This is a genomic window from Streptomyces sp. NPDC001093 (assembly GCF_040298985.1).
GTDB lineage: Bacteria > Actinomycetota > Actinomycetes > Streptomycetales > Streptomycetaceae > Streptomyces.
This window is the reverse complement of sequence record NZ_JBEPBF010000065.1, coordinates 1-54,184: the sequence shown is the minus strand read 5'-3', so window position 1 is coordinate 54,184 and position 54,184 is coordinate 1. Positions and strand designations below refer to the sequence as shown.

Annotated in this window: 53 protein-coding genes and 2 pseudogenes; 41 read left to right on the top strand and 14 right to left on the bottom strand. The window is 71.8% G+C overall.

Annotated features, from left to right (window positions below):
• A partial coding sequence (locus tag ABT288_RS28280) for an SCO2400 family protein (RefSeq protein ID WP_502972845.1) occupies positions 1–208 on the bottom strand: 208 nt, incomplete at its 3' end.
• Positions 209–399: 191 nt separating this feature from the next.
• Here ABT288_RS28280 and ABT288_RS28275 point away from each other — a divergent pair.
• Positions 400–1,173, top strand: a complete 774-nt coding sequence (locus tag ABT288_RS28275) for a VOC family protein (RefSeq protein WP_351613330.1) — start codon at positions 400–402, stop codon at positions 1,171–1,173.
• Between the two features lie 315 nt (positions 1,174–1,488).
• Here the strand turns inward: ABT288_RS28275 and ABT288_RS28270 are convergent, their stop codons facing one another.
• Positions 1,489–1,941 (bottom strand): nuclear transport factor 2 family protein, encoded by a 453-nt coding sequence (locus ABT288_RS28270; protein ID WP_351613327.1) that lies wholly within the window; start codon positions 1,939–1,941, stop codon positions 1,489–1,491.
• A 215-nt stretch (positions 1,942–2,156) separates the two neighbouring features.
• On the opposite strand from ABT288_RS28270, the gene ABT288_RS28265 reads away from it, so the two are divergent.
• The gene (locus ABT288_RS28265) at positions 2,157–3,710 is read left to right on the top strand and encodes a class I adenylate-forming enzyme family protein (RefSeq protein WP_351613325.1); all 1,554 of its coding nucleotides are present in this window, start codon (positions 2,157–2,159) and stop codon (positions 3,708–3,710) included.
• Positions 3,697–4,587, top strand: coding sequence for an MBL fold metallo-hydrolase (locus ABT288_RS28260; RefSeq protein WP_351613322.1), 891 nt, complete (start codon positions 3,697–3,699; stop codon positions 4,585–4,587). The genes ABT288_RS28265 and ABT288_RS28260 overlap by 14 nt, the downstream gene beginning before the upstream one ends.
• A 21-nt stretch (positions 4,588–4,608) precedes the next feature.
• Here the strand turns inward: ABT288_RS28260 and ABT288_RS28255 are convergent, their stop codons facing one another.
• A complete protein-coding gene (locus ABT288_RS28255) occupies positions 4,609–5,112 on the bottom strand; it encodes a MarR family winged helix-turn-helix transcriptional regulator (RefSeq protein ID WP_351613319.1) in 504 nt (167 codons plus the stop codon).
• A 178-nt stretch (positions 5,113–5,290) separates the two neighbouring features.
• On the opposite strand from ABT288_RS28255, the gene ABT288_RS28250 reads away from it, so the two are divergent.
• From ABT288_RS28250 to ABT288_RS28180, 15 genes are all read left to right on the top strand, one after another.
• Positions 5,291–6,757 carry an MFS transporter gene (locus ABT288_RS28250; protein WP_351613316.1) on the top strand — a complete coding sequence of 489 codons (1,467 nt, stop codon included), beginning with the start codon at positions 5,291–5,293 and terminating at the stop codon, positions 6,755–6,757.
• Positions 6,758–6,859: 102 nt separating this feature from the next.
• On the top strand, positions 6,860–7,159 hold the full coding sequence (locus tag ABT288_RS28245) for an antibiotic biosynthesis monooxygenase family protein (protein ID WP_351613314.1): 300 nt from the start codon (positions 6,860–6,862) through the stop codon (positions 7,157–7,159).
• Position 7,160: 1 nt separating this feature from the next.
• Entirely contained in the window at positions 7,161–8,087 is a 927-nt protein-coding gene (locus ABT288_RS28240) for an MBL fold metallo-hydrolase (protein ID WP_351613311.1), read from the top strand.
• Between the two features lie 64 nt (positions 8,088–8,151).
• Positions 8,152–8,865 carry a TetR/AcrR family transcriptional regulator gene (locus ABT288_RS28235; RefSeq protein ID WP_351613308.1) on the top strand — a complete coding sequence of 238 codons (714 nt, stop codon included), beginning with the start codon at positions 8,152–8,154 and terminating at the stop codon, positions 8,863–8,865.
• Entirely contained in the window at positions 8,862–9,326 is a 465-nt protein-coding gene (locus ABT288_RS28230) for a hypothetical protein (RefSeq protein WP_351613305.1), read from the top strand. The genes ABT288_RS28235 and ABT288_RS28230 overlap by 4 nt, the downstream gene beginning before the upstream one ends.
• Before the next feature lie 120 nt (positions 9,327–9,446).
• The gene (locus tag ABT288_RS28225; RefSeq protein WP_351613302.1) at positions 9,447–9,593 is read left to right on the top strand and encodes a hypothetical protein; all 147 of its coding nucleotides are present in this window, start codon (positions 9,447–9,449) and stop codon (positions 9,591–9,593) included.
• A 281-nt stretch (positions 9,594–9,874) separates the two neighbouring features.
• Positions 9,875–11,209 (top strand): beta-ketoacyl-[acyl-carrier-protein] synthase family protein, encoded by a 1,335-nt coding sequence (locus tag ABT288_RS28220; protein WP_351613299.1) that lies wholly within the window; start codon positions 9,875–9,877, stop codon positions 11,207–11,209.
• The gene (locus tag ABT288_RS28215; RefSeq protein WP_351613296.1) at positions 11,206–12,429 is read left to right on the top strand and encodes a ketosynthase chain-length factor; all 1,224 of its coding nucleotides are present in this window, start codon (positions 11,206–11,208) and stop codon (positions 12,427–12,429) included. Before ABT288_RS28220 ends, ABT288_RS28215 begins: the two co-directional genes overlap by 4 nt.
• A gap of 88 nt (positions 12,430–12,517) precedes the next feature.
• A complete protein-coding gene (locus ABT288_RS28210; protein ID WP_208899763.1) occupies positions 12,518–12,790 on the top strand; it encodes an acyl carrier protein in 273 nt (90 codons plus the stop codon).
• A gap of 90 nt (positions 12,791–12,880) precedes the next feature.
• Positions 12,881–13,666, top strand: a complete 786-nt coding sequence (gene fabG / locus ABT288_RS28205) for a 3-oxoacyl-ACP reductase FabG (RefSeq protein ID WP_351613293.1) — start codon at positions 12,881–12,883, stop codon at positions 13,664–13,666.
• A 46-nt stretch (positions 13,667–13,712) separates the two neighbouring features.
• The gene (locus ABT288_RS28200; protein WP_351613290.1) at positions 13,713–14,672 is read left to right on the top strand and encodes an aromatase/cyclase; all 960 of its coding nucleotides are present in this window, start codon (positions 13,713–13,715) and stop codon (positions 14,670–14,672) included.
• A gap of 9 nt (positions 14,673–14,681) precedes the next feature.
• On the top strand, positions 14,682–15,377 hold the full coding sequence (locus ABT288_RS28195; protein ID WP_351613287.1) for a 4'-phosphopantetheinyl transferase family protein: 696 nt from the start codon (positions 14,682–14,684) through the stop codon (positions 15,375–15,377).
• On the top strand, positions 15,364–16,932 hold the full coding sequence (locus ABT288_RS28190; RefSeq protein ID WP_351613284.1) for an acyl-CoA carboxylase subunit beta: 1,569 nt from the start codon (positions 15,364–15,366) through the stop codon (positions 16,930–16,932). The genes ABT288_RS28195 and ABT288_RS28190 overlap by 14 nt, the downstream gene beginning before the upstream one ends.
• A complete protein-coding gene (locus ABT288_RS28185) occupies positions 16,851–17,183 on the top strand; it encodes an acyl-CoA carboxylase subunit epsilon (RefSeq protein WP_351613281.1) in 333 nt (110 codons plus the stop codon). Before ABT288_RS28190 ends, ABT288_RS28185 begins: the two co-directional genes overlap by 82 nt.
• 16 nt (positions 17,184–17,199) lie before the next feature.
• The gene (locus ABT288_RS28180) at positions 17,200–18,945 is read left to right on the top strand and encodes an acetyl/propionyl/methylcrotonyl-CoA carboxylase subunit alpha (RefSeq protein ID WP_351613278.1); all 1,746 of its coding nucleotides are present in this window, start codon (positions 17,200–17,202) and stop codon (positions 18,943–18,945) included.
• A gap of 57 nt (positions 18,946–19,002) precedes the next feature.
• On the opposite strand, the gene ABT288_RS28175 is transcribed toward ABT288_RS28180, so the two are convergent.
• Positions 19,003–19,824, bottom strand: coding sequence for an AfsR/SARP family transcriptional regulator (locus tag ABT288_RS28175; protein ID WP_351613275.1), 822 nt, complete (start codon positions 19,822–19,824; stop codon positions 19,003–19,005).
• A gap of 258 nt (positions 19,825–20,082) precedes the next feature.
• Here ABT288_RS28175 and ABT288_RS28170 point away from each other — a divergent pair, with 258 nt between their 5' ends.
• Positions 20,083–21,027 (top strand): RNA polymerase sigma-70 factor, encoded by a 945-nt coding sequence (locus ABT288_RS28170; RefSeq protein ID WP_351613272.1) that lies wholly within the window; start codon positions 20,083–20,085, stop codon positions 21,025–21,027.
• Positions 21,028–21,143: 116 nt separating this feature from the next.
• A complete protein-coding gene (locus ABT288_RS28165) occupies positions 21,144–22,337 on the top strand; it encodes an NAD(P)/FAD-dependent oxidoreductase (protein ID WP_351613270.1) in 1,194 nt (397 codons plus the stop codon).
• A gap of 60 nt (positions 22,338–22,397) precedes the next feature.
• Here the strand turns inward: ABT288_RS28165 and ABT288_RS28160 are convergent, their stop codons facing one another.
• The gene (locus tag ABT288_RS28160; protein ID WP_351613268.1) at positions 22,398–23,237 is read right to left on the bottom strand and encodes a hypothetical protein; all 840 of its coding nucleotides are present in this window, start codon (positions 23,235–23,237) and stop codon (positions 22,398–22,400) included.
• An 84-nt stretch (positions 23,238–23,321) separates the two neighbouring features.
• Positions 23,322–23,954 carry an RNA polymerase sigma factor gene (locus ABT288_RS28155; protein ID WP_351613265.1) on the bottom strand — a complete coding sequence of 211 codons (633 nt, stop codon included), beginning with the start codon at positions 23,952–23,954 and terminating at the stop codon, positions 23,322–23,324.
• A 421-nt stretch (positions 23,955–24,375) separates the two neighbouring features.
• Between ABT288_RS28155 and ABT288_RS28150 the strand changes: the two genes are divergently transcribed.
• The 4 genes from ABT288_RS28150 to ABT288_RS28135 all read left to right on the top strand — a co-directional run bounded on the left by ABT288_RS28150 (position 24,376) and on the right by ABT288_RS28135 (position 30,327).
• Positions 24,376–24,837 (top strand): DUF1877 family protein, encoded by a 462-nt coding sequence (locus ABT288_RS28150; protein ID WP_351613263.1) that lies wholly within the window; start codon positions 24,376–24,378, stop codon positions 24,835–24,837.
• 77 nt (positions 24,838–24,914) lie between these two features.
• The gene (locus ABT288_RS28145) at positions 24,915–25,634 is read left to right on the top strand and encodes a hypothetical protein (RefSeq protein ID WP_351613262.1); all 720 of its coding nucleotides are present in this window, start codon (positions 24,915–24,917) and stop codon (positions 25,632–25,634) included.
• A gap of 14 nt (positions 25,635–25,648) precedes the next feature.
• Positions 25,649–28,027 carry a bifunctional polysaccharide deacetylase/glycosyltransferase family 2 protein gene (locus ABT288_RS28140; protein WP_351613261.1) on the top strand — a complete coding sequence of 793 codons (2,379 nt, stop codon included), beginning with the start codon at positions 25,649–25,651 and terminating at the stop codon, positions 28,025–28,027.
• Between the two features lie 44 nt (positions 28,028–28,071).
• Complete coding sequence (locus tag ABT288_RS28135; protein WP_351613258.1) at positions 28,072–30,327, top strand: transglycosylase domain-containing protein; 2,256 nt, start codon at positions 28,072–28,074, stop codon at positions 30,325–30,327.
• Positions 30,328–30,531: 204 nt separating this feature from the next.
• Here the strand turns inward: ABT288_RS28135 and ABT288_RS28125 are convergent, their stop codons facing one another.
• Together ABT288_RS28125 and ABT288_RS28120 are read right to left on the bottom strand one after the other, a co-directional pair.
• Positions 30,532–31,629, bottom strand: a complete 1,098-nt coding sequence (locus tag ABT288_RS28125; RefSeq protein WP_351613336.1) for a MerR family transcriptional regulator — start codon at positions 31,627–31,629, stop codon at positions 30,532–30,534.
• Positions 31,630–32,180: 551 nt separating this feature from the next.
• Complete coding sequence (locus ABT288_RS28120; protein WP_351613255.1) at positions 32,181–32,489, bottom strand: hypothetical protein; 309 nt, start codon at positions 32,487–32,489, stop codon at positions 32,181–32,183.
• 114 nt (positions 32,490–32,603) lie between these two features.
• On the opposite strand from ABT288_RS28120, the gene ABT288_RS28115 reads away from it, so the two are divergent.
• From ABT288_RS28115 to ABT288_RS28075, 9 genes and pseudogenes are all read left to right on the top strand, one after another.
• The gene (locus ABT288_RS28115; protein ID WP_351613252.1) at positions 32,604–32,825 is read left to right on the top strand and encodes a GntR family transcriptional regulator; all 222 of its coding nucleotides are present in this window, start codon (positions 32,604–32,606) and stop codon (positions 32,823–32,825) included.
• A 266-nt stretch (positions 32,826–33,091) separates the two neighbouring features.
• A pseudogene (locus ABT288_RS28110) lies at positions 33,092–33,247 on the top strand (NUDIX hydrolase); the annotation flags it as partial.
• 281 nt (positions 33,248–33,528) lie between these two features.
• A complete protein-coding gene (locus ABT288_RS28105; RefSeq protein WP_351613250.1) occupies positions 33,529–33,921 on the top strand; it encodes a WXG100 family type VII secretion target in 393 nt (130 codons plus the stop codon).
• 78 nt (positions 33,922–33,999) lie between these two features.
• Positions 34,000–34,314, top strand: a complete 315-nt coding sequence (locus ABT288_RS28100) for a WXG100 family type VII secretion target (protein ID WP_351613333.1) — start codon at positions 34,000–34,002, stop codon at positions 34,312–34,314.
• A 125-nt stretch (positions 34,315–34,439) separates the two neighbouring features.
• On the top strand, positions 34,440–36,059 hold the full coding sequence (locus ABT288_RS28095) for an RNase A-like domain-containing protein (protein ID WP_351613247.1): 1,620 nt from the start codon (positions 34,440–34,442) through the stop codon (positions 36,057–36,059).
• Between the two features lie 17 nt (positions 36,060–36,076).
• Positions 36,077–36,640, top strand: a complete 564-nt coding sequence (locus ABT288_RS28090; RefSeq protein WP_351613246.1) for a hypothetical protein — start codon at positions 36,077–36,079, stop codon at positions 36,638–36,640.
• Between the two features lie 59 nt (positions 36,641–36,699).
• Positions 36,700–36,999: an RNase A-like domain-containing protein gene (locus ABT288_RS28085; RefSeq protein ID WP_351613244.1), complete on the top strand. Its 300-nt coding sequence runs from the start codon at positions 36,700–36,702 to the stop codon at positions 36,997–36,999.
• Positions 37,000–37,015: 16 nt separating this feature from the next.
• Complete coding sequence (locus ABT288_RS28080) at positions 37,016–37,666, top strand: contact-dependent growth inhibition system immunity protein (RefSeq protein WP_351613241.1); 651 nt, start codon at positions 37,016–37,018, stop codon at positions 37,664–37,666.
• Between the two features lie 432 nt (positions 37,667–38,098).
• Positions 38,099–38,458, top strand: coding sequence for a PASTA domain-containing protein (locus ABT288_RS28075; RefSeq protein ID WP_351613239.1), 360 nt, complete (start codon positions 38,099–38,101; stop codon positions 38,456–38,458).
• Between the two features lie 81 nt (positions 38,459–38,539).
• Here the strand turns inward: ABT288_RS28075 and ABT288_RS28070 are convergent, their stop codons facing one another.
• Positions 38,540–39,799 (bottom strand): S53 family peptidase, encoded by a 1,260-nt coding sequence (locus ABT288_RS28070; protein WP_351613237.1) that lies wholly within the window; start codon positions 39,797–39,799, stop codon positions 38,540–38,542.
• Between the two features lie 249 nt (positions 39,800–40,048).
• On the opposite strand from ABT288_RS28070, the gene ABT288_RS28065 reads away from it, so the two are divergent.
• The 8 genes and pseudogenes from ABT288_RS28065 (at position 40,049) to ABT288_RS28030 (ending at position 47,415) form a co-directional block, all read left to right on the top strand.
• A complete protein-coding gene (locus ABT288_RS28065; protein ID WP_351613234.1) occupies positions 40,049–40,894 on the top strand; it encodes a TrmB family transcriptional regulator in 846 nt (281 codons plus the stop codon).
• 116 nt (positions 40,895–41,010) lie between these two features.
• Positions 41,011–41,238, top strand: coding sequence for a hypothetical protein (locus tag ABT288_RS28060; RefSeq protein WP_351613231.1), 228 nt, complete (start codon positions 41,011–41,013; stop codon positions 41,236–41,238).
• Between the two features lie 243 nt (positions 41,239–41,481).
• A pseudogene (locus ABT288_RS28055) lies at positions 41,482–42,336 on the top strand (nitrate- and nitrite sensing domain-containing protein); the annotation flags it as partial.
• A 157-nt stretch (positions 42,337–42,493) separates the two neighbouring features.
• Entirely contained in the window at positions 42,494–43,438 is a 945-nt protein-coding gene (locus tag ABT288_RS28050; protein ID WP_351613228.1) for a sensor histidine kinase, read from the top strand.
• A gap of 193 nt (positions 43,439–43,631) precedes the next feature.
• Entirely contained in the window at positions 43,632–44,573 is a 942-nt protein-coding gene (locus ABT288_RS28045; RefSeq protein ID WP_351613225.1) for an ABC transporter ATP-binding protein, read from the top strand.
• Positions 44,570–45,421 (top strand): ABC-2 transporter permease, encoded by an 852-nt coding sequence (locus ABT288_RS28040; RefSeq protein WP_351613223.1) that lies wholly within the window; start codon positions 44,570–44,572, stop codon positions 45,419–45,421. Before ABT288_RS28045 ends, ABT288_RS28040 begins: the two co-directional genes overlap by 4 nt.
• 45 nt (positions 45,422–45,466) lie before the next feature.
• Complete coding sequence (locus ABT288_RS28035) at positions 45,467–46,750, top strand: sensor histidine kinase (protein ID WP_351613220.1); 1,284 nt, start codon at positions 45,467–45,469, stop codon at positions 46,748–46,750.
• Positions 46,747–47,415, top strand: a complete 669-nt coding sequence (locus tag ABT288_RS28030) for a response regulator (protein WP_351613217.1) — start codon at positions 46,747–46,749, stop codon at positions 47,413–47,415. Before ABT288_RS28035 ends, ABT288_RS28030 begins: the two co-directional genes overlap by 4 nt.
• 39 nt (positions 47,416–47,454) lie before the next feature.
• On the opposite strand, the gene ABT288_RS28025 is transcribed toward ABT288_RS28030, so the two are convergent.
• The 5 genes from ABT288_RS28025 to ABT288_RS28005 form a co-directional block, all read right to left on the bottom strand.
• Complete coding sequence (locus ABT288_RS28025) at positions 47,455–49,371, bottom strand: ArnT family glycosyltransferase (protein ID WP_351613214.1); 1,917 nt, start codon at positions 49,369–49,371, stop codon at positions 47,455–47,457.
• Positions 49,372–49,474: 103 nt separating this feature from the next.
• Entirely contained in the window at positions 49,475–50,566 is a 1,092-nt protein-coding gene (locus ABT288_RS28020; protein WP_351613211.1) for an NlpC/P60 family protein, read from the bottom strand.
• Positions 50,567–50,610: 44 nt separating this feature from the next.
• Positions 50,611–51,093: a poly-gamma-glutamate biosynthesis protein PgsC/CapC gene (locus ABT288_RS28015; protein WP_351613208.1), complete on the bottom strand. Its 483-nt coding sequence runs from the start codon at positions 51,091–51,093 to the stop codon at positions 50,611–50,613.
• Positions 51,090–52,553, bottom strand: coding sequence for a poly-gamma-glutamate synthase PgsB (gene pgsB, locus ABT288_RS28010; protein WP_351613205.1), 1,464 nt, complete (start codon positions 52,551–52,553; stop codon positions 51,090–51,092). Before pgsB ends, ABT288_RS28015 begins: the two co-directional genes overlap by 4 nt.
• Positions 52,554–52,567: 14 nt before the next feature.
• Positions 52,568–54,184: HAMP domain-containing protein (locus ABT288_RS28005; RefSeq protein WP_351613202.1), on the bottom strand; the 1,617-nt coding region annotated here is incomplete at its 5' end.

Here is a 54,184-nt window from a genome sequence, read left to right as displayed (position 1 = left end):
CGGGCGGCACGTCCGTGGCCGTGTCGGCGAGGCCGGCGGACGGCTCGGCGGCGGGCTGCCCGGCGTCGAACCAGCTGTCGGCGGCGAGCGGTGCGGGCGTGACACCGGCGTGGGCGCGGGGCGGGGCTATGTCCGGGGCGTAGGCACCGCACCCGGGACAGACCAGGGCGCCGTTGAGATGCCGACGGCACGAGGAGCAGTAGTCCATCTGTGGTCTTCCTGAGTCCTGGGAGAGCGGGCGACCGTCACGGTAACGAGCCTTTCGAAAGGCTGTGTGCAGCACATGTGTCACTCCTGCGCAGATTCGCGGGGTTCTTTTCCCGTGTCCCGGCCGGGACCGACCCGGACCGTCGGCATAGTGGCGGGCGGCTTCCGCACCGGACCGGCAGGAGGAGACGCATGCTCGGCACAGAGTTCCGCACCGGATCGCCCATCTGGATCGACCTCGGCAGCCCGGACACACAGGCGGCCGTCGCCTTCTACGGCGCCGTCTTCGGCTGGGAGTTCGCCTCCGCGGGCCCGCAGGGCGGCGGCTACGGCTTCTTCCAGAAGAACGGCGGTATGGTGGCCGGCCTCGGCCCGCTGACGGAGCAGGGGGCGAGATCCGCCTGGATGACGTACTTCCGCACCGACGACGCCCGGGCCACCGCCCGGGCCGTGACCGACTCCGGCGGCACGGTGCGCGCCGAGCCGGCCGGCATGGGCGAGACCACCTTCGCCCAGTTCACCGATCCGCAGGGCGCGCAGTTCGCGGTGCTGCAGAACGGGCAGGGTCTGCAGCGGGCGTCGGAGGAAGGTGCGCTGGTGTGGGTCGAACTGCACGTCCGTGACCCGCGGGCGGCCATCGGCTTCTACCACGGGCTGTTCGGCTGGCGGTCGCAGGAGATGCAGGCGCCGGGCATGACGTACCAGGTGCTCAGCATCGGCGAGGGCGACCAGGACGAGGGCTCCTTCGGCGGTGTGGCACCGCTGCGGGACGACCGGGAGGACGCCCGCTGGGTGCCGTACTTCGCCGTGGCCGACGCGGACGCGATCGTCACGGCGGTGGGCGACAGCGGCGGCTCGGTGCTGATGCCGGCGGCGAACGTCCCCGGCGTCGGCCGCATCGCCTGGCTGGCCGACCCGGCCCAGGCGGTCTTCGCGGTCCTCAGGCCGGACCCGCGCCGGCCCTGAGGTCACTGGGGGGATGCTGCTGCTCTCCTTGGCTCGTCCGCCCATGGCGAAGTTGACGTGACCCGTCCCGCGGGCGTCTTGCGGGACACCGGCGGGACGGGCGTCTCGGGGTGCGGCCCTGACCCGGAGCGGGCGCCACGGGAGTGCCCGGACGATGGCGTGCATACGGCGGCCGGGCACGGGAACTTCTCGTGTGGCAACGGCAGTTGGCGCGGTCCCATGATGCGCTTCGCCGAACCGTGCCGCCTGGACGGCATCGCCCCGAAGGCGCTCACCCGGACCCTGCGCGTCCCGGAACGCGAGGGCCTGCTGAACTCACAGGTCGTCGCGGTGGACCTGGCGTCGGACCACCTGCCAGTCGCCGTCCACCCGGGTGAGGACGTCCTCGCACAGCGTGCTGCAGTAGATCACCGGCTTCTCGCCGCGCCGGGTCTCCAGCACCATGACGTACGACCGGGTGTGGACCCGGTCGCCGTCCGGGCCCGTCGCATGGTCGGCCGCCAGCATCGTCATGACATGACGGCGGACGATCCCTGCCTCGGCCTGCGCGGCGAAGGCCCGTTCGCAGTGCGCGGCGATCGCGGCCCGGCCGGTGAGGGGTTCGGGGAACGCGTTGGTGGCGAAGACGCCGTCCTCCGTGAAGCTGCCCGCCCACGCCGGCACGTCGAGGTCGTCCGTGGACTGCATCTGACGGGCGTAGAAGTGCTGGAGATCCTGGTAGACCTCCGTGCTGACCGGTACGGGTGCCACTGCGGTCGCCTGGACCATGAGGGAGCCTCCTCGAGGCGTGATCGGTGACTGGTGAGGTGCACCGGCAGGCTGGGTGCGCCGGCTCAAGGTCCGCTCCAGGCCGGGTCAAAGGCGCCGTGTGCCCGTCTTGACCCGGTCTACAGCGGCCCTTGAGCCCGTCTCACCAAGGTCGGCGCTCGTGCGGCACCGCCTGCGCGGGCCGCCGTCACACGACTGCCGGAGACGAGGACGAGATGACCCGAACCGAGACGGCGCCGCTGACCGCCGAGACATCGCCACAGGCCCCCGCCCGCCCCCTGCGCTGGGCGGAGGGGCCGGTCGACGCGCTGCTCGCCCGGGCGGCACACGCCCACCCGGCACGGGTGGCGGTCCGCAGTGGTGATGCGGAGATCTCCTACGCCGCGCTGGACGCGGCCGCGACGGACTGGGCCCGGACGCTGCACCAGGTGTTCGACGAGCCGCCGGGTACGGTGGCCGTCGCCCAGGCGCTCGATCCGCGGTTCCCCGCCGTGTACTACGGGATCCTGCGGGCGGGCGGTACGGCCGCCGTGGTCAATCCGCTGCTGCCCGCGCCCGTCCTGGCGCACGTACTGAGGCTGTCGAAGGCCCGTCTGGCGGTCGTGCCGCCCGAGGTGCGGGAGCGGCTGCTGCCGCTGCTGGACACGCTTCCGGACCTGCGGCGGGTGCTGGTCCTCGGGGAGGACCTGCCGGACGGCTCCGGTGACGGGGACTGGCACCCGGCGGCCCCGGCCGAGGAGGAGGGGGCCGTGATCCTGTTCACCAGCGGTTCCACGGGGGTGCCCAAGGCCGTCCGGCTCAGCCACCGCAACGTCAAGGTGAACGCGGCCCAGATGGCGGCGGCGCACCGCGTCGACTCCTCTTCGACGGTCCTGCTCCACCTGCCGATCTACCACCCGATGCACATGAACACCGCGGTCTCCGTCGCGGCGACGCAGGTCCTGTGCGCGAGTGCGCGCCCGGCCGAGGCCATCGAGCTGGCCAACCGCACCGCCGCGACGCACTACTACACGTTCCCGGTACGCCTGCTGCAGCTCGCGGCCGACCCCGCGCTGCCCGGCCTGCGCCTGGACACGGTCACCCTGATGGCGTCCGGGGGCACCGCCGTTCCCCCGCGCGTCGTGCGCGCCCTGGCGGACACCTTCGGTCTCCCGCTGCTCCAGGGGTACGGCATGTGCGAGACCTCGTCGCTGGCGTCCTCGGACGACCCCGACGCACCCCGTGCCGGTTCTGTGGGGCTGCCCCTGGACGGCACCCGGATCCGGATCGTCGACCCCGAGTCCGCGAAGGTCCTGCCGGCGTACGGAATCGGGGAGATCCAGATCCACGGTCCGCATGTGATGCAGGGGTATCTGGGCCACTCCGGGCCCTCTGCGGTGGACGAGGACGGCTGGCTCGCCACGGGGGACATGGGGCATCTGGACGAGGACGGCTACCTCTTCCTGTTCGACCGGGTCAAGGACTGCTTCCGGTGCGGGGGCGAGCTGGTGTCGCCGACCGCGGTGGAGCGCAGGCTGGACGCCCACCCGGCGGTCCAGGGCTGTGCGGTCGTCGGGGTGCCCGATCCGGTGCTCGGTGCGTCCGCGGCGGCCTTCGTCGTGTTCGAGGACGGCGCAGGCGCGGACCCCGCCGCGGTTCTGGACGCGGTGAACGCCGACCTGACCGCCGGTCAGCGCATCCGCCGCCTGGAGGTCGTCTCCGAGATACCGCGGCTCGCCACCGGCAAGGTGGCCCGCGACGAACTCAGGGGCCGACTTGTCGGCGGCTGAGCAGCGGGGGCAGGCCGGACCCGCCTGGGAGATCCGCGAGAACTGCGTCAACTGCGACGTGGCCCGCCAACTGGCGCCGGAAACGGTCGTCGAGGCCGGCGCCCGCTCGGTACTGCTCCGTCAGCCGGCCGACGAGGCGGAGGAGCTGGCCCTGGCGCGGGCGGCGGTCGCCTGTCCGGTGCGGGCGATCCGGCGCGGCCCCGGTGAGCTCCCGGCGGCCCCCTTCCCGATGCGCCTGGACGGCGAGGTCCATCTGTGCGGGCACAACTCGGCCCGGACCTTCGGGGCCAACGCCTACCTGGTGCGCCGCCCGGAGGGCAATCTGCTGGTGGACACGCCACGCTGGACACCGGCCGTCGCCGCCTCGTACGAGGAGCTGGGCGGCATCGCGCACGTCCTGCTGACCCACCGCGACCACACCGCCCACGCACAGCGTTTCGCACGGCACTTCGGCGCCCGGGTGTGGATCCACGAGGGCGACCGGGACGCCGCGCCGTACGCCGACACGGTGCTGCGCGGCCGGGAGCCGGTCGACGTGCTCCCGGGGGTGACCGCGCGACCCGTACCCGGCCACACCCGGGGCAGCGTGGTGTACGTCGTGGACGAGCGGTACTGCTTCACCGGTGACACCCTCTACTGGTCGCGGACCGCGCAGGACCTCGAGGTGTTCGAGACGGTGGTCTGGTACTCGCGTGCGGAGCTGGCCGAGTCGCTGCTGCGGCTGGCCGAGCAGGCCCGCTTCAGCTGGGTGCTGCCCGGCCACGGCGACCGCTGTCACCGGCCGGCCGGGGAACTGCACGAACGGCTGCTGGGTCTGGTCGCGCGGATGCGGGGCCGGCCGCCGCAGCCGCTCGACATCGGTGCCGTCGAGTGGTGAGCGGCCCGGGGCCGGCCGGGCTCAGCCCTTCGTGCGCCACTGGGCGTCGAACCCGCGGATGACGTCGTCGAGCATGCTCTGCAGGCTCTGAAGTTCGTCCCGCCCCAGGCAGGAGAGCGCCTGCCGGATGTTGTGGACCTGCAGCGGCAGCGCCTTCTCCAGTGTGGCGCTGCCGTGCTGCGTGAGCGCAGCGTAGACGGCTCGCTTGTCCTCCTGGGGCGTCTCCCGGCGTACCAGCCCGGCGAGTTCCATGCGGTCGACGAGTTTGGTCACGCTCGCCTTGGAGACGACAAGGTCGCGGCTGAGCTGCAGCAGGCGCATCCGCCGGCCCTCCGCGTTGTTGAGCCGGGCCAGCACCTCGAACCAGGCGAGGGAGATGCCGTGTTCCTGGGTCAGTGAGCGGTCGAGCGCCTTGGAGACATGGCCGTAGGTGTGCGCCAGGGAGATCCATGCCCGGAACTCCGGCCCGGCGGTTCCGGTCGCGGCGGGGGCCTCATCGGGCGTGACACCCGCTTCAGTTGACATGTTAACTCTCTCCTGTCTACCCTGACGGTGTCGCAGTTTCCAGGCTAACTGTTTCACGCCCCACCGCATTTGTCACGCCCGGTGCGGCGCTCTCCGGAAGTGCGCAAGGTCGCGAGAACGGCCCTTCCAGACACCTCACATCAATCCGCAGTCCATTCGAAATCCAAAGGAGTCGGAGATGGACAGCACCACCTCTCCGGATGCGTCCGAGGCCACGACCGGTCATTTCGGCCGCACCATGACCGTGACCGCCGTCGCCACTTTCATGGTGTCCCTCGACCAACTCGTCGTCACGACCGCGCTGACGAAGATCCGGGAGCATCTGCACACCGGTCTCGAAGGCCTGGAGTGGACGGTCAACGCCTACACCCTCACCTTCGCCGTCTTCCTGCTCACGGCCTCCGCGCTGGCCGAGCGCTTCGGGCGCCGCCGGCTGTTCATCGCGGGCCTCACCCTGTTCACCGGGGCGTCGGCGATGGCCGCGCTCGCCCCGGGCATCGGCGTGCTCATCGCGGCCCGCGCGATCCAGGGCCTCGGCTCGGCCATCGTGCTGCCGCTGACCCTCACCCTGCTCTCCGCCGCGGTCCCGCCGAGCAAGCGAGGAGCGGCGCTCGGCGTGTGGGGCGGAGTGGGCGGCCTGGGCGTCGCCCTGGGCCCGGTGATCGGCGGCTTCATCACCGAGAGCGCGTCCTGGCAGTGGATCTTCTGGCTGAACGTGCCGATCGGCGCGGTGCTCCTCGCCCTCTCCTGGAGCTGGCTGACGGAGAGCTTCGGGCCGGCGGCCAAGCTCGACCTGGCGGGTACCGTGCTCGCCTGCCTCGGCCTGCTCGGCGTCGTGGTGTCGATCATCCGGGGTGACGCGGAGGGCTGGACCAGCGCGCAGACCCTGGGTTCGGGCATCGGCGGCCTGGTGGTGCTGGCGGCGTTCGTCGCCTGGGAGCTGCGCACACCGCACCCGATGCTGCCCATGCGGCTCTTCGCCGGGCGCGCCTTCACCACGGTGAACCTGCTGTCGCTGTTCATGTTCTTCGGAATGTTCGGCTCGATCTTCCTGATCACCCAGTACCTGCAGGCCGCGCTCGGCTACTCGCCGTTCGCCGCGGGGCTGCGCTTCCTGGCGTGGACCGGGGTGGTGCTCATCGCGGCCCCGCTGGGCGGCGGCCTGTCCGACCGGATCGGCGGCAAGCCGATCATCGTGGCCGGTCTGGCCCTGCAGAGCGTGGGCCTGCTCTGGCTGGCCCTGTCCATCACGACCGGCAGTTCGTTCCTGTCCCTCGTGCCCGCCTTCGTCTGCAACGGCTTCGGCATGGGTCTGTACTTCGGCCCGGCGGGCAACGTCGTCATGGGCGCGGTGCGCCGCGAGGAGGAGGGCATCGCCTCCGGTGCCAACAACGCGATCCGTGAACTCGGCGGAGTGTTCGGTGTGGCCGTGCTCGCCGCGGTGTTCGCCGGGCACGGCGGCTACGACAGCCCGGCGCACTACATCCACGGCATGCACGTGGCCCTGTGGGTCGGCTTCACCTTCGTCGCCCTCGGTGCCGTCACCGCCCTGCTGATGCCCCGGCCGGTGCGGGCGGTGACCGCGCAGGGCGAGCCGGTCGCCGTCCCCGAGGTGACGCGGTCCGCGGTCGCCGTCGGCGAGTAGCGCACCGCCTGCTGTGCCGGCCCGGGTCCGACGCCTTCCCCCGTCGTCGGGCCCGGGCCTTTTGCGACCGCATCCCAGACCGAGGAAGAAAAGGGTGTTCACGTGATAGTTCTCGTCAATGTCTTCCAAGTCCACGGATCCGCCGAGGGATTTGAGCGCGCATTCACGAAAGTCTCCGAAATCATGCGGGCGCAGCCCGGCTTTCTGCACCACAGGCTGCTCCGTTCCGAAGGCGCCGACCCGACCTATGTGAACGTCGCGGAGTGGCAGGACGAGCAGTCGCTGCAGGCCGCCCTGGCTCGCCGCGAGGTCGTCGCACGCCTGCGCCCGCTGGCCGCGTTCGCGACCGGGCGGCCGACCGTCTGCCGTCCCGTGCTCGACGCGCCGCCGCTGGAGGTGTGAGATGCCGGTCGTCCCCAGCAGCCCGGTGGCACCGGTGCACGAGGTCGAGGAGATCGAGGAGGGCGTCTACGCCTACCTCCAGCCGGACGGCGGCTGGTGCCTGAACAACGCCGGTGTCGTGCTGGCCCGCAGCGGGCCCGTACTCGTGGACACCGCGGCGACCGAGGCGCGGGCCCGCCGGCTGCGCGACGTGGTCGAGCAGCTCAGCCCGGCCCCTGTCGACATCCTGGTCAACACCCACAGCCACGGCGACCACACCTTCGGCAACCACCTCTTCGGACAGGCCACCGTGGTCGCCCACCGCACAGCGGCCGACGAGATGGCCGAGCACGGACTGGCGCTCACGACGCTGTGGCCCGACGTGCGGTGGGGGCATGTGGAGGCGGGCGCTCCCGAGGTGGTGTTCGACGACCGTATGACTCTGCCGACGTCCGGGTTCCGGATCGAGCTGATCCACTTCGGTCCGGGACACACGGCGGGCGACGCGGTCGTCTGGCTTCCCGGGCCACGCGTGCTGTTCACCGGCGACCTGGTCTTCTCCGGCGCCACCCCGTTCACGCTCATGGGATCGGTCGCGGGATCCCTGCGCGTGCTCGACCGGTTGCGGGCCCTTCAGCCGCTGGTCGTGGTGCCGGGGCACGGACCGGTCGGCGGACCCGAACTGCTGGACGCGGACGCCGACTACCTGCGGTGGGTGCGCGCCGTGGCGCGCCGGGGCATCGCCGAGGGCCTGGATCCGCTGGCGCTCGCCCGGGCCACGGACCTGGGACGGTACGCCCAACTCGCCGACAGCGAACGCCTGGTGGTCAACCTGCACCGGGCGTACGCGGAGGAGCGCGGTGCCGAGCCGGGCGCACCGCTGGACGTGCCGGCCGTGTTCGGGGAGATGGTCGACTTCTGCGGGGCCCATCCGCACTGTGCCGCGTGACCGCGTCCCTTTGCACCGTGCCGCGTGACCGCCCGTCGCCACCCCGAAGCCAAGGAGCCGCCTTGTGCCCGCAAGCCCCGCACCCGTCCCGGCACCGACCCCGGCACCGCGTGGCCGCCGCCGGGAAGCCGAACGCAACGACGAACGTCTGCTCCGCGCCGCGCACCAGGCGCTCGCGGAGGTCGGCTGGACGGTCTCCGTGACCGAGATCGCCCGCCGGGCCGGAATAGGCATGGGCAGTTTCTACCGCCGGTACCGGGGGAAGGTGGCGCTGGCCCAGCATGTGCGGGTCGTCAGTATGGACCGGCTCACCGAGGCCGCCCGCGCGGCAGCCGACGAGCACAGCGGCTGGGACGCGCTGGTCCGTTTCCTGTGTGACGCCGTCAGCGCTCCGACCAGCAGCCTGCTGCCGCTGATCGGCGGCATCCTGCCCGGCACGCCGGAGGTCGAGGAGGCGTCGGCTCGGCTGCACACCGCGATCGACGCCCTCCTGGAGGGCGCCCGGTCCGAAGGAGCGCTCCGGCAGGACGTCGGCGCGGCCGATCTCGTCCTGCTTCTGGTGCACCTCAGGACACGCATCCCCGGCCGGCCCGAGCGCGTCCGGCAACTGCGGCTGCGCTACCTCCACATGACCCTGGAGGGGCTGCGCCGCGCCGCGTCTCCGGAACCCGCGGAGCTGCCCCAGCCGTGCCCCGACTGGCAGGAGCTGCATCTGCTCTGGGACAAGCCGCCGGTCGCCCGGTCACGCCCGGACGAGAGGACCGGCGAGCGACGATGACCTGCCTCACCGCCCCGCGCGGGGTCACCGCCGCCCTGGTGCTGGCCCAGACCCTGGCCGTCCTCTACACGACCGGGTTCGTCTGGACCCTGCAGCTGATGGACTACCCCGTGGTGGCCAGGCTCCGTGAGGGCGCGTCGGAGTCGTACATGGCCGCTCACAACCAGATGTTCTGGCGGGTCCTCGCGCCCGGCCTGCTGGTGGCCGGCGTGACGTCGGTGGCGCTCCTGGTGGCCAGGGGCGCGGTGGTCCCGCTCTGGGCGGCGGTGCTGTCGGTGCTGCTGCTGGCCGCGATCATGGCGCTCTCCGGTGCCGTGGCCATGCCCGACCGGGTCGCGCTCGCCCGGCACTTCTCGGCGCCCGTCCATGCCCATCTGCTGCGCGTCAGCTGGGTCCGTACGACGGCCTTCAGTGCCTGGAGCGCCTTGGACGCCTGGCTGGTCTGGCGGCTCGTGCGCTGACCGAAACCGACCCACCCGCATTCCTGTGGCCTGCGACGCGGAACGTTCCGTCGCAGGCCACAGGCATGTCCCGGGGACTTCCGCAAGCTTTGTCCAGCGGTGCTGCCGTACTCCTTGGCCGTGGCCATGCCCGACCGGGTCGCGCTCGCCCGGCACTTCTCGGCGCCCGTCCATGCCCATCTGCTGCGCGTGAGCTGGGTCCGTACGACGGCCTTCAGTGCCTGGAGCGCCCTGGACGCCTGGCTGGTCTGGCGGCTCGTGCGCTGACCGAAACCGACCCACCCGCATTCCTGTGGCCTGCGACGCGGAACGTTCCGTCGCAGGCCACAGGCATGTCCCGGGGACTTCCGCAAGCCTTGTCCAGCGGTGCTGCCGTACTCCTTGGCCGGATCTTTAGCGGACCTTGAGGCCGCGCCGAGAGCGTGTGCTCACGCCGGTGCGGCCCTCCCGCCGACGGCAGCTCCACGATCTGTGTCCCTGTGCGCTCCGGCCGGCATCGATGCGGCCGTGATGCGAGGGGACGGCCCTCTTACGGAAAGGCAGCCGACATGTCAGCGACGGACCCTGCCGCGGACTCCCGCCGCGCGGCGGAGCCGGGGCGCCGGCCCACAGCCCCCCGCCGGGTGGTCATCACCGGCATCGGAGTGGTGGCACCCGGCGGCACGGGCACCAAGGCCTTCTGGGACCTCATCACGTCGGGACGCACCGCGACCGGACGCATCTCCTTCTTCGACCCGTCCCCGTACCGCTCGCAGATCGCGGCCGAGTGCGACTTCGACCCGGCGCTCCACGGGCTGACGCCGCGTGAGATCCGCCGCATGGACCGGGCGACCCAGTTCGCGGTCGTCGGTGCCGGCGAGGCCGTGCGCGACAGCGGCCTCGACTTCCAGGACCCCGATCCGGCCCGGATCGGCGTCACCATCGGCAGCGCGGTCGGCGCGACCATGGGGCTGGAGGAGGAGTACGTCGTCCTCAGCGACAGCGGGCGCAAGTGGCTCGTCGACGCCGAGTACGGGGTGCCGCACCTGTACGGGCACTTCGTGCCGAGCAGCATCGCCGCCGAGGTCGCCTGGACCGTGGGCGCCGAAGGCCCCTCCGCGGTGGTCTCGGCCGGCTGTACCTCCGGCCTCGACTCGGTCGGCTACGCCCGCGAGCTGATCGCCGAGGGCAGCGCGGACATCATGGTCGCCGGTGCCACCGACGCCCCGATCTCCCCGATCGCGGTCGCCTGCTTCGACGCCATCAAGGCGACCTCGCCGCGCAACGACGACCCGGAGCACGCCTCCCGGCCGTTCGACAGGAGCCGCAACGGCTTCGTGCTGGGCGAGGGCGCGGCGGTTTTCGTCCTGGAGGAGTACGAGCACGCCCGGCGGCGCGGTGCGCACATCTACGCCGAGATCGCGGGCTTCGCGTCCCGGTGCAACGCCTTCCACATGACCGGACTGCGGCCGGACGGCCGGGAGATGGCGGTGGCCATCGAGACCGCGCTGGCCGAGGCCCGGATGAACCCGCAGGACGTGCAGTACGTCAACGCGCACGGCTCCGGCACCAAGCAGAACGACCGCCACGAGACCGCCGCGTTCAAGCGCAGCCTCGGACAGCACGCGTACGACGTGCCGGTCAGCTCGATCAAGTCGATGATCGGCCACTCGCTCGGGGCGATCGGATCCATCGAGATCGCCGCCTGCGCGCTGACGATCGAGCACGGCGTGGTGCCGCCCACCGCGAACCTGCACACCCCCGACCCGGAGTGCGACCTCGACTACGTCCCGCACACCGCCCGCGAACAGCGGGTCGACACGGCGCTCACCGTCGGCAGCGGATTCGGCGGGTTCCAGAGCGCCATGGTGCTGACCCGGCCCTCGGAGAGGAAGACGGCATGACCGAGTCCATCGCGGTGACCGGCATCGGCGTGGTCGCGCCGAACGGCCTGGGCACCGAGGAGTACTGGGCCGCGACCCAGAAGGGCATCAGCGGCATCGACCGGATCAGCCGGTACGACCCCGGCTCCTACCCGACGCAGCTCGCCGGCGAAGTGACGGACTTCGTCGCCGGGGAGCACCTGGCGAGCCGGCTGCTGCCGCAGACCGACCGGATGACGCAGATGGCCCTCGTGGCCTCGGACTGGGCGCTGGCCGACGCGGACCTGGACCCCGCCTCCGTGCCGGAGTTCGACATGGGCGTGGTGACGGCCAGCGCCTCCGGCGGCTTCGAGTTCGCCCAGCACGAACTGCAGAAGCTGTGGAGCAAGGGTCCGGAGTACGTCAGCGCCTATCAGTCGTTCGCCTGGTTCTACGCCGTCAACACCGGTCAGATCTCCATCCGTCACGGGATGCGCGGTCCCAGCGGAGTGCTGGTCACCGACCAGGCGGGCGGGCTGGACGCGCTCGGCCACGCACGCCGGCACCTGCGCAAGGGCACCGGCGTGGTCGTCTCGGGCGGGGTCGACGCCTCCCTGTCACCGTGGGGTCTGGTCTCCCAGCTGACCACCGGACGCCTGAGCCCGACCAGCGACCCCGAGCGTGCCTACGCGCCGTTCGACGTCTCGGCGGACGGACACCTGCCCGGCGAGGGCGGCGCGATCCTGGTCCTGGAGCGTGCGTCCCACGCCCGGGAACGGGGCGCGCGCAGCTACGGAACCATCGCCGGCTACGGCGCGACGTTCGACCCCAGGCCCGGCTCCGGCCGTGAACCGGGACTGCGCCGTGCCGTCGAGACGGCCCTCGCCGACGCCCGGGTGGCCCCGGAGGCCATCGACGTGGTCTTCGCGGACGCCGCCGGACTGCCTGATCCGGACCGGGCGGAGGCATCGGCGCTGAGCGCGGTGTTCGGCCCGTACGCGGTGCCCGTCACCGCCCCGAAGACGATGACCGGCCGCCTCTACTCGGGCGCCGCGTCGCTGGACGCGGCGACCGCCCTGCTCGCCATGCGGGACGGCGTCGTACCGCCCACGCTGCGCGTCACCGAGCAGGCGGCGGACTGTGCGATCGACCTGGTCCGGGACGCCGCCCGCGAGATGACGGTGCGGCACGCGCTGGTGCTCGCCCGTGGCCACGGCGGCTTCAACGCCGCCATGGTGCTGCGCGCCCCGACCGCCGACTGACCTGCCGTCCCAGCAATCTGACGGATGGTCAATTTCCCAGTCACTTACCCGTACCACTTCGTGGCCCACCGAAACGAGGACACCGACCATGACCGCACGTGAACTGACCCTCGACGACCTGACCCGCATCCTGCGCGAGAGCGCCGGTGAGGACGAGGGCGTCGACCTCGACGGCGACATTCTCGACACCCTCTTCGCCGACCTCGGCTACGACTCCCTGGCCCTGCTGGAAGCCTCCAGCCGGATCGAGCGCGAGTTCGGCGTGAAGCTCTCCGACGACGCGGTGAGCGAGGCGGAGACCCCGCGGCTGCTGCTGGCGGCCGCCAACGGGGCCCTCCCGCCGGCCGCCCGGGCCGCATGAGCCTCGTCGGCCCTCACCGACCTCATCGCCCGGCACCGACCCGCATCGCCCGTCATCGCCCCTCATCGACGTGAGAAGAGAGAGCACAGCATGGCCAACGACACGGCCACCACGGTCATCGTGACCGGTGGCACCAGCGGAATCGGACTCGCGATCACGGAGAGCCTGGCCACCGCCGGCGCCAGGGTCTTCATCTGCGCCCGCAACGCCGAGGACCTGGACGTCACCGTCAAGGGCCTGCGCGAGCGGGGCCTGGAGGTGGACGGCAGGACCTGTGACGTCCGCTCGCGGGAGGAGGTGCGCGCCTTCGTCGAGGCGGCGGTGGAGCGCTACGGCACCGTCGACACCCTCGTCAACAACGCGGGGCGCAGCGGCGGCGGCGTCACCGCCGACCTCGACGACGACACCTGGTACGACGTCATGGACACCAACCTCAACAGCGTCTTCCTCATGACACGGGAGGTGCTCACCACGGGCGGCATGCGCGACAAGGAGCGGGGCCGCATCGTCAACATCGCCTCGACCGGCGGCAAGCAGGGTGTCGTGCTCGGGGCGCCCTACTCGGCGTCCAAGCACGGCGTCATCGGATTCACCAAGGCGCTGGGCCTCGAACTCGCCAAGTCCGGGATCACGGTGAACGCGGTCTGCCCCGGCTATGTCGAGACGCCCATGGCGCAGCAGGTGCGGGCCAACTACGCGCGCATCTGGGACACCGAGGAGGAGGCGGTCCTGGAACGGTTCGAGACCAAGATCCCGCTGGGGCGGTACTCCACCCCGCAGGAGGTGGCCGGCCTGGTCGGCTATCTGCTCTCGGACCTCGCGGCCTCGATCACCGCCCAGGCGCTCAACGTGTGCGGCGGGCTCGGCAACTACTGATGCGCAGCGACGTGTACGCAGACCCGACGACAGGGAGCAACGTGCGATGACCGACGTACGGCACACCATCACCACCACAGCGGCACCGCGGACCGTCTACGCCCTGCTGGCCGATGCCGCGTCCTGGCCGGTGAACTTCTCCCCGACCGTTCACGTGGAGCAGCTGCAGCGGCCGGACGGCAACGGCGGGACCGAGCGCATCCGCATCTGGGCGCTAGCCGGAGACACCGTCAAGGCGTGGACCTCCCGCCGGGAACTGGATCCCGGCACGCTGCGCATCACCTTCCGGCAGGAGGTGTCCCAGCCGCCCGTCGCGTCGATGTCCGGGGCCTGGACACTCGAGGCGCTCCCGGACGGCGGCACCCGGATCGTCCTCGACCACGGCTACCGGGCGGTCGACGACGATCCGGCCTCCCTCGCCTGGATCGCGGACGTGACGGAGCGCAACAGCCGAGCCGAGCTGGCGAACCTGAAGGCGCTCGCCGAGTGGGCCGCCACCGGGCCGGCGCACCGGCTGACCTTCGACGACACCATCCTGGTGGAGGGCGGCCGCCCGGAGGACGCGTACGCCTTCCTCCACGAGGCGTCGCGGTGGCCGGACCGGCTGCCCCATGTGTCCCGGATGGAGCTCGTGGAGGACGATCCGGGCGTCCAGGTCATGGAGATGGACTCCATCACCCGCACCGGTGACCGGCACACCACCAGGTCCGTACGGATCTGCTTCGCCGGCGAACGCATCGTCTACAAGCAGACGGTGCTGCCGCCGCTGCTGGCCGCGCACACCGGTGAGTGGCGGGTGGCGGCCGTCGACGGCGGCGTCACCATCACCTCGCGGCACACCGTGGTGATCAACCCCGAGGCGGTGGCGGGCGTCCTCGGCGACACCGCGACGGTGGCCGACGCCCTGGAGTTCGCCCGTACGGCGCTCACCGGCAACAGCCGCATCACCCTGGAACACGCCCGGTCGTTCGCACAGGGCGACCCTGCCCTCGTCTCCGGCGGCTGAACGCGCCGCATGGAGGCCGCCGTCGCCGTCCGCTGGGCGTATGCGGGGGCGGACCCGCGCACCCGGGCCAGGGAACTCCTCAGGAGCGTCGCCGCCGAGGTGTGCGCCGCCCGGCCGGCCGACGTCGTGCTCGGCCGGGCGGCGTCGGGGCTGCCCGAACTGTCCGGCGCCGCCGCCGGACTGTGCGCCAGTGTGAGCCACACCCGGGGAGTCGTCGCCGTCGCGGTCACCGGGCCGCACACGGAGCTCTCCGGCATCGGGGTGGACGTGGAGGCGATCCGCCCGCTCGACGCGGCGGGGCTCGCCACCCGCTGGTTCACCCCCGGCGAGGCGTCCTGGGTGCTGTCCCTGCCGCCCGCACTGCGCCCGGTCGGTCTGCTGCACCTGTGGACGCGCAAGGAGTCGGCGGGCAAGGCGGCCGGCCGGGGACTCGCCGGCGGCGGGCTGCGCAGACCGGTGGGCAGCCCGCCGCCCGGCACCTTCCCCCGCACCTCCCGGCGGCTGACCTGGCTGCCCGGTGACACGGACCTCGCGGCCACCGTCCTGCCCGGCCCGCCCGGCTACGTGCTGTCCTGCGCCGGCCGTGGCCCCGCCGCCGGGATCACGACCGCCGAGGTCACGGAAGACCGGCAACCCCGGTCCGCTCGCGCTCTCCCGAGTCAACGCGACCCACGCAGAAAGGGCGAACACCATGCACACCACTGACGACGCCGTCTCCCACGAACGGCTCGCCGAGCTGCGCGAGATCAAGGAGGCGGTCCGGCGGGGCCCGGATCCGGCCGCCACCGAGCGCCAGCACGCCAAGGGCAAGCTCACCGCGTACGAGCGCATCGAACTCCTGCTGGACGAGGGGTCGTTCACCGAGATCGAGGCGCTCCGCAGGCACCGCGCCACCGGCTTCGGCCTGGAGCAGCGGCGCCCCCACACGGACGGGGTGGTGACGGGCTGGGGCACGGTGCACGGCCGTACGGTCTTCGTCTACGCCCACGACTTCCGGATCTTCGGCGGCGCTCTGGGCGAGGCCCACGCCACCAAGATCCACAAGATCATGGACATGGCCCTCGCGGCCGGTGCCCCGCTGGTCTCCCTGAACGACGGGGCGGGTGCCCGCATCCAGGAAGGCGTCAGTGCCCTCGCCGGCTACGGCGGCATCTTCCAGCGCAACACCAGGGCGTCCGGGGTCATCCCGCAGATATCGGTGATGCTCGGCCCGTGCGCCGGCGGCGCGGCCTACAGCCCGGCCCTGACCGACTTCGTCTTCATGGTCCGTGACACCTCCCAGATGTTCATCACGGGACCCGACGTGGTGCGCGCGGTCACGGGCGAGGAGATCAGCCAGAACGGTCTCGGCGGCGCCGATGTGCACGCGGCCACCTCCGGGGTGGCGCACGCCGCGTACGACGACGAGGAGTCCTGCCTGGCGGACGTGCGCTTCCTGCTGTCGCTCCTGCCCGCCAACAACCGTGAACTCCCCCCGGCCGAGGCCTGCGCGGACCCGGCAGAACGGCGCACCGACGCCCTGCTCGACCTGGTGCCGCAGGACCCGGGGCGTGCCTACGACATGCGCGCGGTGATCGAGGAGATCGTCGACGACGGCGAGTTCTTCGAGGTGCACTCGGCGTGGTCCACCAACATCCTGTGCGCGCTCGCCCGGCTCGACGGCCAGGTCGTCGGCATCGTCGCCAACCAGCCGGCGTCGCTCGCGGGCGTCCTGGACATCGGGGCGTCGGAGAAGGGCGCCCGGTTCATCCAGCTGTGCGACGCGTTCAGCATCCCCCTGGTCTCCCTGGTCGACGTGCCCGGCTTCCTGCCCGGGGTGGGCCAGGAGCACGGCGGCGTCATCCGGCACGGCGCGAAGCTGCTGTACGCCTACTGCAACGCCACGGTCCCGCGGGTCCAGCTGATCCTGCGCAAGGCGTACGGCGGTGCGTACATCGTCATGGACTCCCGGTCCATCGGGGCGGACATCTCGCTCGCGTGGCCGTCGAACGAGATCGCGGTGATGGGGGCGGAGGGCGCGGCGAACGTGATCTTCCGCCGGGAGATCGCGGCGGCCTCCGATCCGGAGGCGGTGCGCCGGCAGAAGATCAAGGAGTACCGGACCGAGCTGATGCACCCCTACTACGCGGCCGAACGCGGCCTGGTGGACGACGTCATCGACCCGGGCGACACCAGGTCGTGCCTGATCCGCTCCCTCGCGATGCTGCGCAGCAAGCACGCCGACCTGCCGTCGCGCAAGCACGGCAACCCGCCGCTGTGACGCCCGGGCGGACCGAACGGCCCGACGGCGTCCGGGTGCTCCACGGGAATCCGAGCCACGAGGACCTCGCCGTCCTCACGGTCGTGCTGAGGGCGGTGACGCGGCGCGCCGCGGCGGTACCCGCCGACCCCGGCCCGTCGAGGGCCGGCTGGGGAAGGGCCGAGGAGGGCCCGTGCCGGTCGGCGGGCTCGTGGCGAGCCGGATCACGGGGATGGGCCGGATCACGGGGATGGGCCGGATCACAGGGATGAGGGAGAGGGAACCGTCGTGCGTAAGGTGCTCATCGCCAATCGTGGCGAGATCGCGGTCCGCGTCGCCCGTGCGTGCCGGGACGCCGGAATCGCCAGTGTGGCGGTGTACGCGGAACCGGACCGGGACGCGCTGCATGTGCGCGCGGCCGACGAGGCGTTCGCCCTGGGCGGAGACACCCCGGCGGCGAGTTATCTGGACATGGCCAAGGTCCTGGCGGCGGCCGGGGAGTCGGGGGCCGACGCGGTCCACCCGGGGTACGGCTTCCTGTCCGAGAACGCGGACTTCGCGCAGGCCGTGCTGGACGCGGGGCTGACGTGGATCGGCCCGCCGCCGCGGGCGATCCGCGCCCTCGGGGACAAGGTCGCCGCCCGGCACATCGCACAGCGGGCGGGTGCGCCGCTGGTGGCGGGCACGGCGGATCCGGTGTCAGGAGCGGAGGAGGTGCTGGCCTTCGCGCGGGAGCACGGGCTGCCGATCGCCATCAAGGCCGCCTTCGGCGGGGGCGGCCGCGGCCTGAAGGTCGCCCGCACGCTGCGGGAAGTGCCGGAGCTGTACGAGTCGGCGGTGCGTGAGGCGGTGGCCGCGTTCGGGCGGGGCGAGTGCTTCGTGGAACGGTATCTCGACCGGCCGCGGCATGTGGAGACCCAGTGCCTGGCCGACGCGTACGGCCATGTGGTCGTCGTCTCCACGCGGGACTGCTCGCTGCAGCGCCGCCACCAGAAGCTGGTGGAGGAGGCCCCCGCCCCCTTCCTGACGGCTGCGCAGAACGACCAGCTGTACGCCGCCTCCAAGGCCATCCTGCGGGAGGCCGGGTATGTGGGCGCGGGCACCGTGGAGTTCCTGGTCGGGGCGGACGGGACGATCTCGTTCCTGGAGGTCAACACCCGGCTGCAGGTGGAGCATCCGGTGACCGAGGAGGTCACGGGCATCGATCTGGTCCGGGAGATGTTCCGTATCGCCGACGGCGAGGCCCTCGGGTACGACGATCCGCCGGTGCGCGGGCACGCCTTCGAGTTCCGGATCAACGGCGAGGATCCGGGGCGGGGGTTCCTGCCGGCGCCGGGGACCGTGACACGGTTCGTCGCCCCGTCCGGGCCGGGCGTACGGCTGGACGCGGGCGTGGAGTCCGGGAGCGTGATCGGTCCGGCGTGGGACTCTCTGCTGGCGAAGCTGATCGTGACGGGGGCCGACCGGGAGCAGGCCCTGCAGCGGGCGGCCCGGGCCCTGGGGGAGCTGCGGGTGGAGGGGATGGCCACGGCGGTTCCGTTCCACCGGGCGGTGGTGGCCGACGAGGCCTACACCAGCAGTCCCTTCCGGGTGCACACACGGTGGATCGAGACGGAGTTCGTCAACGCGATCCCGGCGTTCGCCGGCGCCGCGGCGGACCCCGGCACGGAACCCGCTCGCGAGACCGTCGTCGTCGAGGTCGGTGGCCGGCGGGTGGAGGTGGCGCTGCCCGCTTCTCTGGGGACGGCCGCCCCGTCCTCCGCCGGTGCCGTCAGGCCCAGGCGGCGCACGGCGGGTGCGAACCGGGCCGCCGCGTCGGGTGACGCGCTGACCTCCCCGATGCAGGGCACGGTCGTCAAGGTCGCGGTCCAGGAGGGGCAGCCGGTGGCCGAGGGGGAGCTCGTCGTCGTCATGGAGGCGATGAAGATGGAACAGCCGCTCCGTGCGCACCGCTCCGGCACGGTGAAGGGCCTGACGGCGGAAGTGGGCGCCTCCGTCTCCTCGGGCGCACTCATCTGCGAGATAAAGAGCTGAGTCGCAGGCGTGCGGTGGCGCACCCCGTATGCAGCATGCGGAGTGCGCCACCTCCATTTATGCCGCGGACCTGCGGCACCCTTCCAGGTTCAGACCCTCGGCCGAGTGCAGCAGAGACGTATCCCCGGAAAGAATTCGCTGGTGGATTCTTGTGACGTGCGGAGACGGTTCTATTCCCAGTTCTTCCCTCAGATTTTTGTGGAGTTTCCGGAATGTTTCGAGGGCCTGCGCCCTGCGTCCCGACCGGTACTGGGAAACCATGAGGAGGGAATGGGTTCGCTCATGCAACGGATCCTGAATTACCAGACCGGAAAGTTCACCGATCAACTGGTGATGGCGGCCGAGGTGCAGATCGGCTTCGATGCGCTGTTCGACGGCGACGGTGCGGGATTCCTCCAGCGACGTGCGGTGGGCCAGGAGCTGCGGCCCGGTGCGCACGTCCGCCAGGGCGGGGCCGCGCCACAACTGCGCGGCGCGCTGGAAGGACATGGTCGCGCGGTGGTAGTCGCCGTCCGCGAGCTCCCGGCTCCCCCGCTCGGTGAGCTGGGCGAAGACGTCCGCGTCGTGCGCCCCTTCGCCGGGCGACAGCTGGTAGCCCCAGCCCGTGTACGGCAGTACGTGCTGGGCGACGTGCTCGGTCGACAGTTGGAGAGTCGCCGCGAGTGAACGCCTCAGCAGGACGATGTAGGTCTGTATGACGGTCACCGCACTGGCTGGCGGATCGTGTTCCCACAATTCGTCGACGAGTGTTTCCATCGGCACGACCTGACCGGTGCGAACGGCGAGGAGAGCGAGAAGCTGACGAGGTTTCGGTGCGGTCGGAGCAGCTTCACGTCCTGCCGATCTCACAGTGAGAGGCCCCAGTATCCCGATGTCCATTATCCCCCTTGGTTGTACGCCCCAGGCACAGGCGTCGACATCGAAGAAAGCGTACTCTTGAACAGTACGATAGTTAACCTGTCACCTGTCAAGGCGATTCGGACTGCTATCGCTCCGTTTCGCTCACAAGTGGCGCATCTCGCATTGCTTTCCCTTTAGGGAAAGAATGCTATTACTGGGTAGTAATGAAGAGCCTACCCGAATCGGCCCAGGTCACCTCGCCGACTCGCCGACTCGCCGGGGGCTAGGATCCGGCCCATGGCGCTGACCGTGGACGACGTGGACCGGTTCGAGGCGTGCAGGCCCCGGTTGGAGGCCATCGCCTATCGTCTGCTGGGCTCCGCGAGCGAGGCCGAGGACGCCGTGCAGGAGACGTTCCTGCGCTGGCAGGGCGCCGACGTCGGGCGCATCGAGGTGCCCGAGGCCTGGCTGACCAAGGTGCTCACCAACCTGTGCCTCAACCAGCTCGCCTCGGCCCGCGCGCGGCGCGAGGTCTATGTGGGCCAGTGGCTGCCCGAGCCGCTGCTCGCCGGGGATCCGATGCTCGGGCCGGCCGACACCGCCGAACAGCGCGAATCGGTGTCGTACGCGGTCCTCGCCCTGCTGGAGCGGCTGTCCCCCGACGAGCGGGCGGTGTACGTGCTGCGGGAGGCCTTCGGCTGTCCGCACCGGGAGATCGCCGAGATCCTCGATGTCACCGAGGCCGCCAGCCAGCAGATCTTCCACCGCGCCAAGAAGCACGTCGCCGACGGCAGGGCCCGCGCCGAGATCGACCGGGCCGCCGCCCGGCGGATCGTCGAGGAGTTCCTCGAGGCCGCCACCAGCGGAAGGACCGAGCCGCTGGTACGCCTGCTCACCCAGGACGCCATCGCGGTCGGCGACGGCGGCGGGAAGGTCCCGGCCCGCGCCAAGGCGTTCGAGGGCGCCCAGGCGGTCGCCAAGTTCATGCGGGGGCTGTTCAAGCCCAGCGAGGCCAAGCGCCGCCTCGTCGGCGGCTCGTCCGAGGTGTACGTCACGACCGCCAACGGCGACCCGGCCGTCGTGGTGGTCTTCGAGGGCCGGGTCATCGGTGTCATGTGCCTGGAGATCACCGCCGAGGGCATCGCCGCGTTCCGCAACCAGGTCAACCCCGACAAGCTGGACCGCGCGAGCCGGTGGTGGGCGGCCGCCGACCACGGCGCACCCCTGCTCACCCTCTGGTGACCACGATGTGAGGTGCTTCACATCCGGTTCCTGTCAGGAAACGGCGGGCCGCCCGGTTCAAGGGGCGAATCCGCTGAAGGCAGCGGCTGAGGACAGCAGCAGACAGGAGCCGGGAAATGCAGCACCGCATCGTCGTCCTGGGAGCCGGATACACCGGAGCCATCGCCGCCGGGCGCCTCGCCAGGCGGCTGCGCCCCGAAGACGTCTCCATCACCCTCGTCAACGCCGAGCCCGACTTCGTGGAACGCGTCCGGTTGCACCAGCTCGCGGTCGGCCAGTCGCTCAAGCCCCGGCCGTTCGCCGAGATGTTCGCGGGCACCGGCGTCGACCTGAGGCTCGCCCGGGTCACCGGCGTCGACGCCGACCGCAGGACCGTCGCCGTCACCGGCGCGCACGGAGCGGAGGAACTGCCGTACGACACCCTCGTGTACGCCCTCGGCAGCGGCTGGGCCGACCAGGGTGTCCCCGGCACCGCCGAGCACGCCGAGCAGATCGCGAGCCGCGCCGGAGCGCTCCGGCTGCGCGAGCGCCTGGCCGCCCTGGCCGCCGGACAGCCCGTGGTCGTGGTCGGCGGCGGCCTCACCGGCGTGGAGGCCGCGACCGAGATCGCCGAGGCCCGCCCGGACCTCGACGTCGCGCTCGTCGCCCGCGCCGGCTTCGGCGACTGGCTCTCGCCGAAGGGCGAAAGGCACCTGCGGAGGGTCTTCGGCAGGCTCGGCATCACCGTGCACGAGCACACCGCCGTCACCGCCGTCGAGGCCGACCGCGTCACCACGGCCGACGGCACGTCCGTGCCGGCCGCGGTCACCGTGTGGACCACCGGCTTCGCCGTCCACCCGATCGCGCGGGCCACCACCCTGGAGGTCACCGGCACCGGCCAGATCGTGGTCGACCGGACCATGCGCTCGGTCTCGCACCCGGAGGTGTACGCCATCGGCGACGCGGCCATGGCGACGGGCCCCGGCGGCAAGCCGCTGCGGATGTCGTGCGCCTCGGGCGTGCCCACCGCGTGGCAGGCCGCCGACGCCATCGCGGCGCGCCTGACCGGCGGGAAGCTCCCGAAGGTGCCGCTGCGCTACTTCAACCAGTGCATCTCGCTGGGCCGCAGGGAAGGCCTGATCCAGTACGTCACCGCCGACGACCGTCCCGTCCGGGCGGCCCTGACGGGACGGTCCGCCGCCGTCTACAAGGAGCTGGTCTGCAAGGGCGCGGCCTGGAGCGTCGCCAACCCCGTCCTCCTGCCGGCCCGGCGCCGCCGCGTCGTACCGGAGCCGGTCCGGGCGGGCGCGGAGGTCACGGCATCGGCCTGACGCCCCGGGGATCCGTGTGTGAGGACGCGGGGTTCGAAGGACAGGGCGTGCTCCACCCGGTCAGTGCTTCCCGCCGTGCTTGCCGCCGCCCGACGTGCCGTTCCCGGCCGAGTCGCCCGTGCCGCCGGAGGTGCCGGTGCCGGACGCTCCGGTGCCCGAACCACCGGTACCGGACGCGTCCTTGCCCGAGCTGCCGGCCTTGCCCGTCGTGCCGTGGCCTGCGGTCCCGGCGCTTTCACCGGACTTGCCCGTGCCGGCCCGCCCGCTCGGCGTGGCAGCTGCCCGCGTCAGCTGCTCGGAGCAGTACGCGGCGACCTTGTCCTTGCCGCCGGCGGCAAGGACAAGCCGCTGCCAGGCTGTCGCGTCGAGCGCCTTGCCCCGGCTCCGGACCTGCTCGTAGGCACGGCAGTGGGCCTGGGTGTCCTTGGCGGACGGCGGGCGGTCCGTCGGCCGGGCGCCGTCGGAGGGAGCCGACGGCGCCGTCCCGCCCGGCCGGGCCGGGGCGACCGCCGAGGGGTGGCCGGCCCGTGGGCCGGCTCCGGTGCCACTCGACGACGAGCCGACCGAGCCGATGGCCGCGACCGCGACCCCGCCCAGGGCGACGCTGGCGAACACCGCGCCGAACGTCATCTTCACCGTCCGCCCGGCCCGCCGCTCCGCGGCCGGCCGCCAGTCGTCCCGCCGCCGGGTACGCGCCCGCCGCGTGCCCATGGCGCGGGCGTCCCGGAACGCGGCCACGGCCCGCTGCTCGGCCCGGGGGTCGAGATCGCCGGTGCGCAGGACGGCGGCCAGCACCGTTTCCAGCGCGGCGCTGTCAGCCGTGTCCGACGCGCCGGACACGGCGCCGGGCTGCGCACGTCGACGGCCCGGTCCTCCGTCGCCGCTCAGCCGTTCACCCATGTCCGTTGTCCGTTCCCGTTCGTTCCTGTCCGGCCGTATCGAGCCGTGCGGTGCGTGCGGTTCGTGCGGTGCACCGGGAGTCGTTCATGTCGACTCCCCCAGCGTGCGGGAAGCCTCATCCGTCACACCCTTCTCCGTCTCACCGCCGATGCCGAGCTGGCGCGCGAGGCGTTTCAGACCCCGGTGGGCCGCCGTGCGCACCGCTCCGGGGCGCTTGCCGAGGACGCGAGCGGCGGCGGGACCGTCCAGGCCGACCACGACCCGCAGCAGCACGGCCTCGGCCTGGTCCTGGGGCAGCCCGCGGACGAGTTCCAGGGCCCGCTCGGTGGAGAGGGACTCCAGGGCCTGCTCATGGGTGCTGTGCGCAGCGGGCAGGTGCAGTACGTCCTGCTCGGTCCCGCCCGCCCGGGGCCGCACGCGCTGGCGGCGCAGATGGTCCAGTGCCCGGTGCCGGGCGATGGTCGCGGTCCAGCCGCGGAAACCGGCGCCGTCGCCCTTGAAACGTCCGAGGTCGCGGGCTATGTCCAGCCAGGCGTCGGCGGCCACGTCCTCGGCGTCGTCGCCGACGATGCCGTGCAGATAGCCGAGCAGGCCCGGCTGCACGAACCGGTAGGCGACCGCGAAGGCGGCCTCGTCGCCCTCCTGGGCGCGCGCGACCGCCGCGCCCAGTTCTCCGTCGTACGCCTGTACGCGCCGGGGTTGCCGTACCTGGCCCAAGATTGTCCTCGTTCGCGCTGGTTCGTAGCCAGTTCGTGCCGTCTGTCGCGCACCGGTCGCATCGACGGCCCCATGGCGATCAGCGTCTGCCCTCACAGAAGTGTCACAACGTACCAGGCCCCCTTCACGAGGCCGCAGGTGACCGGGTGGCCGCGGCCCGGTGACGTTTGCCGCGGGCGGTGCGCTGGGTGAGTGCCGGGCGCGGTACCGCCCGGGCCGGCCACCGCTCGCCGGCACCGGTGCCGCAACCCCCCCCGGACCCCTCTCCGTGTCGTTCCGATCTCCCCCTCGTGGGCGGCACGGAGAGGGATGGGGTGGCCGGGGTCCCGACCACTGCACGAGGCCCCGGCCGCCCCGCGTGCGGCGAACCCGCCCCATCCGGCCGCGTGATACTTCGACGGCCCCGTGCGCTCCTTGTGGCATGAGCGCGTACCTCCGTCTGCGAGCGGTGCCGCCACCGGCACTGCGCAACAGCTCGACCTGGCTGGAACGGCTTTTCGACGACGACTCGGGGACCGTTCGGCGCCACCGGGACCAGGAGCGCATCTACACCGGTGCCTCCCCGCATCCCCTCGCCCAGGACCGGCCCCAGGCCCAGGTGGTGCTCGGCGGCCGGCCGGTGTTCCGCGCCGACCGCCACAAACCACCGCTGCTGGTGCTGACGGCGGCCCAGGCCCGCCGGGTGTCCGGCTTCCTGGCGGCCGCCGACTTCGACACGCTGTGGGACTTCGCCCGGCACGCAGTGCTGCCGCACTACGGCGGTGTGCGAGCGGAGCCCGAGACGTGGCGGGCGTTCGCGGCGGCTCACCAGGAATTGAAGGCGTTCTACACGCACACCGCCGAACGTGGAGACGCGGTGGTGAAGTGGCTGCATGAGGAGTGAGGTGTAACAGTTCCGGGCCGCGGCGCTCTGTCCATGCGGACGACCGCGTCGGTCGGCCAGGACAGGGGGCACGACTCGTGCAGTGGACGGACGAAAGCGGCAGGGCGTACGGCGAGCAGCCGTATGGCGGTGCCGGGTACCGGTATGCGCACCCGCAGCCGACGGCGTGGGACGCCGCGTACGGTGGCGTCCTCACCGCGCCGTACCCGCAGTCCCCGGAGACCGACACCCAACCCATACCTTACGTACCGCACCAGACCATCCCTTTCGTGCCGGAACCGGAGTGGCAGGAAGCGCACTGGCAGGAATCGCAGTGGCCGGAACCGGAGCGGGACGCGGAACCGGACACTGAGGCGAGCGAGCCGGTACGGCCCGTCTTCGTGGACTCCTCGGGGCGACGCCAGCGCCGCGTGCTGCGCGCCGCCCGGCTGCTGATGATCCCCGCCGGCGGCTATGTCGCCCTGCTGGTCGGCACCCTGCTGGGCGGCCCCGGCATCAGCGCTCCGTTCGTCCCGCAGCCGGACACCACGCACCCGGCCACGCCCCGCGTGAGCGCCCCCGACGCAGCGTCCGGCACCGGCCGCCGGGCGGGGAGCGCGGACACCGCCGGGGTCCACGCGGCCCCCCGTCCCACGGCGCGGCAGACGTCCGGCCCGACGGCGGCCTCGACCACCCCCGCCACCACGGCCGGACCCACGCCGGCGCCCGCCAGTACCACCTCCACGACCTCCACCTCGACCCCCACCCGCGTCTCGAAGGGGCGCGCCGTCGGCTCTTCCCACAAGCCCGTGAAGTGACCCAAGGCCCTGACGTGACCGACCGCCGACGCCGCACCGCTCCCGCCCGCCGCAAGGCCCCCGTTCGCCGCCGCACCCGCCAGATCACACCCCGCACCCACTGGCTGCTGCTGAGCGTGCTCTCGGTGACCCTGTCGACGGCCCTCCTGCTGCAGGGCTACACCCATCACATGTTCGGGATCACCGCGGACGACGTGACCGGTGCCCGCGGCCGGAACGACGCGGTGCCCGCCGGGGTGACCCACGGCGGCCCGGTGATCGCGAACGCCGCCTCCTCCGCGCGCACCGTCCAGGTGAAGGACCGCACCGTCGCCCTCACCTTCGACGACGGTCCCGACCCCGTCTGGACGCCGCGCATCCTCGACGTGCTGCGCCGCAACCATGTGCACGCGACCTTCTTCGTCGTCGGCACCGAGGTCGTGGACCACCCGGACCTGGTCCGCCGGATGGTCGCCGACGGCCACCAGATCGGCATCCACACCTTCACCCACCCCGACCTGGCCCGCCTCGCCCCGTGGCAGCGTTCCCTGGAACTGCGCGAGACCCAGCTGGCGGTGGCCGGTGCGGCGGGGGTCACCACCGCGCTGTTGAGGCCGCCGTACTCCTCGTCGAACGGCGCGCTGGACAACGCCGACTGGTCCGTCCTGCGGCAGGCCGGCACGGCGGGCTATGTCACGGTGCTGTCCACCCAGGACGCCGAGGACTGGCAGCGACCCGGCACCGCCCGCATCGTCGCGAACGCGACCCCGCACGGCCACGCCGGGCAGATCCTGCTGATGCACGACGGCGGCGGTGACCGCTCCCAGACCGTCGCCGCGCTCGGCACCCTGATCCCGCGGCTGAAGGCAGAGGGCTTCCGGTTCGCGACGGTCGGCGCCGCCGTCGGCATGGCCGGGCCGGTCCAGCGCGCCGGCCTCGGCGACCACCTCCAGGGCATGGCCCTCATCTCGGTGCTGCGGACCGGCGACTGGGCCGTATGGCTGCTGGGCGTGCTGATGTACGCGGCCGGACTGATCAGCGTGCTGCGCGCGGCGGTCGTGCTGATCGCGGCCCGCAGGCACCGAAGGCTGCGGACGGGACGCCGGGGCCGCTCCTGGGGGCCGCCGGTGACCGGACCGGTCAGTGTCATCGTCCCCGCGTACAACGAGAGCGCCGGGATCGAGGCGGCCGTGCGCTCCCTGATCGCCTCGGACCATCCGGTGGAGGTCATCGTGGTGGACGACGGTTCCTCCGACGGCACGGCGGACCTGGTGGAGTCGCTCCGGCTGCCGGGGGTGCGGGTGATCCGCCAGGAGAACGCGGGCAAGCCAGCCGCGCTCAACACCGGTCTTGCCGCGGCGAGTTGCGACCTGGTGGTCATGGTCGACGGCGACACGGTCTTCGAACCCGACGCCGTCCGCACCCTCGTGCAGCCCTTCGCGGACCCCCGGGTGGGTGCCGTCTCCGGCAACGCCAAGGTCGTCAACCGCGGTGGCTTGCTGGGCCGTTGGCAGCACATCGAGTACGTGGTCGGCTTCAATCTCGACCGCCGGTTGTTCGACCTCGCCGAATGCATGCCGACCGTGCCCGGAGCGGTCGGAGCCTTCCGCCGCGGGGCCCTGCTGGACCTCGGCGGCGTCAGCGACGTCACCCTCGCCGAGGACACCGACCTCACCATGGCGCTGTGCCGCGGCGGCTGGCGCGTGGTGTACGAGGAGGGCGCGGTGGCCTGGACCGAGGCACCGGCGTCCCTGAGCGCCCTGTGGCGGCAGCGGTACCGCTGGTGCTACGGCACCCTGCAGGCGATGTGGAAGCACCGAGGCGCGCTGGTGCAGCGCGGCGCCGCAGGCAAACTCGGCCGCCGGGGCCTGGTCTACCTCCTCCTCTTCCAGGTCCTGCTGCCGCTGCTCGCGCCGGCCGTGGACATCTTCGCCGTGTACGGCCTGGTCTTCCTCGACCCGCTGCGGATCGCCGGCCTGTGGCTGGCCTTCCTGCTGCTGCAGCTCGTCATGGGCCTGTACGCCTTCCGCCTGGACGGCGAACGCCCCGGCCCGCTGTGGAGCCTGCCGCTGCAGCAGTTCGTCTACCGGCAGCTGATGTACCTGGTGGTGATCCAGTCCGTCTTCACCGCCGCGTCCGGCTCACGCCTGCGCTGGCAGCGCATGGAGCGCTACGGCAGCCTGGCGTCGGCCCCGGCGGCCACGGGTCCCTCCGGGGACGACCGCACCGCCGCCCTTGAGCAGCTGGACCCGTACGGGGCCGTCCCCGGTCCGGGAACGTACGCGCCCGTCCCGCAGCCCGCACCCTACGGCTCCCTCCCGCAGCCGGAGCCGTACGGGGGCCCTCCTCGGCCCGCGCCCCGGGCCGACTACCGGCAGCAGCCCGTCCCCCACGACACCACCCAGTGGTACTGACACGACACCACCCAGTGGTACTGAGAGGAAAGTGATCCGAGCACATGAGCGGAACCCGGCGCCGACCGCCGCAGCGCACCAGCTCCGGCAGCCGTGCGGCGGGCGCCCGGGGCAGGCGCCGTACCGACGTGCGGAAACGTTGGATCGACTATCCGCGCGCCGGCCGGACCGGCCCGCGCCGCTGGCTGCCGTCGTGGCGCCAGGTGCTCGCGTCCCTCCTGTTCTGCGTCGGCGGAGTGGCCGCGGCCGTCGGGTACGCCTACGCCACGATCACCATCCCCGACCCCAACCCCCAGACGCTGCTGCAGAACAACGTCTACTACTGGTCCGACGGCACCGTGCTGGCGACCGACGGCAGCGTCAACCGGGAGAACGTCACCCTGGCGCAGGTCCCCGCCGACGTGCAGGGGGACTTCATCGCCGCCGAGAACGCCTCCTTCTACACCGACCCGGGCATCGACCCGCAGGGCATCGCGCGCGCCCTCGTGCACATGGCCGAGGGCGGCTCCGTCCAGTCCGGATCGACGATCACCCAGCAGTTCGTCAAGAACACCTACCTCGATCAGTCGCAGACGCTGTCCCGCAAGTTCAAGGAACTGCTGATCTCCGCCAAGATCGGCGCGAGCATGAGCAAGCAGCAGATCCTCCAGGGCTATCTGAACACCTGCTTCTTCGGCCGCCAGGCCAACGGCATCCAGGCCGCCGCCCGGGTGTACTACGGCATCCCGGCCGAGAAGCTCACCGTGAGCCAGGGCGCGTTCCTCGCCGCCGCGGTCAACGAGCCGAGCCTCTTCCAGCACGCCGACGCCGACCCCCGCGCCCGGGCGCAGGCGCAGGCCCGCTGGTCCTGGGTGCTCGACCGGATGGTCACGACCGGCAGGCTGACGCAGCAGCAGCGCGCCCGCATCGCGGCGGCCGGCTTCCCCGCGCCCCGCACGTGGACCCCCGGGTCCGGGCTCACCGGCCAGGCCGGCTATCTGGTCCAGCTGGCCCGGTCGTACGTCCAGGCACACGACCCCGGCGTCACCGACGGCAGCCTGAGCCGCGGCGGCTACCAGATCCACACCACCTTCGACCGCAGGAAGACGGCGGAACTGGCCAGGGCCGTCGCGAAGGTGCGCGCGCAGCGCCTCGACCCCGCCCACCGGGCGGCCGACCGGAACGTCCAGGCCGGCGCCGCCTCGGTGGACCCGCAGACCGGACGGATCCTGGCCGTCTACGGCGGCCCCGGCTACCAGCAGGCCCACTACGCCGACAACGCCGACACCTCCGGCGTCCCGGTGGGATCGACCTTCAAACCGCTCGTCCTCGCCTCCGCGCTCCAGCACGGGGCCGTCCTGAAACCGGCCACGCCCCCTGCGCCGATCACCCCGGCCAGCAAGTTCGACGGCGACGACGGCATCCAGATCAAGGACCAGCAGGGCCACTACGTCACCGACGACAAGGACCCCACCGGCCTCCTCCACCAGCACAACGACACCCCGCACCGCTGGGGGTACATCTCCCTGCGCACGGCGATGGAGCAGTCGGTCAACACGCCGTACGTGCAGCTGGGCGAGGATGTCGGCTACGACGAGGTGGCCCGGACGGCGAAGACCCTGGGCCTGCGCCCGGAGAGCCTCGCCGCGCCCAGCGCCGGCTTCTACATCGGCACCTCCACGCCGAGCGCGATCCGCATGGCGGGCGCCTACGCGACCTTCGCCGCCTCCGGGATGCGGGCCACGCCGTACTCGGTGACGAAGGTGACCCACAACGGTTCCGCACTGCCCGGCTTCACCGCCCCCGCCCCCGTACGGGCCCTCCCGGCGGCGGTCGCCGACAACGTGACCGACGTCCTGCGGGGCGTGATCACGCGGGGCACCGGCACCAGGGCCCAGGCCCTCGGCCGTACGGCGGCGGGCAAGACCGGCACCACCGACGACTACCGCTCGGCCTGGTTCATCGGCTACACCCGCCAACTGGCCACCTCCGTCGTCCTCTTCAAGGAGGACCCGGCCCATCCCCAGCTCCAGTCCCTGGCGGGCGTCGGCGGCCTGCAGAAGGTGTTCGGCGGGGACATCCCGACCGAGATCTGGACCCAGTACATGCACGACGCCCTCTCCGGCCTCCCCGACCTCCCGTTCCCCGCCCCGGCCCCCCTGGGCAAGGGCAGCAACGAACCCGGCGCCCCCTCCCCCAAGCCCACCCACTCCCCGGCCAAGCACACCGGCAGACGGGACAAGCGCACACCCGGCACGGCCACCCCGGGACCGGGCGCCCCGGCACCGGGCCCCAGGTGCCGCCCGCACAGGTGCCATTGATTTCGGCGGCAGGTCAGCTCGGCGGCCCGAGCTCCAGGGCTCGGCGAGGACAGCCGAGGACTTCGGCCCCGGGCCCGTGCCCTGGGTACTGCGTCCAGTCGAACCGGTCGGCCTGCGGAGCCGGTTGCGTGCCCTCCCCCTTGTAGGGCTTGTACCTGTCCCAGTATTCGGCCGGAGCCATCCCGGGCTGCACGGTCCGCACTTTCAAGCTATGAGCAGGCGGAGGCCGAGATCTGCCGCGTCGAGGTCGACGAGGTCGCTGTTGCGCTTGGCCCACCGGCCGGAGTCGAGGTCGTCGCTGAGGCTCTGCACCGCCCGCTGCTCGGCCTCCGGCCCGACCCTCGTCCACACTGACGTCGCACGGCGCACATGATCCTCCAGATACGCCCCCGGCCTACGCCAGTACGCCTCGAACAGGCCGTCAGCGCAGTCCCACGGGATGGGTACCGGCTCCACGCGGGCGCCGATCGAGTCAGCCATCCCAGCAAGCGAGGGAAATTCTGCGAGGACGGCGGCGAACTCGGGCAGGTAGTCGCGGGTAAGCCAGAACCGGTCCTGCCATCCGGGCTCGTCGGTGTCGAACGTGAGCACCACCACGCGGCGGGCCACGCGCCGCATCTCGCGCAGCCCCGCTATCGGGTCCCCCCAGTGGTGCACGGTCGAGACCGCCATCGCGACGTCGAAGGACTGGTCCTCGAACGGCAGGCTCTCCGCGGCGGCGGCCACGCACGGCGCCGATCCGGCAGGCCGCTGACCCCGCATGACCGCCGATGGCTCCACCGCGGTCACGTCGCGATCGGCAGGCTCGTAGGAGCCGGTGCCTGCACCGACGTTCAGCACCGTCTGCGCGTCCCCGAGCGCGTCCCAGATCTGCGCGGCGATTCGCGGCTCGGTACGCCGTGTCGCGGTGTAAGCGCCGCCGATCGCGTCGTACAGCCGTGCACCGAGCACCTCCAGCTGCTCCTCCGGTGTCACCTTCAGCCCCTTCGCCCGTGCCTCAAGTTCCCTGTCGATAGCCGCCACCATGGCGTCAGCGCGATCACGCCGCTCCAGCAGCAGGCCGCGAAGCCGGCGCAGATGCGCGACCGTGTCGGTGGACGGGTCGCCGACCAGTTCCGCAATCTCCCGCAGCCCGAAGCCCAGCCGCCGATAGGCCAGCACCTCCCGCAGCCGCTCCACGTCGTCCGCCGAATAGGCCCGGTACCCGGCCGCGGTCCGCGCCGACGGCCGAACGAGCCCGATCTCGTCATAGTGATGCAGCGTGCGGACGCTCACGCCGGCCAGCTCGGCCACGCGTCCCACGGTCCAGTGATCCTCCACGGCACCGACTCTGCAGCCTGACGCCACGTGAGGGTCAAGAGCCTCACTCACGGCAGCAAGAACCGAAGGTCACTGACATTGATCACGATTGCCCGCCCCAGAATGACCCCCGAAGTCGCTCCGAAACGACTCCCTCGGAAACTGACACAGCCAGGCAGGGTCGGCCGAACTGATGACGACAGCCGCTGCCCGACTACGGGGTGGGCGACACCCCGCATGCCGTCCCACCCCGATGACAGGGCGTGGGAGCGGGCCACAGGGCGAGAGTCTGCTCAGTTCCGTGCAGTGCGGCAGCGAGGACAGCGCTTCCGGCGTTCACCGCGCGCCTCCCGCAATCGGCGCGTGGCAGGCGCAGGGGCAGCGACGCATCAGCAGCAGGCTCAGGCCGCCGGGTAGTGGTACGTCCGCCGACTGGCGGCAGGCGCCGTGGAGGTCCTCGTAGCCGGGTCGGAGGGCGAGCGCGCACTCAGCCGACAGCCACGACGTAGCCGCTTTGCTCCCTGTGCCCTGTGGCCGCTTCACAGTTGCCCCCATCACGCCACCGCCTCGGCGCCGATCACGTGCTGGTCGAGGTCGATGCCGAAGTCGGCTGCCAGGACCAGGGCCAGTCGCCGCCGACTCTGCCTTGCCTGTTCGCGCTCGCTTTCGTGGAGGTACGGGCGGACGACCGCGTTCGCACTGCCGTCGAGCGGCGTGACCAGTCCGTACGGGGAGCGGTGGGCCGGGGGGCATGGGGTAGGGGTACGGGACGGCTCGGGCCTGCGCGCCGGGCCCGGCACGAGGGCGGGCTTGCACTCGGTACGGCGCGTGCCGTACCGGGGACGAACACGCCCAGTACCCACCGCAGTAACGCGTGGATAATGCTCACTGTCATCAACTCCCTTGAAGTTGGTGGCCATGCCCCGGGAGGTCCCACAACCTCGCCGGGGCGCTTGCCTTTCCGCAGCCTGGAGGAGGTGTACTACCGTGTCTCGATCATGAGTATTGACCGGGAAGGGCCAGTCCCGCCGTACCGCCAGATTGCCGAGATTCTGCGCGCCCGCATCGAGAACGGCAGCATCCCGCCCGGCCGCCGCATCCCAAGCCTTGTGGCACTGGAAGCCGAATTCGGCGTAGCGCGCGACACCTTGCGCAAGGCCGTGAAGGTGCTGAAGGACGAGGGCTCGTGGAGACGGTGACGGGCATGGGCGTGTACGTGGTGGACAAGCGCTGACGTCGCGATGCCCCCAGGACGACGGCACCCCAGTGAGACCTGGTCGGAGCCGTCGGGGCTGGCCCAAATCCGCCAATCGCCGACCTGGCCTGTCGGCCCGGCCGTGCGGCCCGCGGCGCACGCACCGTTCAGCCTCGAAGACCCGGAAAAGGGGCACTCCGGTGCGGGAAGGAGAAGGCCACGGCCAGGCGTGACTTCGAGGACGACCCGAACGCCTCCGTCGCCGGCAGCCTGGTGCCGGCGGCGTCCGCCGTCGTCGACGATGCCGGGCGCATCCTGCTTCAGCGTCGGCGCGACAACGACAAGTGGGCGCTTCCTGGTGGTGCGATGCACATCGAGAACGTCGGGACGTACACCAACCCGCATCACGTCTTTGCCTACGACGAGGCTCGGCGGGACCCTTGGACAATGCGATCGTGGCTCCGGACAGAGGGAGCACGGTTGCTCTCGCCACAGGTGATGCCTGTTACAGAGAAGTGCCCGCCGGGGTGTGGAAGCATTCCGTTTCGCCGGCGCGGCGCTCTTGGAGGCATGTCAACGCTGTTGTGGGACAGGGAGTTTGGAGCCCCTGACCGATCTGTGAATCTTGCACCTTTCGAACCCGCCTTCGATTAGATTGGGGGCTCGGGAGACGTAGCAGGCAGCCGAGGCTGAGCGGAACGGGGGGCGTGGTGGGCCGGAAGAAGGACCTGGCGGCCAAGCACGAGGATCTGACCAAACTGGCCGACGACCTCCACACCATGCAGGCGCACCTGACCCGGCAGGTCGAGCGCATGGACGGGCTCGTCGACGAGATCGAGGAGGGCTGGCAGGGGCCCGCGGCGGTCGAGTACCGCAAGCTCCACCGCTCGGTCGCCGAGGACGCCGTCCGGATCCGCGAGGTCATGAAGAACCTCGAGGAGGCCGTGCGGCTGAGCCGGGACGGGTTCACCGAGACGGAGCTCGACGTCCTGGCGCGCATGCGTGCCGTCAAGGTCGACGTCGAGGGCGAGGCGGACAAGCTGTCCACGCCTGCCGAGGCGCCGCCGACGCGCCCGCGCAGCGGCCTCGACCAGCTGTGACACCAGCCGTAGTCAGCGAACGACGTGATCGAGGACGGCGGCGCGGCGATGCCGCCGTCCGGAACGGGGGAATGCAGCATGCAGGGCGGCAGCGGCGAAGACGAGTACATAGCGGTCTCGTTCGGCACGTTGGAACATCTGACCGTCGAGCTCGACGACATCCTCAAGCAGCTCAACGGACAACTGGACGACCTCTACACGCGCCTCGTGCCGGTCGTCGCGTCCTGGCAGGGCGAGGCCCGAGAGGTGTTCCTCCGCGAGCTCGACAAATGGGACACCTCGGCGAGGGACCTGCAGGCGGCCCACAAGTGGCTGCACGAGGTCGTGACCAGTGGCCATCGCGGGTACGCGGCCGCGCACCGCGCGGTGCTGCGGGGATGGGGCGGCGCCTGATGGCCGAGCGGCGGCCCACCGACGAGGAGCGCAGCAAGGAGCGGGCCGAGGCCCGGACCCGCTCGCCCAAGACGAGCGGCGGCGGATTCGACGTACAGCCGCCGCACCTGTACTACACCGCCCTCGTGGTGCGTGACGGGCAGTTCGACTACGACAAGGGCGCCACGGCGCTGGTCGAAGTGCTGAACCAGTACAGCCAGTCGGCGGGCGCCGGCTGGGGCGCGGACGCCTTCGCGGCGGCGTACAAGACCATCAACGAGAAGTTCCTCCAGCTCTGGGCGAAGAGTGTGGTCAGCGTGGGCGGAGTCGCCGTCGGTCTCACGGACACGGCGAACAAGTACCGCCAGGCCGACTGGCAGGCCCGCAGGATGCAGGGCCCCCCGACGCCCCCGAACGCGCCCCCGGTCGTCATCGAGAAGCCGCCCAAGTACGGCCCGGTCAACGACATCAAGTGGTCCGGTACGGGCAAGGACGCGGACTCCTCGGAGATCGCCGGTATCCTCGGCGAGATCCCGGACTTCCTCGCCGATGTGATCCGGCCGGCCATCGAGCACGGCCTCCGGCTCGGCAAGATGCACGAGATCACGCCTGGGTGCCGGGACGAGGAGTTCAAGGACATGGCCACCGCCTGGGGTGCGGCCGCGAAGGCCGCCAAGGGCGCGTCCGACGAATTCAACGGTGCCATCAAGTTCATCAGCAACAACAAGGGCAACGACGAGTGGCAGGGCGCCATGAAGGCCTTCTGCCAGACCATCTGGGGCACCACCGAATGGGGCAGGACCTACGACAAGCAGATGCAGCGCATCTCCATCGGTCGTAGCTGGAAGACGGACCGCAAGGTCGTGCCCGCGAAGCGGCGTCCCATCATCGACATCCTCCAAGAGACGGCGACCGCCGTGCAGAAAGAGCTCGACTCGTTGGCCGGGGTGGCGGTCACGACCAGGGAGACCACCACCCGGCTGGGTAAAGAGGCGGCGAAAGCCACGGCCAAGGACCTGGCCGACGACCTCGACCCGGGCGAACTGACGCGGCTCGCGGCGACCATGGTGTTCGGCGAGATCGTCCTGAAGTTCCGCTCGCACATGGACGAGGGGGCCGCGAACGCGGCGGTCGAGAAGTACCACCAGGCCTTCAGCGACGCCGCCACCAAGCTGGGGGCGCTGGAGGCCGAGCTGGACGAGGCACTGCTCAGTGTGCCCACGTTCGTGGCGGAGGAGGCCCGCGCGGAGGGGTACGGAGCGCGCTCCCTCAACGACTTCAAGAAGGAACACAGCTGGCAGCGGCCGGAGAGTCCGATTCCGTACAAGTACAGCCTCGATCTTGCGACCGAGGAGGAGCTATATGGTGGGCACAGTATCGACAAGCATGTCGGTCTGACGGATATGCAGCTGACGCAGCGGTTGCGGGACCAGGCGAGCGGAATGGGTGTGCCGGACATTCCGGCGGCTTCCAGCTTCACCGATCTGGAATCGGCGCAGAATTACACGCAGTACAATATCCGATGTAATTCGGCAGAGATCGACAAATGGCTTAAAGGGCCTCCGGGTCCGGGTGAAACAGAGGAATTCTCGGTGGGAGCGGTCGACACGGGGAATCACGCGATTCCAGTCGTGACGGGGCGTACGGCGGCAGTGGTGAATAACTGTGTGACGCCGCCGAAGGACGCCCACGGGGTCTCGACAGTACTCAAGTACGAACCGAGCCTGAATCCGCCGTTCGTCGTTTATACGTCCATGCCCAAATGATGAGTGAGGAGATAGCCGTGGGCGAACTCGACGAGCAGACGTGGGCCGATGCGATCGGCATGTACGAGCGTAGGGCGACCATTGCCAAGGTGACGAGCAGGGAGCACGAGAACTGGGTGCTCGACCTGGCCACCCTGATGCGCGGTGACACCCGCGACGCTCGCGGCTGGCGCACGGTGGACCATTGGGAGGGAGAACTCGAAAGGCTCGACGAACCGTCCTATCCCTTCGTCATGCCTCCGGAGGCTGTCGCGACGGCGGACGCCTGGAAGCCCTATCTGTATGAGATCCCGCGTTCTCAAGCCGTACGGTTCCTCGTGGCCCTGTCCACGCCCTGGATCGATGTCACAGAGGAACCGGATTTTGAGGAGCGCAGGGAGGCCCTTGAAGCGAACGCCCGCGTCATTCTGTCGCGCTTCCCTGAAGGCTCGCACTTCTATGCGAACACCGGGCGCGGCAGCGATATCCGCGACTACTACCAGCGGGTTTCTCGTTGGCGCTCCTTTTCCGTGCGCACCTTCGACTTCGGCCTGGTACTCGTGTCGGAGACGGAAGTCGGGATGGTCTGGTCATTCCGCTGATGTGATGCGATCCGCCGCCTGCCCAGATCCTCCGTACTGCATACCAGGGAGAAGCCCCCGTGCGCACCCGCACCGCCACCTACCCCGACCGGGAAACCGCCCAGTGGGCGACCCAGCACGTGGTCACCCGCAACGAACAGGTCATCCACCGCTGGCTGGCCCAGTCCACCCGGCGGCGGCTGACGATCGAGGCGGCCTGGCCGTCCCGGGAGGAGCCCGTCGGCAGGGTACTGCTGCAGGCCATGATGCTGGCTGGGCGCGGAGCCGTCGACGTACGGGCCGCCCGGGTCGTGCTGCGCCGCGAGCCGTCCGCCGCGCACGGGTTCGCCGTGCACGCCAGCTTCCCCGTCTACCTGTGAAGGCAGTGGTCCGACCGTGGCGCTGACCCCCCTTGAACACGACCGCAGATACGGCGAGCTGGACCAGGTCCTGCGCGCCTACATCGGCCAGCCGGCCGACGACACCGAGGAGGAGCCGAGCGCAGCCCTCACCGCGTATCTGCGGCATACCTGGCACACCCGCCCCTGGGCGCTCGCCGCAGCCGAGACGCAGCTGCGGGAGTACGCGCGCACCCCGCCGGGGCGGCTGAGGGTCCGGCTCGGCGAGTTCTACGCCCTGCCGGACGTGGGTCTGGCCGACGCGGAGATCCTGGACTGGCTGACGCTGCTCGCCGACCACATCCGGGGCAGCGTCGAGGAGGGGCAGGTCCCGGCTCCGGCGAAGCCGGACACGCACTGGGAGTGGCATGCCAGGTTCCCCGAGCTCGGGCAGTTCCTCGGCGGCTGGTTCTCCCAGGACATGCCCGACGAGTTCGACGGGCACGACGCGGCGGTGGACGACTACGCCACGACGACCGACCGGCAGCTCGTCGCGCAGCTGGTGGGGGAGATCCGGGAACTGCTGGCCCTCGGGCTCGACGAGAGCGAGTACGCCGTCGGTGCCGCCGAGCTGGGCATGGAGATCGAGGCACCGGGCGAGTATGGCGTGAGCGGCTGGCTCGCGCTGGTGGCGGCACGTCTCACTTAGCGCGCCCCGCTCGCACGAGCAGAGCCCGAGCCGGGGCGGTTCAGACTCCGACGCTGTTGGGAGAGTCCTTCGGCCTGCTGGATCCATCCAGCAGGCCGGAGTGCTGCGAAGGGCGGGAAGGACCCGCAGGCCCTCGGGCGATTCTGGGGCCCAGACTGCCTCCGCCATCCGATCCCGTCGGCGCCGACCTGATCCCCTTGAGCCATGCGGGCCGCCCAGCGGGAGGGGAAGCGCGTCTCCTCCGGCCGGGCGGAGTAACGGTCGAACCACTCGGGCCGCCGGCATCCGAAAGCGTGTGAACGACTGGCGCGACGGCAATATGCCCGCTGCCCGGTAGCCGGACGGCCGCCGCCGAAGGCTGCTTGTGCTGCCTAGGATCTTCGTACGTAGGCGAGACCGCAGGGGCGGAACTGCGAGGCCCGGGAGTAGAACTTGAGGAAGTACATCTGCGGCGCGGCGCTCATGCTCGCGGTGGTGCCGGCGCTGGCCGGGTGCGGCACGTTCGGGAAGGGCGCGCCCACGCCGGTCGCGACAGGCCCGGTGACGATGCCCGATCTGGTCGGGAAGAACGCCGCGAAGGCCGAGGACCAGCTGGAGAGGCTCGGTGTGGCCAAGAGCCGGATCGAGCTGCGGGCGGACGACGGTAACCATGTGGTGGTGCTGGTGGCGTCGAACTGGGACGTGAACACCCAGTCGGTGAAGGCGGGTGCGCGGCTCGGCGTGAAGCAGGTGCTCGTGCTCGGCGTGGGCAAGCCGACGTGGCGCGAGCGTCATCACGGCCACCTGCTCTAGCCGAAGTGGGGCGGCGGCGCACAGCACTTCGCCCCGCCGGACGGCCGGCGGGGCGAAGCGGAGAGTGCGGTTCTTCGTGTGTTACTTGGTGAAGGCGGCCACGCCGTTCGGGGTGCCCAGCCCCGTCGGGCCGTCGTAGCCCTTGCCCGCCTTGCAGAGGTAGTTGCCGCAGGACCCGTTGGAGCCGTCGGTGACGTCGTTCAGCTTGTCCGGGTGGGCGTAGGGGTAGGACGCCGGGACGTCACCGGTGCCCGGGGCGCCCGCGAGGGCGTAGACGCCGGCGATGAACGGTGAGGAGGCACTGGTGCCGCCGTACACGTTCCAGCCGCTGGCCTGGTAGGTGTCGTAGACGGCGAGACCGGTGGCCGGGTCGGCGACGGCGGCGACGTCGGCGACGGAGCGCTTGGCGCAGTCGGTGTCCTTCTGCCAGGACGGCTTGGCGTCGAACTGCGAGCAGCCCGAGCCCGCTCCCTCGCCGCCGGCGGACGTGCCCCACACCGACTCGGACCAGCCGCGGGTGCTGCTGTCCTTCTTGAGCGAGGTGCCGCCGACGGCCGTCACGTACTGCGAGGCGGCCGGGTACTCGGTGCCGTAGCCGCTGTCACCGGAGCTGACGGTGATGGCGACGCCGGGGTGCTTGAAGTACTTGTCGTCCGCCTGGGTGTCGGCGGCCTCCTCTCCGCCGCCGTAGCTGTTGGAGACGTACTTGGCGCCCTGCTTGACGGCCTGGTTCACGGCCGCGCCGAGGTCGTCCATGTTCGCGGACTTGGCCTCGACGAGCAGGATGTGGCACTGCGGGCAGGCCGCGCTGACCATGTCGACGTCGAGGGAGATCTCGCCGGCCCAACCGGCGTCGGGCGCGGGGTAGTTGGTGCCGCCGTCCTGGTCGGTCTTCTTGAAGCAGCCGTTGCTCGTGCTGCACTCCGGCAGGCCGTACTGGGACCGGTAGGCCGCCAGGTCCTTCTCGGCGTTCGGGTCGTCGTTGGCGTCGACGATGGCGACGGTGGCGCCCTTGCCGCCGTCCTTGGGCAGGTTGTAGGCGGCCTGGAGGTCGGCCGGTCCGAAGCCCTTGGGGGTGTCGTGGCGGCCGAGGGACTTCTGCGGCGTGAGGTCGGTGCGGACGACCGCCTGGCAGGCCATGTATCCGGGCTTGGTGGGCTGCGAACACAGCGGGCGGGTGTGCACCGTGGAGGCCGTGGTGGTCGCGGCCGATGCGGTGGTCGTCGTGGCGAAGGCCGACGACTGTGCGGCTACGGCGAGGCCGCCGGTGATCAGAGCCGCTGCGGACAGGAGCGCGGGCGCGCCGCGGCGTATCAGGGTCCTTCTGCGGTGAGAACGCAATGAACTGCCCTCCGTGGGGGGATGGGTGGCTCCACTCCGGCGGCCGGAAGGCCTGTGATGCCATGAGCATGACAAGCGCTTTCCGTTGGGGGGTGGCCGGGCGGAGTCGAGTCGGGCATCCTGCTGATGCTGCCACCCTGGTCAGTGGTGGCTACACATGAGGCTATGGACAATTTGCCGAAGAGAACAGAGCCAGTTGGTAAAAACCTTGGTCTCAACCCTCGGCATCGCCCGGTACGTTGTGCAGCCATGGAGCTTGAAGAGGGAACCATCAACGACCTGATGTCGCTGGGCCTGGCCCGCTACGAGGCGCGGGTCTACCTGACCCTCATCAGGCGTGGTTCTTACACGGCCGCCGAGGTGGCCCGGGAGGCCGACGTGCCGCGCCAGCGCGTGTACGACGTGCTGGACGCCCTCGTACGGCGCCAGCTGGCCACCACCCACCCCGGGCGGGTGGCGACCTACTCCGCCGTCACGCCCGAGCTGGCCCTGGCCCGCCTGATGGCCGCGCAGCGGGAGACCGTCGACCGGCTGGAGCGGGTCTCCCAGGACCTGGCGGGCCTCCTCCAACCCCTGTGGTCCCAGGGCCGGGACCACACCGACCCGCTGGACTACATCGAGATCCTGCGCGATCCCAAGGCGATCTCCGAACGCTTCGCCGACATCCAGCGGCAGGCGCGGCACGAACTGCTCACCTTCTGCAAACCGCCCTTCGTCGCCCCGACCGAGAACGCGGACGGCCTGGCGGTGGTCCACCGGCTGCACCGCTCGGGCGGCACCGTCCGCGCGATCTACCTCGACGACGCCCTGGACGACCCCGAGCAGGTGGACCACGTACGGCGCTTCGCCGCGGCGGGCGAGGAGGCCCGTTTCGCCCCCGAACTGCCCCTGAAACTCGTCATCGCCGACGCCTCCCTCGTCCTGTGCGACATGCCCGACCCGGTGGCCGGCGCCGGCTCCACCACCACGCTCTTCATCGAACACCCGGCCCTGGCGGGCTGCCTGCGGCTGGCTTTCCACACGGTGTGGAAGGACGCCGCGCGGGGACCGGAGCCGGGCCTGACGCCAGGGGAGCCGTACGACACGACCGGGTGAGCCCGGGGGACTCCGGATGGCGCTGCCGATGAGCGCCGTGGTGCATACCGGATTAGCCTCCGAAATGAGCGCTTTATGGATCTTTCGGTGCGCTCCACTCGACCCAAGGAGGACACATGCGCAAGCTCTCCAAGGCCGCTGTCGCGGCCGCGGTTGTCGCTAGCGTGAGCTTCATAGCCACCGGCGCCGCCACCACCGCAGCCACCGCCGCCACCGCCCAAGGTGCGGTCATGCCTCGCGGCGAGTGCATCGACATCCTGGGTGAGGTGGGCATCGCCAACGGCGTGCTCGGCAACTTGCTGAACGGCGAGGGAAATCCGGGCGCGCAGATCACCAAGTGCTAGCCGGTCACCCAGCTCACCGAACGGGGTATCGGCGCCCGGGCCACCGGCCCGCCGCCCGCCTGGCCGCCGGCGGCCAGTTGTCCTCACGTGTGTAGTGGATGCGAAGGCCCCGGACCGTGACCGGTCCGGGGCCTTTGCCAACCCCTCTCACCGCCGTTGCGGGCGTCGGGTGAGCACCTGTGAATCGATGTCTTACGAGCGGGAAACGAGGCGCCGGGCGGGCTCCCTCCAGCCTCGCGGTGCATGAGGGGGAACCGAATCCGCAGACCCGACCACTTCGTCCGCATGCCCGGCTGGGGCTCCATCCGCGGCCGTATGGCGATCGTCCTCGCCGTACCCACCTGTCTGCTCCTCGCCCTCGCCGGGCTGGGCGTCGCCGACCGCGCCCACGACTTCTCCGCCGCGCGGGCCACGGAGTCCCGGGTCGGCGTCCTGCTGCGGGAGCAGGACCTCGTCCGAGAGCTCCAGCGCGAACGGGGTCTCACCAACGGCCTGTTGAGCGGCGCCGAGCAGTACCGGGACGAGGTGCGCGCGCAGCGGGCGCGCACCGACGACGCGCGTACGTCCCTGAGGGTGGCGCTCGCGGCGGAGAGCGACGGTCTGCCCGGGGCCGCGGCCTCCGCCTTACGCCGGGCCCAGCTCCCGCTCGCCGGCCTCGTCGCGACCCGTACCGCCGTCGACACCGGCACGGCCGACCGCACCGCCACCCTGCGCTTCTACACCGGGGCCGTCACCGCGCTGATCGACGCCGAGGGCGCTGGCGCGCCCGACGGCGACCGCCGTATCGCGCAGGGCGTGCAGGTGCTGCAGGCACTGGCGCGTGCCACGGAGGCGGTGGCCCTCGAACGCGGCTCCCTGAACGGCGTGTTCGCGGCCCGGCGGTTCCGTGCCGGGGAGTACCTCGACTTCACCGACATCCGCGCCACCCGGGTCGCCGCCCTCGGCCAGTACCGCCAACTCGCCGACGGCGCCGAGCAGTCGTCCCTCGACCGCGCCTTCGCAACGCCGGCCGCCCGCCGCGTCACCGGGTACGAGGCCAAGGCCGAGGCGGGCGCCGACGGCTCGCACCTCGGCGTCGACCCCACCCGCTGGTGGGCCGACATGACGACGCTCGTCGACGCTCTGCACGGCGTGCGGAAACAGGTCGGTGACGACGTACGGGCACGGGCCGACCAGGTCGGCGGCGCGGCCACCCGGGAACTCGCCGGCTTCCTGGCGCTGGGCGCGCTGATCCTCGCCGTGGCCTGCGCTCGCGGTGTTCTCGGCCCGCTCCATCACCCGTCCCCTGGGCGCCCTGGCCGACGAGGCGGACGCGGTCGCGGGCACCAGGCTGCCGGAGGTGGTCAGGCACATCCAGGAGGCCGACCCCGGCACCCCGCTGCCCGCGGAGCCCGAGGCGGCCGAAGTCCCCGGCACCGCACGGGAGATCACCCGGCTGGTCGCCGCTCTGCGCAATGTCGAGCGCACCGCCGTGGGCCTCGCCGCCGAGCAGGCCGTCCTGCGCCGCAACAGCACCGAGTCGCTGGCCAGTCTCGGCCGCCGCAACCAGGCGCTCCTCGGCCGGCAGCTCGGGCTGATCACCACCCTGGAGAGCCAGGAGCTCGACCCGGACGCCCTCGCCGAACTCTTCGAGCTCGACCATCTGGCGACGCGCATGCGCCGCAACGCCGAGTCCCTGCTCGTCCTGGCCGGCGAGGAGCCCCCGGCCCGCCGCCGGCCCGGCACGGTCACGGTCACCGAGGTGGTGCAGTCGGCCGTCTCCGAGGTGGAGCAGTACCAGCGGGTCGCCGTGACCGACATCGAGCCGTGCCGCGTCCGGGGGCACTGTGTCGCCGAACTCTCCCACCTGCTGGCCGAGTTGGTGGAGAACGCGCTGATGTTCAGTCCGCCGCAGCAGCCCGTCGCGGTGTACGGCTGGCGGGACGGCGGCGAGTACTGCCTCGCGGTGGTCGACCGCGGAATCGGAATGACGGCAGAGCGCATGTCCCAGGCCAACGCCGTGCTGTCCGGCAGGGCCGGGTCCCTGCTCGCCGCGCCCACCCGGTTCCTCGGCCACCACGTCGTCGGCGCCCTCGCCGGCCGCCTCGGGGCCCATGTCGAACTGCGTCCCACGGAGGGCTCGGGCGTCACGGCGTACGTCGCCCTGCCCACCGCCCTCGTCCGGCAGCCGGACGCCTCGACGACCGCGGCGGCCACGTGAGGACCGCTGAGGCATACCGCACCTGGGGCCGGCCCTGATGACGGGCGGCCGCGATCCGCCGTAGTACCCCGGTACCACCTGCCCGGCGGTTTTCGGTCCCCGGTACCACCGGATCCGGCAGATCGCGGACCTAGCGTGGCGGAGGAGGCGTCGGCCGTGCCGGGCGCCGCAGTCCGCGAGAGAGAGAACGCGAATGATCGAGGCCCAGCAGCTCACCAAGAGGTACGGGGAGAAGACAGCCGTCGACGGTCTGGACTTCACCGTGAAGCCGGGTACGGTGACCGGATTCCTCGGCCCCAACGGGGCGGGCAAGTCCACGACGATGCGCATGATCGTCGGACTCGACGCGCCGACGAGCGGCTCCGTCACGGTGAACGGCCACCGCTACGCCCGCCACCAGGCGCCGCTGCAGGAGGTCGGGGCGCTCCTGGAGGCGAAGTCGATCCACCCGGGCCGCTCGGCCTACAACCACCTCCGTGCGCTCGCGCTGACCCACGGCATTCCGCGCCGCCGGGTGGACGAGGTCGTCGAGCTCGCCGGTCTGGGCAGCGTCGCGAAGAAGCGGGCCGGTGCCTTCTCCCTCGGCATGGGGCAGCGGCTCGGCATCGCGGCCGCGCTGCTGGGCGATCCGCAGACGGTGATGCTGGACGAGCCCGTCAACGGGCTGGACCCCGAGGGCGTCCTCTGGATCCGGAACCTGCTCACCTCCCTCGCGGCCGAGGGGCGCACGGTGTTCGTCTCCTCGCACCTGATGAGCGAGGTCGCCCTGGTGGCGGACCACCTGATCATCGTCGGCCGGGGACGGCTGCTGGCCGACACGACCGTACGGGACCTGGTCCGCGAGGCGGGCGGCGACACCGTGAAGGTCGCCACACAGGATCCGGCACGGCTGCGGGACGTGCTGGCCGGGCCCGGTGTGGACATCACCGGCCGCGTCGGCACCGAGGAGCTGCAGGTCACCGGGATGAGCGCCCGTGAGATCGGGCTGAAGGCGGCCGAGCACGGGATCCCGCTGTTCGAGCTGACCACGAAGGCGGTGTCGCTGGAGGAGGCATTCATGGAACTGACCCGGGACGCCGTGGAGTACCACGGCTCCACGACCGGCACCGACACCACCTCCGGGAGCGCGGCATGAGCACCCTCACGGCGACACCCGAGACCCCCGAGGCCGCCACTCAGGCTCCGGCCCGCCCCGCCTACCGGGTGACCGGACGGCGCGTGCTGGCCTCGGAGTGGGCCAAGCTCTGGTCCCTGCGGTCCACCTGGATCACCCTCGGTCTGGGCCTGCTGTTCCTCGTGGCCTTCGGCGTCATCGCCGCGAGCCACTACAAGTCCAACCTCGACTCCGGCCGGCACATGGACCGCGACTTCGCCACCGCGACGGCCGTGAGCCTGTCCCTCTTCGGCACGAACTTCGCCCAGCTCGCCCTCGGCGTGCTCGGCGTGCTGGTCACGGCGGGCGAGTACTCCACCGGCATGATCCGCTCGACCCTCGCGGCCGTACCGCGCCGGCTGCCCGTGCTGTGGTCCAAGGCGGCGGTGTACGGACTGGTGGCCCTGGTGGTCGCGACCGTCGGCGCGTTCGTCGCCTTCCTCGTCGGCAGCCGGATCGTGTCCGGCACGCCCGCCGCCCTGGGCCTCGGCCACGCCGGCGTCGTACGCAGCCTGCTGGGCGCCGGGCTCTACCTCGGCCTGGTCGGCGTGATCGGCACCGCCCTCGGGGCGCTGCTGCGGTCCGTCGCGGGCGGCATCTCGGTGCTGGTCGCGGCCCTCATGCTGGTGCCCGGACTGGTCTCCCTGCTGCCCACCTCGTGGCAGGGCGACATCGACCCCTACCTGCCGAGCCACGCGGGCGAGTCGATCTTCGCGCTGACCCACGACTCCACCACCCTGTCGCCCTCCGCCGGGCTCCTGGTCTTCCTCGGCTGGACGGCACTGGCGCTGGCCGGGGCGGCGTACCGGATGCTGCGCAGCGACGTCTGAGCGACCTCCGGGTGACGGCACCCGCATCATGGACGGGTGAATTCCGTGACCACCGATGATCTCAGCGGGATGGGGCCGCTGGTCGCCCGGCTCGGCCGGGCCGGCCAGCGGCTCCGGCACGCCGACCAGGACCGTCCCTGGGTGCTGGACACCGCGGTGGTGGTGCTGGTCTTCCTGATGTTCTGCCTGCCGGACCTGCTGCACGGGGTCCATGGGGACGGCGACGGCCCGCGCCGCCTGCGTCTCGCGTTCACCAGGCTGCCCACGCTCGGCATGCTGGTCCTGCAGGCCGGGCTGGTGCTGCCGCTGCTGTGGCGGCGGCGGGCGCCCGCCATGGCCTTCGGCGCCGTCACGGCCGTGTTCGTCGTCCAGTGGTCCCTCGGCGCCGTGCTCCGCGCGGACGTCGCCCTGTTCATCGCCCTCTACAGCCTGGCCCTGCACGGGCGGCTACGGCAGCTGCCCTGGGCCTGTGCGGTCATGGCGGGTGCGCTGGGCCTGGTCGCGGCGCGCGTCTCGGCGGCGGTGTCGGTCTGGGACGCGCTCTTCTTCCTGCTCAGCACGGCGACCGCGGCCCTCGCGCTCGGCCTGATGATCCGTATCCGGCGGGCTCAGCTGGCCGGGCTGCGGGACCGCGCGGCCCGCCTGGAGATCGAACGCGACCAGCGGGGCCGGCTCGCCGTCGCGGCCGAGCGGACGCGGGTGGCCCGCGAGATGCACGACATCGTCGGCCACAACCTGTCCGTCATCATCACCCTCGCCGACGCGGGCGCCTACGCCACCGCCGCCGCCCCGGAGCGGGGAAAGGAGGCCCTGCACCTCATCGGCGACACCGGTCGCCAGGCCCTGAGCGAACTGCGGCGGGTGCTCGGCGTGCTGCGTGAGGCGGACGGCCCGCGGGGCGAGCCCGAACTGAGCCCGCAGCCCGGGCTCACGGACATCGACGCGCTGTGCGAGGGGGTGCGCGCGGCCGGCCTGGAGGTCGTCTACCGTACGGCCGGTGACGTCGACGCCCTCGACAGCGGGGTGCAGCTCACGGTCTACCGCATCGTGCAGGAGGCCCTGACGAACACCCTCAAACACGCCGGCGCGGGCGCCCGTGCGAACCTGGCGATCGTCGTGGAGGACGCACGGCTGACCATCACCGTCCAGGACTCCGGGCCACCCGCACCGGAGAAGCGTCCCGGCACGGCGAACGAGGAAGGACACGGTCTGGTGGGCATGCGCGAACGAGCGGCTCTCTACGGCGGACACGTCAGCGCGGGTCCCGCGGGCCCGGGATGGACGGTGCGCGCCGCCCTCGACCTCGCTCCCCGGGGCGGTGCCCGGTGACCACCGTGCTCCTCGTGGACGACCAGCCGCTGCAGCGGTACGGCTTTCGCATGCTTCTGGACTCCGTACCCGAGACGGAGGTGGTCGGGGAGGCCGCACACGGAGCCGAGGCCGTGCGCAAGGCCGCCGAACTGCGCCCGGACGTCGTCCTCATGGACGTACGCATGCCCGGCATGGACGGCATCGAGGCCACGCGCCGTATCGTCGCCGCCGGCGACCGTTCCCGCGTCCTCGTCCTGACCACCTTCGACCTCGACGAGTACGTCCACGCGGCCCTGCGCGCCGGAGCCAGCGGCTTCCTCCTCAAGGACGCCCGCCCCGAGGAACTCCTCGCCGGCATCCGCGCGGTGGCCGTCGGTGACGCGGTGATCGCGCCCGCGCTCACCCGCCGCCTGCTGCACGAGTTCGCCCGTCTCGTGCCGCCCGGCGGCAACGGCTCCGCCGAGGATCCGCGCCTGAGTGCCCTCACCGACCGCGAACGCGAGATCCTCGTCGCCATCGGCAAGGGCTGGACCAACGGTGAGATCGCCACGCGTTTCGTCCTGTCGGAGTCCACGGTGAAGACGCATGTCGGCCGCGTCCTGTCCAAGATCGGCGCCCGGGACCGCATCCAGGCGGTGATCTTCGCCTACGACCACGGCCTGGCCCGGCCTCACTCGGACTGAGCGGCGCGTCCGGTCACGGGCAGGCGCCTCGGCACCCCCTCACCTCTGGGGGCTGCAGTCGTAGAGGGTGAAGGTGCCGCCGGTGCGGCGGCCGTAGGCGGCGGGCCGGATGCGGGTGCAGTGGGCCTTCACCCAGGTGGTGGCGGCAGTGGTGGGGCGCGCGGTGGTGAGCAGCGCGTAGCGCAGCTGGTGGGCGCTGACGAGACTGCCGAGCTGCTGGGCGGTGGGGAAGGGGGTGTTGCCGGTGAAGCCGCCCATGACGAGGATGGGCTCGGACTTCGCGCGCAGCAGGGGCTCGGCGGTGTAGGCGGCCTGCGTGGCGACCAGGTACTTCTCGCCGTGCCGGTGCGTGGTGAGGTAGCCGAGCAGGGCGGTGTCGCGGGCGCTGGGCCGGTCGAGCCCCACCCCCCGCGGAGCGTGTCGGGGATGGTAGGCCTTGCCGACCGGACCGGCCATCGGCGAGGTGGCGGCGCCCGCGTAGAGCGGGTCGAGGCTGGAGGCGGCCCAGCCGGCCGGTACGACCAGCGTGGCCGCGATACCGGCGGCGAGGGCGCCGTGGACCATCCGCGGGGAGGTCCGCGGACCGCGGGTCCACAGGCCCACCGCGCCGCACAGCGCGAGCATCACGGCGACCGGCAGCAACCAGGAGACGAATCGGGTCGGCCAGTCGAGCACCAGCGCCCACGCCGTCGTCAGCACGATCGCCGCGGGCAGCGCCAGGTGCCGCCGGCCGTCCGGCCGGGACCCCGGCGCGGACCCCGACTCGTACTCCGACCGGAAGAGCGCGAGCCCGCCGCCGGTCAGCGCGGCGAGTGCCGGGGCGATGACGGCCGTGTAGTAGGCGTGGTTGCCGTTGGAGCTGCTGAACACCAGGGCGTGCACGGCCAGCCAGCCGCCCCACATCACGAATCCCGTGCGCAGGGGGTCGGTTCGCGGCTGCCCGGCGCGCCAGAGGACGCCCAGGACCGCGGCGAGCACGGCGAGCGGCAGGAACCAGGCGATCTGCGGGCCGACGCTGTGGTTGATCAGCATGTTCCAGCCGGTGTTGCCGGTGGTGCGGCTGGCGGCGGTGCCCGCGACGGCGCCGAACGCGGTGGAGTCGCTGCCGAAGCGGCTCAGTCCGTTGTAGCCGAAGACCAGGGTGAACGGATCGTTGTTGGACGTGCCGTCGAGGTACGGGCGGCTGGCGGCCGGAGTCACCCAGGCGATCAGCACCCAGGAGCAGGAGACCACCAGGGCGACCGCACCGGCCAGCAGGACGCGCAGGGCCCGGTTCAACCGGCTTCCGGGCGCGGCGAGTTGGTAGACCGCGGCGAAGACCGGCAGTACCAGCCACGCCTGCAGCATCTTCGTCTGGAAGGCGAGCCCGACCCAGACCCCGCAGGTGATCAGCGGCAGCAGCCGCTCGGTGCGCACCGCCTTCTGCAGCGCTCCGGCGGCCGCCACCAGCAGCAGAGTGAGCGCGGTGTCCGGGATGGTGGCCCGGGCGAGGACCACGGTGACCGGGGTGAGGGTGAGCGTCAGCGCGGCGACCAGCGCGGCGAAGGGCCCGGCCCAGGCCCGCACGATCCGGTGCAACAGCCATACGGTGAGCACGCCTTCGGCGACCTGCGGAAGGGCGGCCGCCCAGGTGTGCGGGCCGAAGAGCCAGACGCAGACGGCGTCGGGCCAGAAGGCGCCGGGCAGTTTGTCGATGGTGATGGAACCGCTGGCGTCGAGCCCGCCGAAGAAGAAGGCCCGCCAGCTGTCGGCCATCGACCGTATCGCCGCACCGTAGAAGGGGTGGAGCGCGGCGTGCCCGATGCCCCAGGAGTACAGCACCGTGGCGACGGCCAGCACCGCGGCGAGCGCCGGGCGCTCCCAGCGCGGGGCGTCTTCCGGCGGGCCGGAGCGGCGGTTCGCCGCCCGGCGGCCTCGGTGCGCGCCGGTGGGCTGGACGGCGGGGATGGCGGTCATGGCAGTGGTCCTCGGATCAGCAGGTCAGGTGAGGCGGTGGTGCACAGGCGGCGGGATCACCGGGCGGCGGGGGGACAGGCGGTGGGGGCATCGGGCGGCGGGGTCACAGGCGGCGGGCCGCCCGGAAGCCGCGGGCGTAGAAGTCGGTGCCGTCCAGCAGTGAGCGGCCCGACAGGTCGCCCAGGGTGGGGCCGTTGGCGGCGGAGCGGCTGGAGTAGAAGCGGTGCCTGCCCTGGTCGTCGAGGCCCATGTACATGCCGCAGTGGTCGATGAAGTGCGGCCGGTCCTTGATGATGGCGAAGAAGACCAGATCGCCGGGTTGCAGGGCGCCCAGGTCGGTGGGCTGTTCGCCGGTGTCCGGGATCACGATCTGGCCGGGGCCGTAGGCGGCGATGGCGAAGGCGCGGCGCGGCAGGCCGGTGCCCCGGGTGTTGGTGTTGTGCAGGGGGATGCCCATGCGGTAGCCCCACACCAGACGCTGGAAGCCGGAGCAGTCGACGTCGCCGTAGCGGGCCTGCTCCGGCTGCACGCGCGTGCCGTCCGGGAAGGTCCAGTCAATGCCCAGATAGTCGTAGAAGTCGGACTGTTCGTCGTGGTAGGCGAAGTCCAGCGGGTTGTTGACCTTGGCGTTGCGGGGGCCGAAGTGGGCGGTGCCCGCGTAGCGCACGCCGGACGCGTTGTGCTTGTCGGGCGCCCCGGCGCTCGAGTACTCGAAGGCCACCGCGAAGACGTCCGGGCTGGTGTCGCCGAGCGCCTTGCGGAACCAGCCCTTGAACCAGGCGGACTTCTCCATGCCCTGCTGCCACTCGTGCGGCAGCACCCGCACCCAGGCGTCCGTGGTCACCGTGGCCTCGGTGGTCCGCGGCTCGCTGAAGGTGCGGTTGGGCCCGGTGAGTACGGCCGTACGGGCGCCGTCGGTGAACGTGGCGAGCGTGCCGCCGTCGGCGGCACGGACCACGGTGCGGTCGGGGGCGGACAGCCGCTCGAAGGTGTGGGGCCCGCTGGGCCGGGCGCTCGGGCCGGTGTCCGTGCCGTCGGCTGCCGTACCGCCGAGGTCGTCGCCACCGCCGCTGTCGTGCCCGAGCTGGTCCCAGGCGTACCCGCCCGCAACTCCGGCGGCCGCCACGCCCGCGATCGTCCCGAGCACGGCGCGGCGGGTCGGGCGGCTGCCTCTGCCGACGGGTTGGGAGTGCATGGCCGATCCTCCTGGAAGTGCGAGGTGAGAGGGCGGTGGGCAGGTCAGCCGGTGGGCATGACGCCGATCAGCAGACCGGAGATCAGCACCACGTAGGTGGCCAGCGTCACCGCCGTGGTCGAGATGACCGTGGCCGCCAGCGGCTGGCGGACCATCTGGTAGGAGACCAGGCCGGGGACGATGAAGCCAAGAGTCTGCGAGGTGTACAGCAGGGGGAACTCGTGGTTGAGGGCGAGCATCACGGTGGTCTGCATCAGTACCGCACACAGCACCACGGCGGCGAACAGCCGCTTGCCGTAGAGAATCACCGTGCGCTGCAGCAGTTTCGTCCCGAAGTACGTGAGCGCCGCGACGCCGACCATCAGGCCGGCCATCTGCACGTCGGTGACGAGCGTGAGGGCGATCCAGCCCGGGGTGATCATCCCCCCGGGGGAGAGGTTGGTGGTCAGATAACAGACGAGCGAGAAGACCAGCCCGAGGGCGATCCCGAGCGCGGCGGTCTGTGCGGTGAGGTGGGCGGGGATCACGGGTTCCTCGTGGGCTGGTGCGGGTCGTAGGAGTGGTGCGGGTCCGCTGCGGCGCGCTCGCCGTCGGGCCGGCCCTGGCGGGCGGCGAACCGGTGGGCGAGTTCGCGCTGTTCCGGGATGTGGAAGCCGTACGCCGGTGTCTCCAGCGGCGCCACCCAGCTGTACGGCTCCGGCTCGGGCGGCCGGGCCACCGCGATCCGCGGCCGGAACACGGCGATCTGCATGGTCTCCTGGTCCAGGCCGTCGCCGTCGGGTACGGCGTCGAGCGGGTCCTCGGATTCGTCCAGCGGCAGCTCGGCGAGGCATTCCAGGAACAGCTCGCCCTGGCCGTGGATGTTGCCGATCGCCACCAGCGAGGAGGCCGGGCCGAGTTCCGCGAGCATCGCCGCGGTCAGCTCCTCCGGGTCCCGGCGGTCGCCGCCGAGGTCGACCACCCGCCCGGTGAAGCCGGCCGGGATCGCGTCGCGGGCGCTCTTGGTCGGGTGGCCGATCAGGAACACCGTCTCGGCGGCGAGGTCGGAGACGATCGCGCCCATCTGGCCGTTGCGCTCCACCCGGTCCGGGCGGCAGTTGATGACGACGCTCAGCGGCCGTCTGATCGCGCCCAGGTCCTCCAGCTGCTTGACGTTCATCAGCGTCGACTCGGGGTCGTTGGCCGCGAAGACGTTGGCGAACCGCAGCCGCTTGCCCTCGGGGGTGACGTAGCGCTCCACCGACAGCACGCCCGGGTCGGGCGGCGCGTCCCACATGCCCTGCATCGCGGTCTGCCGGTCGATGCCGAGCAGTTCGGCGACGGTGAGCGCGATCGCCACGTTCTCCTTGAAGGTGAACCAGCTGAAGCCGCGCAGCTCCTCGTCCGTGACCGTCTCGGGGTCGGCGTAGACCAGCTTGCAGTTACGGGCGTCGGCCTCCTCCTGGAGGATGTGGAAGCGGTCCTTCTCCGCCGTCACGCACACCCCGCCCACCGGCATCGAGCGGGAGAGGGAGCGGGCGACGTCGTCCAGCGTCGGACCCATCTCCTCCAGGTGGTCCTCGCGGACGTTGCACAGCACGCCGATCGTGGAGCGGATCAGCTTCTCCTGGTTGATCTCCTGCAGCGCGGGCATCACCGCCATGCACTCGATCACCAGCGCGTCCGGCCGGTAGGTCGCCGCGCGCCGCACGATGCCGATCTGCTCGACGATGTTGGACAGCCCGAACTTGCGGTACACCGGCTCCTCGGTGGCGTCCGGGTGGATGAACCGGGCCGCGGTGCCGGTGGTCTTGGCCACCGTGACCAGGCCGCCGCCGCGCAGCGCGCCCGCGCACAGCCGGGTGATCGAACTCTTGCCGCGGATGCCGTTGACCAGCACCCGCGTCGGTATCTGCTCCAGCGAGGCGAAGTGCCGCTGCTGCTCCAGGATTCCGGCGATCCACAGCGCGGCACAGGACAGCAGGACTATGACATAGAGGAAGAGCATGCCGATTCCGTCCTTTACCGCTGGAGGGTGTTCTCGCGCACGGATCCGGAGACCCTGGCGGCGTGGCCGGACCTGGCCGCCCGGTCGCGGTCCGCGAGGGCCTGGCGCATCAGCTCCAGGCCGCGGGTGACGGAGCCGATCTCGTCGTGGTTGACCGGGTGCAGCACGGTGCGGCGGTCTCCGCCGGCGAGCCGCTCGACGAGCACGGCGACCGCGCGCAGCGGCCGGATCACCACGACGTGCAGCCAGCCCAGGCAGGCCGCGCCCAGGCTGAGGCCCAGGATCCCGGCGAGCATGGTGCGCTGCTCGGCCTGCACCGCGGGGATCTGGAGCGCCGCCGCGGGCTCCGCGGTCACCACGTGCCAGCCGAGGCGGGCCGTCGGGCCGCTCTGCGCCAGCGGCGCGGCCGCGTCGACCGACGGGCCGGAGGACGAGGAGAGCACCGCGGAGATCGCGGTGCCGGCGGTACCCGGGGCGCCCTGGGTGCCGCGGGCCAGACGGGTCAGGCCGGAGTCGGGCAGCGACTGGAAGGCGCGGTAGCCCACGCTCGCCGCCAGCACCTTGTTCTCGTCGTTCGTCACCCACACGCTGCCCAGTTTCGGCCTGGCCAGCACGGAGTTGAGCGCCTTCACGTCGATCTCGCCGAACAGGACCACCCCGGCCGCCGGGGCCTTGCCCCTGACGGCGCGGACCTGGGCGTAGGCGGCGATCGCCGGGATCCGGCCCGAGGTGTTGACGGTGGTGATCCCGCCGCCGTCGGGCACATGGACGAGGGTGCGCAGCGGTGTGTCGCCCACCCTCAGCGTGATGCCGCCCGAGCGGTCCAGGAGATACAGCGAGCGGTACTGCTTGTGGTCGGCCAGGGTGCGCCGCAGAACCTCGGTCTGGGCGGCGCGGTTCCGGCCGGGCAGACCCGCCGCCACGTCGCTCAGGTCGGTGTACGACTGGTCGAGGGACTGCCGGATCCGGTTCGCCGCGACCTGGGTGCGCGCCTGCTGGTCGGCGAGGACCGGAACCGGAACCGCGGTCGCGGTGTCCGCCCGGTTCAGCATGAAGATCATCGGCACCGCCCAGCAGGCCACCACCACCACGCCGGCCACGGCCAGCGCCCGGTAGCCCGGTCCGCGCCGGGCCGGGAACTCCTGCGGGCCGCTCTCGCCGAGCAGTTGCAGGCGCAGTGACTCCAGTGCCCGCCCGATCCGGGCCAGTTCCCCGAAGCCGTGCACCGGTACCGGCCGGAAGAGCTCCTCCAGCGCGCCCGGCCCGTCCTCGGTCGCGCCCCGGGCCAGGCGGCCGGCGGACAGGTACAGCCGTAGCAGCGGACGCTGCACGAAGAAGTGCAGCACCAGCCCGAGCAGCAGCGCGAGCCCGGCCAGCGCCCCCGCGGCCTCGAGCGCGAAGCGCGAGTAGTCGGCGGCGGCGGTCGTGGTGGGCACGGCGCGCGAGGTGAGCACCACCAGACCGAGGCTGTCGGTGTCGCCCGGACCGGTCGCCGAGGCGACCTGGGCCCAGCCGGCCACCGTGCGCCGGGAGCCCGTGGCGGCGCCCAGCATGCTTCCCGAGGCGTCGGTGTCACGCCCCGACCCGTTCGCGGCGCGGGCCGCCGCCGCGGGCAGACCGCTGTCGGCGGC

What these genes read in the sequence shown, in the direction of transcription:
- ABT288_RS28135 (WP_351613258.1), top strand. Translation starts at nt 28,072, where the DNA reads ATGAGCGGAACCCGGCGCCGACCGCCGCAGCGCACCAGCTCCGGCAGC.
- ABT288_RS28240 (WP_351613311.1), top strand. Translation starts at nt 7,161, where the DNA reads ATGCCGGTCGTCCCCAGCAGCCCGGTGGCACCGGTGCACGAGGTCGAG.
- ABT288_RS28160 (WP_351613268.1), bottom strand. Translation starts at nt 23,237, where the DNA reads ATGGGTGAACGGCTGAGCGGCGACGGAGGACCGGGCCGTCGACGTGCG.
- ABT288_RS28200 (WP_351613290.1), top strand. Translation starts at nt 13,713, where the DNA reads ATGACCGACGTACGGCACACCATCACCACCACAGCGGCACCGCGGACC.
- ABT288_RS28265 (WP_351613325.1), top strand. Translation starts at nt 2,157, where the DNA reads ATGACCCGAACCGAGACGGCGCCGCTGACCGCCGAGACATCGCCACAG.
- ABT288_RS28250 (WP_351613316.1), top strand. Translation starts at nt 5,291, where the DNA reads ATGGACAGCACCACCTCTCCGGATGCGTCCGAGGCCACGACCGGTCAT.
- ABT288_RS28175 (WP_351613275.1), bottom strand. Translation starts at nt 19,824, where the DNA reads ATGGACATCGGGATACTGGGGCCTCTCACTGTGAGATCGGCAGGACGT.
- ABT288_RS28040 (WP_351613223.1), top strand. Translation starts at nt 44,570, where the DNA reads ATGAGCACCCTCACGGCGACACCCGAGACCCCCGAGGCCGCCACTCAG.
- pgsB (WP_351613205.1), bottom strand. Translation starts at nt 52,553, where the DNA reads ATGCTCTTCCTCTATGTCATAGTCCTGCTGTCCTGTGCCGCGCTGTGG.
- ABT288_RS28255 (WP_351613319.1), bottom strand. Translation starts at nt 5,112, where the DNA reads ATGTCAACTGAAGCGGGTGTCACGCCCGATGAGGCCCCCGCCGCGACC.
- ABT288_RS28060 (WP_351613231.1), top strand. Translation starts at nt 41,011, where the DNA reads ATGCGCAAGCTCTCCAAGGCCGCTGTCGCGGCCGCGGTTGTCGCTAGC.
- ABT288_RS28065 (WP_351613234.1), top strand. Translation starts at nt 40,049, where the DNA reads ATGGAGCTTGAAGAGGGAACCATCAACGACCTGATGTCGCTGGGCCTG.
- ABT288_RS28215 (WP_351613296.1), top strand. Translation starts at nt 11,206, where the DNA reads ATGACCGAGTCCATCGCGGTGACCGGCATCGGCGTGGTCGCGCCGAAC.
- ABT288_RS28100 (WP_351613333.1), top strand. Translation starts at nt 34,000, where the DNA reads ATGCAGGGCGGCAGCGGCGAAGACGAGTACATAGCGGTCTCGTTCGGC.
- ABT288_RS28275 (WP_351613330.1), top strand. Translation starts at nt 400, where the DNA reads ATGCTCGGCACAGAGTTCCGCACCGGATCGCCCATCTGGATCGACCTC.
- ABT288_RS28150 (WP_351613263.1), top strand. Translation starts at nt 24,376, where the DNA reads ATGAGCGCGTACCTCCGTCTGCGAGCGGTGCCGCCACCGGCACTGCGC.
- ABT288_RS28270 (WP_351613327.1), bottom strand. Translation starts at nt 1,941, where the DNA reads ATGGTCCAGGCGACCGCAGTGGCACCCGTACCGGTCAGCACGGAGGTC.
- ABT288_RS28165 (WP_351613270.1), top strand. Translation starts at nt 21,144, where the DNA reads ATGCAGCACCGCATCGTCGTCCTGGGAGCCGGATACACCGGAGCCATC.
- ABT288_RS28220 (WP_351613299.1), top strand. Translation starts at nt 9,875, where the DNA reads ATGTCAGCGACGGACCCTGCCGCGGACTCCCGCCGCGCGGCGGAGCCG.
- ABT288_RS28195 (WP_351613287.1), top strand. Translation starts at nt 14,682, where the DNA reads ATGGAGGCCGCCGTCGCCGTCCGCTGGGCGTATGCGGGGGCGGACCCG.
- fabG (WP_351613293.1), top strand. Translation starts at nt 12,881, where the DNA reads ATGGCCAACGACACGGCCACCACGGTCATCGTGACCGGTGGCACCAGC.
- ABT288_RS28020 (WP_351613211.1), bottom strand. Translation starts at nt 50,566, where the DNA reads ATGCACTCCCAACCCGTCGGCAGAGGCAGCCGCCCGACCCGCCGCGCC.
- ABT288_RS28210 (WP_208899763.1), top strand. Translation starts at nt 12,518, where the DNA reads ATGACCGCACGTGAACTGACCCTCGACGACCTGACCCGCATCCTGCGC.
- ABT288_RS28025 (WP_351613214.1), bottom strand. Translation starts at nt 49,371, where the DNA reads ATGACCGCCATCCCCGCCGTCCAGCCCACCGGCGCGCACCGAGGCCGC.
- ABT288_RS28045 (WP_351613225.1), top strand. Translation starts at nt 43,632, where the DNA reads ATGATCGAGGCCCAGCAGCTCACCAAGAGGTACGGGGAGAAGACAGCC.
- ABT288_RS28170 (WP_351613272.1), top strand. Translation starts at nt 20,083, where the DNA reads ATGGCGCTGACCGTGGACGACGTGGACCGGTTCGAGGCGTGCAGGCCC.
- ABT288_RS28230 (WP_351613305.1), top strand. Translation starts at nt 8,862, where the DNA reads ATGACCTGCCTCACCGCCCCGCGCGGGGTCACCGCCGCCCTGGTGCTG.
- ABT288_RS28190 (WP_351613284.1), top strand. Translation starts at nt 15,364, where the DNA reads ATGCACACCACTGACGACGCCGTCTCCCACGAACGGCTCGCCGAGCTG.